54 protein-coding genes and 1 pseudogene (2 of these 55 cut by a window edge) are annotated in these 54,839 nt (G+C 69.9%); 35 read left to right on the plus strand and 20 right to left on the minus strand.

The window, feature by feature from the left end; all coding sequences use genetic code 11:
* The 3 genes in view from VHAB30_RS00825 to VHAB30_RS00835 are tightly spaced (at most 8 nt apart) and all read right to left on the minus strand, a layout consistent with a single transcriptional unit that may run on beyond the window.
* Nucleotides 1-1,442, minus strand: the 5' portion of a protein-coding gene (locus tag VHAB30_RS00825; RefSeq protein WP_159275484.1) for a fimbria/pilus outer membrane usher protein. Its footprint begins 880 nt before the window's first position; 1,442 of the gene's 2,322 nt are visible here — the first part of the coding sequence; it begins with the start codon at nt 1,440-1,442; its stop codon lies off the left edge, out of view.
* 1 nt (nt 1,443) lies between these two features.
* On the minus strand, nt 1,444-2,253 hold the full coding sequence (locus VHAB30_RS00830) for a fimbrial biogenesis chaperone (protein ID WP_159275485.1): 810 nt from the start codon (nt 2,251-2,253) through the stop codon (nt 1,444-1,446).
* A gap of 8 nt (nt 2,254-2,261) precedes the next feature.
* Nucleotides 2,262-2,792, minus strand: coding sequence for a Csu type fimbrial protein (locus VHAB30_RS00835; protein WP_070062075.1), 531 nt, complete (start codon nt 2,790-2,792; stop codon nt 2,262-2,264).
* A gap of 397 nt (nt 2,793-3,189) precedes the next feature.
* Between VHAB30_RS00835 and VHAB30_RS00840 the strand changes: the two genes are divergently transcribed.
* Nucleotides 3,190-3,879: an EAL domain-containing protein gene (locus VHAB30_RS00840; protein ID WP_062477265.1), complete on the plus strand. Its 690-nt coding sequence runs from the start codon at nt 3,190-3,192 to the stop codon at nt 3,877-3,879.
* Between the two features lie 32 nt (nt 3,880-3,911).
* On the opposite strand, the gene VHAB30_RS00845 is transcribed toward VHAB30_RS00840, so the two are convergent.
* From VHAB30_RS00845 to VHAB30_RS00855, 3 genes are all read right to left on the minus strand, one after another.
* On the minus strand, nt 3,912-5,810 hold the full coding sequence (locus VHAB30_RS00845; protein WP_159275486.1) for a GspE/PulE family protein: 1,899 nt from the start codon (nt 5,808-5,810) through the stop codon (nt 3,912-3,914).
* Nucleotides 5,811-5,857: 47 nt separating this feature from the next.
* Nucleotides 5,858-8,581 carry a sensor domain-containing diguanylate cyclase gene (locus tag VHAB30_RS00850; protein ID WP_159275487.1) on the minus strand — a complete coding sequence of 908 codons (2,724 nt, stop codon included), beginning with the start codon at nt 8,579-8,581 and terminating at the stop codon, nt 5,858-5,860.
* Between the two features lie 194 nt (nt 8,582-8,775).
* The gene (locus VHAB30_RS00855) at nt 8,776-9,096 is read right to left on the minus strand and encodes an STN domain-containing protein (RefSeq protein WP_159275488.1); all 321 of its coding nucleotides are present in this window, start codon (nt 9,094-9,096) and stop codon (nt 8,776-8,778) included.
* A gap of 340 nt (nt 9,097-9,436) precedes the next feature.
* On the opposite strand from VHAB30_RS00855, the gene VHAB30_RS00860 reads away from it, so the two are divergent.
* The 11 genes from VHAB30_RS00860 (at nt 9,437) to VHAB30_RS00910 (ending at nt 22,695) form a co-directional block, all read left to right on the plus strand.
* On the plus strand, nt 9,437-10,009 hold the full coding sequence (locus VHAB30_RS00860) for an RNA polymerase sigma factor (RefSeq protein WP_223301388.1): 573 nt from the start codon (nt 9,437-9,439) through the stop codon (nt 10,007-10,009).
* The gene (locus VHAB30_RS00865) at nt 10,006-11,010 is read left to right on the plus strand and encodes a FecR family protein (protein WP_159275489.1); all 1,005 of its coding nucleotides are present in this window, start codon (nt 10,006-10,008) and stop codon (nt 11,008-11,010) included. The genes VHAB30_RS00860 and VHAB30_RS00865 overlap by 4 nt, the downstream gene beginning before the upstream one ends.
* A gap of 71 nt (nt 11,011-11,081) precedes the next feature.
* Entirely contained in the window at nt 11,082-13,577 is a 2,496-nt protein-coding gene (locus VHAB30_RS00870; protein ID WP_159275490.1) for a TonB-dependent receptor domain-containing protein, read from the plus strand.
* A 1-nt stretch (nt 13,578) separates the two neighbouring features.
* Complete coding sequence (locus tag VHAB30_RS00875; RefSeq protein WP_159275491.1) at nt 13,579-14,970, plus strand: MFS transporter; 1,392 nt, start codon at nt 13,579-13,581, stop codon at nt 14,968-14,970.
* Nucleotides 14,971-15,022: 52 nt separating this feature from the next.
* A complete protein-coding gene (locus tag VHAB30_RS00880) occupies nt 15,023-16,696 on the plus strand; it encodes a serine hydrolase domain-containing protein (protein WP_159275492.1) in 1,674 nt (557 codons plus the stop codon).
* Nucleotides 16,693-19,059 carry an alpha/beta fold hydrolase gene (locus VHAB30_RS00885; RefSeq protein ID WP_159275493.1) on the plus strand — a complete coding sequence of 789 codons (2,367 nt, stop codon included), beginning with the start codon at nt 16,693-16,695 and terminating at the stop codon, nt 19,057-19,059. Before VHAB30_RS00880 ends, VHAB30_RS00885 begins: the two co-directional genes overlap by 4 nt.
* Nucleotides 19,056-20,219 carry an alanine racemase gene (locus tag VHAB30_RS00890; protein ID WP_159275494.1) on the plus strand — a complete coding sequence of 388 codons (1,164 nt, stop codon included), beginning with the start codon at nt 19,056-19,058 and terminating at the stop codon, nt 20,217-20,219. Before VHAB30_RS00885 ends, VHAB30_RS00890 begins: the two co-directional genes overlap by 4 nt.
* Nucleotides 20,220-20,249: 30 nt before the next feature.
* On the plus strand, nt 20,250-21,116 hold the full coding sequence (locus tag VHAB30_RS00895) for a MotA/TolQ/ExbB proton channel family protein (RefSeq protein ID WP_159275495.1): 867 nt from the start codon (nt 20,250-20,252) through the stop codon (nt 21,114-21,116).
* 31 nt (nt 21,117-21,147) lie between these two features.
* Nucleotides 21,148-21,576: an ExbD/TolR family protein gene (locus VHAB30_RS00900; RefSeq protein ID WP_139702541.1), complete on the plus strand. Its 429-nt coding sequence runs from the start codon at nt 21,148-21,150 to the stop codon at nt 21,574-21,576.
* Between the two features lie 28 nt (nt 21,577-21,604).
* A complete protein-coding gene (locus VHAB30_RS00905; RefSeq protein WP_062477298.1) occupies nt 21,605-22,042 on the plus strand; it encodes an ExbD/TolR family protein in 438 nt (145 codons plus the stop codon).
* Nucleotides 22,039-22,695 carry an energy transducer TonB gene (locus VHAB30_RS00910; protein WP_070062086.1) on the plus strand — a complete coding sequence of 219 codons (657 nt, stop codon included), beginning with the start codon at nt 22,039-22,041 and terminating at the stop codon, nt 22,693-22,695. Before VHAB30_RS00905 ends, VHAB30_RS00910 begins: the two co-directional genes overlap by 4 nt.
* 24 nt (nt 22,696-22,719) lie before the next feature.
* On the opposite strand, the gene VHAB30_RS31300 is transcribed toward VHAB30_RS00910, so the two are convergent.
* Nucleotides 22,720-23,187, minus strand: coding sequence for a helix-turn-helix transcriptional regulator (locus VHAB30_RS31300; protein WP_159275496.1), 468 nt, complete (start codon nt 23,185-23,187; stop codon nt 22,720-22,722).
* Between the two features lie 144 nt (nt 23,188-23,331).
* Between VHAB30_RS31300 and VHAB30_RS00920 the strand changes: the two genes are divergently transcribed.
* The 13 genes from VHAB30_RS00920 (at nt 23,332) to VHAB30_RS00980 (ending at nt 34,551) form a co-directional block, all read left to right on the plus strand.
* On the plus strand, nt 23,332-24,393 hold the full coding sequence (locus VHAB30_RS00920; RefSeq protein ID WP_159275497.1) for a class I SAM-dependent methyltransferase: 1,062 nt from the start codon (nt 23,332-23,334) through the stop codon (nt 24,391-24,393).
* Nucleotides 24,394-24,409: 16 nt separating this feature from the next.
* Nucleotides 24,410-24,625, plus strand: coding sequence for a DUF1059 domain-containing protein (locus tag VHAB30_RS00925; protein ID WP_070062088.1), 216 nt, complete (start codon nt 24,410-24,412; stop codon nt 24,623-24,625).
* Between the two features lie 90 nt (nt 24,626-24,715).
* Nucleotides 24,716-27,046: a heavy metal translocating P-type ATPase gene (locus VHAB30_RS00930; RefSeq protein ID WP_159275498.1), complete on the plus strand. Its 2,331-nt coding sequence runs from the start codon at nt 24,716-24,718 to the stop codon at nt 27,044-27,046.
* Nucleotides 27,046-27,183 (plus strand): cbb3-type cytochrome oxidase assembly protein CcoS, encoded by a 138-nt coding sequence (gene ccoS, locus VHAB30_RS00935; protein WP_062481719.1) that lies wholly within the window; start codon nt 27,046-27,048, stop codon nt 27,181-27,183. Before VHAB30_RS00930 ends, ccoS begins: the two co-directional genes overlap by 1 nt.
* 87 nt (nt 27,184-27,270) lie before the next feature.
* Complete coding sequence (ccoN, locus tag VHAB30_RS00940; RefSeq protein ID WP_095746592.1) at nt 27,271-28,713, plus strand: cytochrome-c oxidase, cbb3-type subunit I; 1,443 nt, start codon at nt 27,271-27,273, stop codon at nt 28,711-28,713.
* A 26-nt stretch (nt 28,714-28,739) separates the two neighbouring features.
* Nucleotides 28,740-29,384, plus strand: a complete 645-nt coding sequence (ccoO, locus tag VHAB30_RS00945) for a cytochrome-c oxidase, cbb3-type subunit II (protein WP_159275499.1) — start codon at nt 28,740-28,742, stop codon at nt 29,382-29,384.
* A 23-nt stretch (nt 29,385-29,407) separates the two neighbouring features.
* Nucleotides 29,408-29,548: a cbb3-type cytochrome oxidase subunit 3 gene (locus VHAB30_RS00950; protein ID WP_062481697.1), complete on the plus strand. Its 141-nt coding sequence runs from the start codon at nt 29,408-29,410 to the stop codon at nt 29,546-29,548.
* A gap of 14 nt (nt 29,549-29,562) precedes the next feature.
* Nucleotides 29,563-30,477, plus strand: coding sequence for a cytochrome-c oxidase, cbb3-type subunit III (gene ccoP / locus VHAB30_RS00955; protein WP_159273071.1), 915 nt, complete (start codon nt 29,563-29,565; stop codon nt 30,475-30,477).
* On the plus strand, nt 30,474-31,901 hold the full coding sequence (gene ccoG, locus VHAB30_RS00960; protein ID WP_159275500.1) for a cytochrome c oxidase accessory protein CcoG: 1,428 nt from the start codon (nt 30,474-30,476) through the stop codon (nt 31,899-31,901). Before ccoP ends, ccoG begins: the two co-directional genes overlap by 4 nt.
* An 11-nt stretch (nt 31,902-31,912) precedes the next feature.
* Complete coding sequence (locus VHAB30_RS00965; protein WP_159275501.1) at nt 31,913-32,203, plus strand: FixH family protein; 291 nt, start codon at nt 31,913-31,915, stop codon at nt 32,201-32,203.
* Nucleotides 32,200-32,442 (plus strand): hypothetical protein, encoded by a 243-nt coding sequence (locus VHAB30_RS00970; RefSeq protein ID WP_062481687.1) that lies wholly within the window; start codon nt 32,200-32,202, stop codon nt 32,440-32,442. Before VHAB30_RS00965 ends, VHAB30_RS00970 begins: the two co-directional genes overlap by 4 nt.
* On the plus strand, nt 32,439-33,845 hold the full coding sequence (gene hemN / locus VHAB30_RS00975) for an oxygen-independent coproporphyrinogen III oxidase (RefSeq protein WP_159275502.1): 1,407 nt from the start codon (nt 32,439-32,441) through the stop codon (nt 33,843-33,845). Before VHAB30_RS00970 ends, hemN begins: the two co-directional genes overlap by 4 nt.
* A gap of 4 nt (nt 33,846-33,849) precedes the next feature.
* Nucleotides 33,850-34,551: a sulfite exporter TauE/SafE family protein gene (locus VHAB30_RS00980; protein WP_159275503.1), complete on the plus strand. Its 702-nt coding sequence runs from the start codon at nt 33,850-33,852 to the stop codon at nt 34,549-34,551.
* 12 nt (nt 34,552-34,563) lie between these two features.
* Here the strand turns inward: VHAB30_RS00980 and VHAB30_RS00985 are convergent, their stop codons facing one another.
* Complete coding sequence (locus VHAB30_RS00985; RefSeq protein ID WP_235926376.1) at nt 34,564-35,046, minus strand: Rossmann-fold NAD(P)-binding domain-containing protein; 483 nt, start codon at nt 35,044-35,046, stop codon at nt 34,564-34,566.
* 226 nt (nt 35,047-35,272) lie between these two features.
* Between VHAB30_RS00985 and VHAB30_RS00990 the strand changes: the two genes are divergently transcribed.
* Entirely contained in the window at nt 35,273-36,031 is a 759-nt protein-coding gene (locus tag VHAB30_RS00990; protein ID WP_235926378.1) for a Crp/Fnr family transcriptional regulator, read from the plus strand.
* Nucleotides 36,032-36,044: 13 nt separating this feature from the next.
* On the opposite strand, the gene VHAB30_RS00995 is transcribed toward VHAB30_RS00990, so the two are convergent.
* The gene (locus VHAB30_RS00995; RefSeq protein ID WP_159275505.1) at nt 36,045-38,156 is read right to left on the minus strand and encodes a PAS domain S-box protein; all 2,112 of its coding nucleotides are present in this window, start codon (nt 38,154-38,156) and stop codon (nt 36,045-36,047) included.
* Nucleotides 38,149-38,871 (minus strand): winged helix-turn-helix domain-containing protein, encoded by a 723-nt coding sequence (locus tag VHAB30_RS01000; protein ID WP_159275506.1) that lies wholly within the window; start codon nt 38,869-38,871, stop codon nt 38,149-38,151. Before VHAB30_RS01000 ends, VHAB30_RS00995 begins: the two co-directional genes overlap by 8 nt.
* A gap of 181 nt (nt 38,872-39,052) precedes the next feature.
* Here VHAB30_RS01000 and VHAB30_RS01005 point away from each other — a divergent pair, with 181 nt between their 5' ends.
* Nucleotides 39,053-40,237, plus strand: a complete 1,185-nt coding sequence (locus VHAB30_RS01005; RefSeq protein WP_159275507.1) for a DesA family fatty acid desaturase — start codon at nt 39,053-39,055, stop codon at nt 40,235-40,237.
* 21 nt (nt 40,238-40,258) lie between these two features.
* Here the strand turns inward: VHAB30_RS01005 and VHAB30_RS01010 are convergent, their stop codons facing one another.
* Entirely contained in the window at nt 40,259-40,783 is a 525-nt protein-coding gene (locus VHAB30_RS01010) for an OsmC family protein (protein WP_159275508.1), read from the minus strand.
* Between the two features lie 119 nt (nt 40,784-40,902).
* Nucleotides 40,903-41,415 carry a universal stress protein gene (locus VHAB30_RS01015; protein WP_159275509.1) on the minus strand — a complete coding sequence of 171 codons (513 nt, stop codon included), beginning with the start codon at nt 41,413-41,415 and terminating at the stop codon, nt 40,903-40,905.
* A 147-nt stretch (nt 41,416-41,562) separates the two neighbouring features.
* On the opposite strand from VHAB30_RS01015, the gene VHAB30_RS01020 reads away from it, so the two are divergent.
* The 4 genes and pseudogenes from VHAB30_RS01020 to VHAB30_RS01030 all read left to right on the plus strand — a co-directional run bounded on the left by VHAB30_RS01020 (nt 41,563) and on the right by VHAB30_RS01030 (nt 43,772).
* Nucleotides 41,563-42,150, plus strand: a complete 588-nt coding sequence (locus VHAB30_RS01020) for a hemerythrin domain-containing protein (RefSeq protein WP_159275510.1) — start codon at nt 41,563-41,565, stop codon at nt 42,148-42,150.
* Between the two features lie 65 nt (nt 42,151-42,215).
* A pseudogene (locus VHAB30_RS31080) lies at nt 42,216-42,779 on the plus strand (HD domain-containing protein); the annotation flags it as partial.
* A 24-nt stretch (nt 42,780-42,803) separates the two neighbouring features.
* The gene (locus VHAB30_RS31025; protein ID WP_235926780.1) at nt 42,804-43,301 is read left to right on the plus strand and encodes a GNAT family N-acetyltransferase; all 498 of its coding nucleotides are present in this window, start codon (nt 42,804-42,806) and stop codon (nt 43,299-43,301) included.
* Between the two features lie 42 nt (nt 43,302-43,343).
* Nucleotides 43,344-43,772: a hypothetical protein gene (locus VHAB30_RS01030; RefSeq protein ID WP_159275512.1), complete on the plus strand. Its 429-nt coding sequence runs from the start codon at nt 43,344-43,346 to the stop codon at nt 43,770-43,772.
* A 38-nt stretch (nt 43,773-43,810) separates the two neighbouring features.
* Here the strand turns inward: VHAB30_RS01030 and VHAB30_RS01035 are convergent, their stop codons facing one another.
* From VHAB30_RS01035 to VHAB30_RS01050, 4 genes are all read right to left on the minus strand, one after another.
* The gene (locus VHAB30_RS01035) at nt 43,811-44,257 is read right to left on the minus strand and encodes a universal stress protein (RefSeq protein ID WP_062479963.1); all 447 of its coding nucleotides are present in this window, start codon (nt 44,255-44,257) and stop codon (nt 43,811-43,813) included.
* Between the two features lie 103 nt (nt 44,258-44,360).
* Entirely contained in the window at nt 44,361-44,906 is a 546-nt protein-coding gene (locus VHAB30_RS01040) for an Rrf2 family transcriptional regulator (RefSeq protein ID WP_159275513.1), read from the minus strand.
* A 35-nt stretch (nt 44,907-44,941) separates the two neighbouring features.
* Nucleotides 44,942-45,640 (minus strand): Bax inhibitor-1/YccA family protein, encoded by a 699-nt coding sequence (locus VHAB30_RS01045; RefSeq protein ID WP_062479959.1) that lies wholly within the window; start codon nt 45,638-45,640, stop codon nt 44,942-44,944.
* Nucleotides 45,641-45,820: 180 nt separating this feature from the next.
* On the minus strand, nt 45,821-46,156 hold the full coding sequence (locus tag VHAB30_RS01050) for a hypothetical protein (RefSeq protein ID WP_062479977.1): 336 nt from the start codon (nt 46,154-46,156) through the stop codon (nt 45,821-45,823).
* A gap of 244 nt (nt 46,157-46,400) precedes the next feature.
* On the opposite strand from VHAB30_RS01050, the gene ycaC reads away from it, so the two are divergent.
* The 4 genes from ycaC to VHAB30_RS01070 all read left to right on the plus strand — a co-directional run bounded on the left by ycaC (nt 46,401) and on the right by VHAB30_RS01070 (nt 49,731).
* Nucleotides 46,401-47,027, plus strand: coding sequence for an isochorismate family cysteine hydrolase YcaC (ycaC, locus tag VHAB30_RS01055; protein WP_062479957.1), 627 nt, complete (start codon nt 46,401-46,403; stop codon nt 47,025-47,027).
* A 7-nt stretch (nt 47,028-47,034) separates the two neighbouring features.
* A complete protein-coding gene (locus tag VHAB30_RS01060; RefSeq protein WP_062479955.1) occupies nt 47,035-47,724 on the plus strand; it encodes an isochorismatase family protein in 690 nt (229 codons plus the stop codon).
* Between the two features lie 95 nt (nt 47,725-47,819).
* The gene (locus VHAB30_RS01065; protein ID WP_095746578.1) at nt 47,820-48,416 is read left to right on the plus strand and encodes an NADPH-dependent FMN reductase; all 597 of its coding nucleotides are present in this window, start codon (nt 47,820-47,822) and stop codon (nt 48,414-48,416) included.
* Between the two features lie 97 nt (nt 48,417-48,513).
* Nucleotides 48,514-49,731 carry an acyl-CoA dehydrogenase family protein gene (locus VHAB30_RS01070; protein WP_062479951.1) on the plus strand — a complete coding sequence of 406 codons (1,218 nt, stop codon included), beginning with the start codon at nt 48,514-48,516 and terminating at the stop codon, nt 49,729-49,731.
* Between the two features lie 34 nt (nt 49,732-49,765).
* On the opposite strand, the gene VHAB30_RS01075 is transcribed toward VHAB30_RS01070, so the two are convergent.
* The 4 genes from VHAB30_RS01075 to preA all read right to left on the minus strand — a co-directional run.
* Complete coding sequence (locus VHAB30_RS01075) at nt 49,766-51,022, minus strand: Zn-dependent hydrolase (protein WP_159275514.1); 1,257 nt, start codon at nt 51,020-51,022, stop codon at nt 49,766-49,768.
* Between the two features lie 18 nt (nt 51,023-51,040).
* Nucleotides 51,041-52,480 (minus strand): dihydropyrimidinase, encoded by a 1,440-nt coding sequence (gene hydA / locus VHAB30_RS01080; protein ID WP_159275515.1) that lies wholly within the window; start codon nt 52,478-52,480, stop codon nt 51,041-51,043.
* Nucleotides 52,481-52,506: 26 nt separating this feature from the next.
* Nucleotides 52,507-54,012 (minus strand): NCS1 family nucleobase:cation symporter-1, encoded by a 1,506-nt coding sequence (locus VHAB30_RS01085; RefSeq protein WP_159275516.1) that lies wholly within the window; start codon nt 54,010-54,012, stop codon nt 52,507-52,509.
* Nucleotides 54,013-54,144: 132 nt separating this feature from the next.
* A protein-coding gene (gene preA / locus VHAB30_RS01090) for an NAD-dependent dihydropyrimidine dehydrogenase subunit PreA (RefSeq protein WP_159275517.1) crosses the window boundary here: on the minus strand, nt 54,145-54,839 show its 3' portion. The gene runs 616 nt beyond the window's last position; only the last 695 of its 1,311 coding nucleotides appear in the window; its start codon lies beyond the right edge, outside the window; the stop codon is at nt 54,145-54,147.

Below are 54,839 nucleotides of genomic sequence, written 5' to 3' on the forward strand. Positions count from 1 at the left end.
AGCCAGGCGTTGCCGCCCAGGCCGATCGACCAGCTGGCGGTGGTCACGCCGATGTGCTCGCCGGTGTTGTAGCGCAGCCGCGTGTGGCTCGCGCCCAGCGTGCCGTAGCGGCCCAGCGAGCGGCCTGCGAAGAGCTGGGTCTGCGCGTCGGTGTGCACGGGGCTGTCGTGCCAGGCGATCTGCGTGAAGCCGCGGCTAGCCACCTGGCGGCTCACCGAGAAGTTCCACTCGTCGCTGGTGCGCGTGTAGGCGGCGCGCCAGAGGCGGCCGCTGTCGCCGTCCCTGCTGCGGCTGGCGGCGCCGTGCAGCGAGAGCTCGCCGAGCGTGCCCCAGACCCAGGTCACGCCGGCGCCCGCGGTCTGGCTGCGCGCACTGGCTTCGCCGCGCGCCTCGACGGTCACGCCGTCGTTCACGCCGTGGCGCCAGGTGCCGGCGACGAAGGGCGGGCCGTAGTCGAAGCTGCGCTCGCCGTAGCGCAGGCGCGTCCAGCCGGCTTCGAGCGAGTAGTCGGACAGCCCGGCGCGCAGCAGGTTCGAGCTCACGTAGTAGGGCGTGGTCACGGTGCGCTGCACGCCGAGCGCGTCGGTGACGGCGAAGCGCATCTCGCCCGCGCCGGTGAGCACGGGCACGTCGCTGAGCGCGAAGGGGCCGGCGTCGACACGGCGCTGGTAGCGCAGCGTGTCGTTCACATACACCTCCACCGCCGACGGCACGGCTGCGCCGCCGCGCAATGTCGGCATCGGGTAGCTGATGAAGCCGGGCTGCAAGCCGAAGCGGGTGCCGAACTGCACGCCGCCGAAGCGAAAGGGCGTGGACCATGCGGCGGCCTGCGTGATCGTGTCGCCCACCGTGAGGCGCGTGAGCCGCGCGGGGTCGTCGCGGCGGAAGTAGCTGTCCAGCCGCGTCGTGCCGCGTCCGCCGAACGCGGACTGGCCCGCGACGAGGCTCGTGCCCACCAGGCCCCAGTCGCCCGAGGCCGCCGCATCGAAGTAGCCCGAGGCGCGCGTGCCTTCGCGGTCGTGCTGCAAGGCCAGGTCGTAGTTGAGAAAGGCCCCGAAGGCCGAGGCCGACAGCGGCGGGCGGTCGCCCGCGTGCGCATGCACGGTGCCCAGCGTGAACGCCTCGGCGGGCACGCTCAGGTCCACGCTCTGCGCGCCTTCGTCGAGCTGCAGCTGCGCGCCCGGCAGCGCGCGCAGGTCGTAGTAGTCGGTGCCGTCGCGCTGCAGCGCCGCGGTGGCGGGCCGCACCAGGCGCCAGGCCGCGAAGTCGGGCGCCGATGCGAGCAGCTGGGCGCCGCGCCGCAGCAGCGGGCGCGGTGCGGGCTGGCTCAGGCCGTTGATGCGCACGTCGAGGATCGCGGGCTGCACCTCGCCCGCCATGTCAGCGGGTGACGTCTGTGCGCAGGCCACGCGCAGGCCCAGCCAGCCGCAGCAGACCCACAAGCTAGCGTGGCGTGGCGGGCGCACGGGGCACGCGCACGGTGGCGCTGGACGACGCCTCGGGGGCATCGGTGGCGGCCTCGACCTGCAGCCGGGTGTCGGGCGGCAGGGCGGGCAGTTCGATGTCGATGCCGGCCGACTGCCCGGCCAGCGCGTACTGCGACAGGCTCTTGCGCAGCAGCTCGGTGCCGTCCTCGCGGCGCACCACGAGCTGCGTGACCTGGATGTGTTCGCTGCCCTGGTTGTCGAACACCAGCCGCCAGGCCGTGCCTGCCGTGCCGGTGGCGCGCGCCGAAGGCTGCAGCGACCATTGCAGCGCGCGGCGCAGCTGCAGCGGCGGCACGAAGATCGGCACGCCGATGCGCAGCAGCGTCTGCACCTTCGCGCCCTCGGTGCCGTCCGCCGGCAGGGCCTGGTCGCGCGGCAGCTGGCGCAGGAAGACGCGGTAGCTGCGCTCGCCGGCGTCGGCCGGCACCTGCAGCCCGAGGCGCACGATCTGCCGCCCGCCGGGCGGCAGGCGGAAGATGGCCGGGTTGACCAGCACGTCGCGCGTGGGTTCGTAGGCATCGCGTCCGTCCTGCTGCGACCACGCCACCACCTCGGCCTGCACGGCGACCTCGGTGTCCTCGGCGTTGCCCATGGTGAGCGAGGCGACCGGGCGCTGCGGCGTGAGCACGATGCGCAGCGGCGCCACGCTGAGGCTGGTGGCCGCGGCGGGAGCGGGGGCAAGGGCGGCCAGCAGCAGGCCGGCCCCCCATGCGACTGGCAGCAGGGCGCGACGCATGCCGTGGCGGCCTGCGGTGAAGGCGGTCAACGGCGCCCTCAATAGGTCAGCGAGACCGTGATCGTGTCCGTGTAGTCGATGGCCGGCGCCGCGGTGTACTGCCCCGTGGGAATCAGGCCGTAGATCGTCTGCGTCTGGGGCGTCCCGTTGCCGACGTAGCCGGTGCCGGCGACGCTGTTGTCCCAGTTGGTCTGGTGCGCGCTGTCCTTGAAGAGGCCGTAGCCCAGCGTGTTGTTGCCGGCGGCCGCCGTGGGGCTGGTCATCAGGCGGTTCGTGATCGTTGCGCCCGAGCCGCCGCCCGCGCTTAGGCCGAGCGAGTAGGGCGTGCCGAAGGTGCAGGTCACGTTGAGGCTGGTGGTGCCGGCCAGCGCGGTGGCTGACGCCGGGTCGTACGGCCCGAACGCCAGCGTGGCCGGCGTGGTCATCAGGCAGGCCTTGAGCACCGTGGCCGTGACCTGGAAGGTCGTGGTCGTCGTGACCGCCTGCGCGGGCAGCAATGTCAACAAGGCACCGACGGGCAGCACGGTACGGGCCAGTGTGCGAAGGAGGGAGCGAGGCTGGTGGCGCATCGGACGGGACCTTTCATCGGTGACTGGAAACCCAGGAACGACAGTGAAAACCCACCCACCGTTTCCAGTAGTGGGCGCCCCCTTTCTAACCAATCTCTCCCCGATGGGACATAGGACGCAGCCCTGTCGTCGACAGCTTGCTACAGATTTTTCCGAGGCCGGGAGAGCTCATGAGTGATTTCGGTCTACAGCCTGGGCCGGGCCTAGGTCGGATGTCTTCATGGGGCGCGACCTCTTGTCGGAGGGGGTGGTGCGTGCGGTGTATAGAACCGTTTACATTTACGCTCTTGGGAGTCGCCATCCAACGCCATTGCAACCTTGCCCGCGAGGTCCATCCAACGTGATCGCCGAAATACATGCTGATGCCGCGCCTGCTGGCCTCGCCTCGGGGTTCACCATGGCGTTCCAGCCCATCGTGGACCTGGGCCGGCACGAGATCTATGCGCACGAGGCGCTGGTGCGCGGCCTGTCGGGCGAAGGCGCCGCCGAGGTGCTCGGGCGCGTCGATCCGGTCGACCGCTTCGCCTTCCACGAAGCCTGCCGCGTCAAGGCCATCGAGATCGCCTCGCGGCTGGGCATGAAGTCGCGCCTGAGCCTCAACGTCATGCCCAACGACGTCGCGGGGCAGGCCGAGTGCTTCCGCACCGCCATGGCCGCCGCCAAGCGCTGCAAATTCCCGGTGCGCCAGTTGATGTTCGAGATCACCGAGGGCGAGCGCGTGCGCGACCTGCACGGCCTGGCCGACACCTTCCGCGCCTTCAAGCGCCACGGCTTCACTTCGGCCATCGACGACTTCGGCGCCGCCTACGCGGGCTTCGAGCTGCTGGCCGCGTTCCAGCCCGACGTGGTGAAGATCGACCTGAGCCTGATCCGCGGCATCCATGCCGACCCGGTGCGGCTGACCATCGTGCGGGGCTTCGTCGCCACCTGCGACGAGCTGCGCATCCGCGTGATCGCCGAAGGCGTGGAGGCGCCCGAAGAGGTGCGCGCCTTGCGCGAGATCGGCGTGGAGCTGTTCCAGGGCTACCTGTTCGCGCGGCCGGCCATCGCCACGCTGCCGGCGGTGGCGTGGGACGCCGCCGCCTGAGCCTGCCCTGACCTGACCTCTGACCTTGTGCGTCAGACGTTGCTGGTCGCGCGCACTTCCTCGAGCGTGGTCCGGCCGGCCAGCACCTTCTCGATGCCGTCCTGACGCAGCGTGCGCATGCCCTCGCGCATCGCGGCGTCCTGCAGTTCCTCGGCGCGCGCGCCGCCCTGCACCAGCCGGCGCAGTTCCCTCGACATCACCATGAGTTCGTGGATGCCCACGCGGCCCCGGAAGCCGGTGTCGTTGCAGTGCTTGCAGCCGGTGCTGGTGTAGGTCTGCAGCTGGCCGTCGCGCCCGTGGCGCTGCACCCACTCGGCGCGCACGGCGTCGCGGGCGGCCGGCGTGTCCTGTGCGCCGAAGGCATGCATGTAGTCGGCCAGCAGCTCCTCGACCGCCTCGCTCGTCGCCGGGCGGCTCTGCACGCACTGCGGGCACAGGCAGCGCACCAGCCGTTGCGCCAGCACCGCCAGCAGCGAGTCGGCGAAGTTGAACGGGTCCATGCCCATGTCGAGCAGGCGCGTCACGGTTTCGGGCGCGCTGTTGGTGTGCAGCGTCGACAGCACGAGGTGGCCGGTGAGCGAAGCCTCGATGGCGGTCTTCGCGGTCTCGGCGTCGCGGATTTCGCCGACCATGATCACGTCGGGGTCGGCGCGCACGAAGGCGCGCAGCGCCTTGGCAAAGGTCCAGTCGATGCGCGGGTTGACCTGCACCTGGCGCAGGCCCGGCTGCGTGATCTCGATCGGGTCTTCGGCGGTCCAGATCTTGCGCTCGGGCGTGTTGATGCGCATGAGCGCCGAGTGCAGCGTGGTGGTCTTGCCCGAGCCGGTGGGGCCCACGCACAGCACCATGCCGTAGGGCCGGTCGACCGCCTGCGAAAACTGCGCCAGGTTGCGCTCGGACAGCCCCAGCGCATCGAGCGCGATGGGCTTGGCCGAGGCCAGGATGCGCATCACCACGTCTTCCAGGCCGTTGTTGGTCGGGATGGTGGCCACGCGCAGCTCGATGCGGTGCTGCGGCGAGTACTTCGAGAAGTTGATCTTGCCGTCCTGCGGCTTGCGCTTTTCGCTGATGTCCAGGTCGCACATGATCTTCACGCGCGCCACCACCGCGTTGCGGTAGCTGGGCGGCAGCTCCAGGTAGGTGTAGAGCCGGCCGTCGCGGCGAAAGCGGATGCGCGTCTTTTCCTGCCCGGGGTCGCTCTCGATGTGGATGTCGGAGGCGCCCTCGCGGTGCGCTTCGAGGATCATGCTGTTGATCATGCGCACCAGCGAGTTGTCCGACTGCTCCACGGGCGGCTCGCCGGCCGCGGGCGCGGCGGCCGATTCTTCCTTCTCGAGCGTCTTCAGCAGCGTGCTGGTGCCCGTCATGTCGAACTCGAGCGGACGCATCGGGTCGTTCATGTCGATCACCGGGCGCTCGGCCGCCACCTGGCCGACCTTCTCGTAGGCCTTGTGCAGCACGCCGTCCAGGTCCAGGCACTGGCCCAGCACGGGGAGCACCTTCATCTGCGCGATGAACTCCACCTCGTCGATCACCGCGTGCCGGTTGACCGGGTCGTCGAGCGCCAGCACCAGGCGCCCGCCGTGCAGCATGAGTGGCATGACCTGCAGGCGCCGCGCGGCTTCGTGGCCCACCTTGCGCAGCGCGTCGGCCGCGGCCGGAAACACATGCAGGTTCACCAGCGGGTAGCCCATCTTGCGCACCAGCGCGGTCTGCAGCTGGCCGCGGCTCACGACGCCCATGCGCACCAGCGTCTCGCCCAGCGGCACCGTGGGCTCGCGCTGCTGCTGCTGGAGCGCCGCGTCGAGTTGCGCCTGCGTGATCATGCCCAGCGACATCAGCGCCTGGCCGATGCGCGCGATCGGCATGCGGCTTTGCAGGTCGAGCTCCTGCACGAGCTGTTCGGGCATGACGACTTCGGTGGCTGCCATGGATGGGTCTCCTGGTGGTTGTGGGGGGCGCGGCGGGTGTACCGACGCTAACGGTAAAACGCGAAACGGTTGCGGCCCTGCGACTTGGCGGCGTAGAGCGCCGTGTCCGCCCGCGCGAGCAGTTCGCCGGCGCCGACGGTGGCATCGACCGTCTCGACGAACACGATGCCGATGCTGGTCGTGACGTCCAGCCGCCGGCCTTCCACGGGGAACGCCGGCGCCGCGATCTGCGAGACGATCTTGTGCGCCACGCCCGCCACCGCGTCCTGCGAGTGCACGTTCTCCAGCACGATCACGAACTCGTCGCCGGCCAGGCGCACCACGGTGTCGGTCTCGCGCACGCTGGCGCGCAGGCGGCGCGCGTACTCGGCCAGCACGCCGTCGCCGGTGGAATGGCCGAGGGTGTCGTTGATGGCCTTGAAGTGGTCGATGTCCAGGAACATCAGCGCCATGCCGCCTTCGGCGCGGCGCACGCGCGACATCGCCGCGGGCAGCTGCTCGTTGAAGGCCAGCCGGTTCGGCAGGCCGGTCAGCACGTCCATGCGCGCCAGCTCGATGAGCTTGCGCTCGGCCTCCTTCAGCGCCGTGACGTTGAAGGTCATGAGGTAGAAGCCCGCCGTGTGGCCCGCCAGGTCCTTGTCGGGAATCAGGTTCACCTGGAAGTGAGCCTCCCGGTCATCGATCGGCACCTGCACCGGGTACTGCGTCGCCCTGCCGGCGAGCACCGTGGGCAGGTGGGGCGTGTGCTGCGCATACACCGCCTCGCCCACGGCCGAGCGCAGCGTCACGCCGTCCAGCGGCGCGCGCTCGTCCAGGCCCGCCATGCGCCGCGCGCGGCTGTTGCCGTACAGGCAGTTCTCGTCGCGGTCGAAGTAGGCGACCAGCGCGGGGATGTTGTCGGTCACGTCGCGCAGGCGCTTTTCCTGCTGCGTGAGGGCGCGGCGGATGTTCACTTCGTCGGTGATGTCGAAGGTCATCGCGAACACGCCGTGCACCATGCCCTCGGCGTCCTGGTCGGGGATGTAGTGGGCCTTGAAGGTGCGGTCGCCGATGCCCAGCGCCGCGTCGCCGGCCTTCTCGACGATCACCGTCTCGCCCGCCAGCGCGCGCTCCATGTGGGGCCGCACCACCGCGAAATCGGCCGCGCCCCGCACCGCTGGCATCCACTGGCCCACCAGCGGCTGGCCGTGGTGCAGCGTGCGCACCTTGGCATTGACGAAGGTGTAGTACAGCGCGGCGTCGACGTGCGAGACCAGCGCGGGAATGTTGTCGGCGATGGTGCGGATCTGCGCCTCGCTGTGCGCCAGCTCGAGCTCGATGTGCTTGCGCTGCGTGATGTCGAAGGTCATCGCGTAGTAGCCGCACACCCGCCCCTGCGCGTCGAGCTCGGGGATGAAGTCGGTCTGGAAGAAGTGCTCTTCCTCGTCGCGGTGCGCGGCGCCGCGCCGCTCGAAGGACACGGCTTCGCCGGCCAGCACGCGCCGCAGGTTGTGCTCGAGCGTCGGGTCGTCGTGCAGGCCGCTCATGCTCTGCACGGGCTGGCCCACCAGCTCCTCGGCGCTGTAGCCCAGCTCCTCGCACAGCCGCGCATTCACGAAGGTGTAGCGGCCCTGCGCGTCGGCGTGCGAGATCATGGCCGGAAGGTTGTCGGTGATGTCGCGCAGGAACTTCTCGCTGGCCTGGTGCTGCTGCATGAGCCGGTCGAAGGTGCGCGAGAGGTCGCCGATCTCGTCGTCCGGGTAGGTGCGCGCCACGGCCGCCTGCGCGGGCGCCGCGTGGGCGTCGAGCATGTGGCGGTGCAGCCCGGTGAGCGGGCGCAGCTGCTGGCGCACCACGGCCAGCGCGAGCGCGCCGGCCAGCAGCGCCAGCACGATGGCGCCGATCCACGCGGTGCGCTCGATGGCGTCGATGCGGGCAAAGGCCTCGTGGCGCGGGTACATCGAGCCCATGATCCAGTCGGCCTGGCGGATGCGCTTGAAGGCGTACAGGCCGGGCACGCCCGCATGGTTCACGCCTTCGATGGTGCCTTCGAAGCCGCCGATCGCGCGGTCCAGGTCGGGCGCGTCGTCGGCCATGGCCATGTTGGCCTGCTTGAGCACGCGGTCGGCCAGCGGGTGGTCGATCACGATGCCGTCGGCGGTGGTGATGAACACGTAGCCCGTCTGGCCGAAGCGCACGTCGGCCAGCTCGCCCAGGATGTTGCGGTCCTTCAGGTTGATGGAGCCCGAGATCACGAACAGCACCCGGCCGGCCGCATCGAGCACCGGCTCGGTGATGGCGACCTGCGCCAGGCCGTTGAGCCGGTTGCGGTAAGGCTCGGAGATCACGCCCGTGCGCGCGGCGACCGTGTCCTTGAAGTACGCGCGGTCCTTCACGTTCACCTTGCCGATCTGTCGCGCGCCGTTCAGGTTGGCGACCAGCTCGCCGTCCGTGTCCAGGAAGGCGACGTTGTCGAATGCCGCCCGCAGGGACTGGTGCTTTTCCAGAAAGGCCTGCAGCGGCGCGGCGTTCGTGATGCCGTGCGAGCCCACGCTCTCGGCGATCGTCTTCAGCAGGATGCGCCGGCTGGCGAACTTCTGCTCCACCGCGCTCGCGATGGCCGACAGCCGCGCGAACTCCTCGTTGGCGATCGAGGCCTGCATGCGGCTCTTGACCAGGTGCAGCGCCACCGTGGCGATGATGAAGGTGGTGGCCAGCACGACGGCCGCAACGCCGACGCTGAGGCGCGTGTTCAGGCTGATGCGGCGTTTCGCGGTCGCGAAGAGTTTCATGGGCGTCGTGCAGGCGGTGCAGCGAAGCGGCGGGGACCACCGGCCGGGCCGGCCAGGGGGGCACGGCACACACCCTTCGCGCGTTGCGCAGCTAGTGTGTCAGAAAGTGCGAGAAATGCGCGCCATTGCGGTGCATCTCGCGGGGTTCCTGGGGGCCGGAGTGTTGCGCAGGTGCGCGAGGGAAACCAATCGTATTACTCGACGCGCGGCGGCGGCTCCGATCGGGCGGCCGCGGGCGAGCGGGCCGGCGCGATGAGCACCATCGCGCCGTCCTGCCCGCGCCGCACGCGCAGGCGCGTGCCGTCGAGCAGGCGCTCCAGCGCCGCGTCGGCGGCGACCTTTCCCCTGATGCCCCGGGTCGAGAGGTCCTTGACGTCTTCCATCTTGTAGATGAGCTGCACGCCCGACTGCGCGATGTAGGCGTCGAGCGCGGGCCGCAGCTCGCCGCCCTTCACGTCGAACTCCCGCGCGTGGGCGCAGGCCAGCCCCGTCGCCAGCAGGCCGGCGGCGGCCACGAGGGCAAGGCGGGGGCGGGTGAGGAAGAGGGCAAGGAAGGTGGGGGGCTGCCTCCGGATTCGAATCATGTCGGTCTGTTTTCCGCGAATTGGTTTTTCTTCTGCCCCCGGTGAGACGAGTTCGAGCGCACTTTCCGGTAACGGGGCAAGGGGGAAAAGCCCTCGGGCGCGGCCTTCTAGAATTTCCGGGTCCGCCGCCGGGCACGGGAATTCAAGGAAATTTCGCCGGCGGGCCTTCGCGCGTTACCGGAAATCTTCGGGCCGTTCGTCTCACTGTCTGTCGCCAATCCCGGCGACCTGCCGCTTTGTGTGTCGGCCCTTCAATTTCCAGGAGCGCTTCGTGGTTCTCAGTGACTTGGATGCCTGGTTCGTCAGCGAGGTGCTGCCGATGGAAGCCGCGCTCACGCGCTTCCTTCGCCGCAACTGGCGCGACGACGCCGAAGTGCCCGACCTGCGGCAGGACGTCTACGTGCGCATTTACGAGTCCGCCTCCAGATCCATGCCCGACCAGGTCAAGCCCTTCGTTTTTGCCACCGCGCGCAACCTGCTGATCGACCGCGCCCGGCGCGCGCAGATCGTTTCCATCGAGATCATTGCCGACCTCGACGCGCTCGACTTCTCGGCCGACGAGCTCACGCCCGAACGCCACGCCGCCGGCCGCGGCGAGCTGCGGCTGCTGCAGACGGCGCTCGACGCGCTGCCCTCCAAGTGCCGCCGCGTGGTCGAGATGCGCAAGATCGATGGGCTCTCGCAGCGCGAGGTCGCCACGCAGCTGGGCATCACCGAGGACACGGTCGAGCGGCAGGTCTCGCGCGGCGTGCGCGCGCTGGCCGACGCCCTGCTGTCGGGCGGCGTGCAGCTGGACACCAAGGCCTTCGGGCGAGCGCAGAACGAGCGGAGGCTCTCACCATGAGCGAAGCGCAGCGCATCGAATCCTTGGCTGCCGACTGGCTGGCCCGCCGCGACAGCGGCGACTGGACCGACACCGACCAGCAGCAGCTGGACGCCTGGATCGCCGCCTCCATTGCCCACCGCGTGGCCTGGCTACGGCTGTCCAGCGCCTGGGAGCGCGGCGACCGGCTGGGCGCGCTGCGCACGCCGGCGATTCCCATTCCCCTGCCCACGCCGGCGCCGGCACCCGCACCGCAGGCCGCACGTCCGGCCCCGCGCCTGTCGCGCTTCTCGCTGCAACGCATCGCCGCCGGCGTGCTCGTGGCCGCGGCCGGCACAGCCTGGCTCGGCTGGCAGTACACGCAGGAAGAACGCGGCCAGCACTACGCCACGGCCGTGGGCGCGCGCCAGTCGGTCGCGCTGTCCGACGGCTCGAAGCTCACGCTGAACACCGCCACGCAGGTGCGCACGGCCGTGAACGACAGCGGGCGCAAGGTGTGGCTGGACGCGGGCGAGGCCTACTTCGACATCGCGCACGACAAGAACCATCCCTTCGTCGTCATCGCCGGCGACCGCCGCATCACCGTGCTGGGCACGCGCTTTCTCGTGCGGCGCCAGGGCGAACAGGTGAACGTGACGGTGGAGGAAGGGCGCGTGCAGATCGCCGCGGCCAAGCCCGATGCCCGAAGCGCCGAGCCCACCGTGCTCACGCGCAACCAGGCCGCGGTCACGCATGCCGACAACGTGCTCGTGATGTCCAAGGCACCCAAGCAGGTCGACGACGAACTCAGCTGGCGCGAAGGCAAGCTCGTGTTCGACCAGACTACGCTGGGCGACGCGGCCGCGCAGTTCAACCGCTACAACCTGCGCAAGCTGGTGATCGCCGACCCGGTCATTGCGCAGGTGCGCATCGGCGGCAGCTTCGATGCGAACAACATGAGCGGTTTCGTGGGGCTTCTCAAGCAGGGCTTCGGCCTTGCGGCGCATGAGAGCGGCAACGAAATCAGAATTTCGAATCCGTAAATTACCGGAATGTGACGGGGCATTCGTCTCAGTGGGTACCCAAACAAATAACCACGCTGGAGACACACACAATGAATCGCACCGCGCCCCGCACCGGCCTGCCGCCCCAGAAGAAGAAGCGAACGTACGGCGCACTGCGCCCCTGGGTCATCGGCGGCGCGTGGGCGCTGGTCAGCGGCATGGCCGCGCACGCACAGACGCAGACCCCGCCGCAGGGCTTCGACGTGAGCGGCGGCGATCTCAAGACCGCGCTGGACGCCTACATCGCGCAGGGTGGCGTGCAGCTGCTCTACAAGGTCGACGACGTGAAGGGCGTGGCCACGCGCGGCGTGAAGGGCGCGCTGTCGCCGCAGGACGCGCTGGCGCGGCTGCTCGAAGGCACGCCGCTGCAGACGCGCCGCGGTGACGACGGCGCCATCGTGATCTACACGGCCGCCGCTGCGAAGCCGCAGGCCGACGAGGCGCCGCAGTCGCTGGACAGCGTCACCATCACCGCCACGCGCCGTCGCGAGCCGGTGCGCGAGATCCCGATGCAGGTCAACGTGATGAAGGCCCAGGCGCTGGAACGCGCGGGCGCCAAGAACCTGGCCGACTACGTGGCCGAGCAGCCGGGCGTGAACCTCACCAGCAGCGGCAGCGTCGGCGGCACGCTCACCATGCGCGGGCTGACCACCGGCCCGGTGCAGGGCATCGCGACCGTGGGCGTGTACGTGGACGACGTGGCCACCGGCATGAGCTCGGCCGGCGCGAGCGGCGGCAACACGCCGCTGGACATGGGCATGCTCGACCTGAGCCACATCGAGGTGCTGCGCGGCCCGCAGGGCACGCTGTACGGCGCCGGCGCCATGAGCGGCGTGCTCAAGTACGTGACCAACCAGCCCGACACCATGGAGTTCGCGGGCTCGGTGAAGCTGGGCACCTCGTGGACGCAGGGCGGCGGCCCGGGCTTCACGACCGGCGCGGTGCTCAACGTGCCGCTCAAGGAAGACGTGGCGGCCGTGCGCTTCGCTGCCTTCACCGACCAGTTCGGCGGCAGCTACGACGCCACGGGCCTGGCGCGCGGGCGCAACATCGACCGCGGCCACACCGACGGCGGCCGGGTCTCGCTGCTGCTCACGCCCACGCGCGAACTCACGGTGCGCCTCACGGGCACGGTGCAGGACGTGCATCGCAAGGGCCTGGGCTTCGAGGACATGGACCAGCGCACGCTGCGCCCCTGGACGCGGGAGCGCACGCGCCAGCTGTCGGCCAACGAGTCGTACAGCAACCTCACGCAGCTGTTCGGGCTGGACGTGGAATACGACTTCGGCTGGGCCCGCCTGAACTCGATCACCTCCGCGCAGGACGTGAAGATCAACAACGTCGTCGACGTCACCGGCCGCTACGGGCCGATGCTGAGCGCGCTGCGCCTGCCGGTGGCCTCGGTGCCGGTGAACAGCGCCGTGGAGCAGCACCGCGTCAGCCAGGAGTTCCGCCTGACCTCGCGCTCGGGCACCACCATCGAGTGGCTGGCCGGCCTGTACCTGAACCGCGAACGCGGCAGCAACAACGGCGTCATGGACGCCAACCTGATCGGGGGCCGCAGCCTTGGCCTGCTGACGTCGACGCAGTCCTCGCGCTACCGGGAAGAGGCGGCCTACGGCGACGTCACCTGGAACGTGACGCCCAAGTTCTCGCTCACCGGCGGCGTGCGCCTGGCGCGCAACAACCAGAAGTACGCCAGCCGCCAGACCGGCCAGCTCGTCGGGTCGGTCGCCGCCAGTGCCGCCGGCACCTCGTCGGAAAGCCCGACCACCTACCTGGCCGCGGCCAAGTACACGCTGTCGGACACGAGCACCATGTACTTCCGCGCGGCCAGCGGCTACCGCCCCGGCGGTCCCAACGTGCTCAAGGCCGACACCGACCGCAACGTGGTGCAGCCGATGTACAACTCCGACTCGCTGTGGAGCTACGAGCTGGGCTACAAGGCCGACCTGCTGGACCGCACGCTGTCGCTGGAGGCGGCGCTGTACGACATCGAGTGGACCGGCGTGCAGCAGCCCACGCGCAGCGGTGCCTTCGTGTTCGTCACCAACGCGGGCGCGGCCCGCATCAAGGGCAGCGAGGTCACGCTCAACTGGAAGCCCAGCAAGGAGTGGCGCTTCACCGCCAACGCCGCGGCCGTCGATGCGCGCCTGACCGAGGATGCCAAGGGCCTGGGCGCCAAGGCCGGCGCGCGCCTGCCGCACACGCCGCGCTTTGCCGCCACGCTGGGCGTGACGCGCAACTTCAGCCTCGCCGACCACCCGGCCTACGTCGGCATCAGCGCGCGTTACACCGGCAAGCGCGATGCGGGCTACCGCGGCAGCACGGCCATTCCGAGCATCAACATGCCGGCCTACACGCTGGTCGACCTGCAGGCGGGCATCGACTTCAAGCGCTTCAGCGTCTCGGCCTACGTGCGCAACCTGACGAACAAGCGCGGCATCGTGTCGATCGAAACCGGACTCAACGCGAACCCGAACCTGGTGACTGCGGCGCTCGTGCCCGCGCGCACCATCGGCGTGAACGTCAACGTTCCGTTCTGACATGTCGGGCCTCCCACCGTTCGCGGCACCGATGCCGCTGGATGCGGCCGCCCCTGCGGCCCTGGAAACGACCCGCAAGGCGCCCACCAGCGCCTGGTATGCGCTGGCGGTGCTCATCATCGCGACGGTGCTGGGCTCGATCGACAAGGTCATCCTCACGCTGCTGACGGAGCCGATCCGCCAGACGCTGTCGCTCTCCGACACGCAGCTCGGGCTGCTGCAGGGCGCGGGCATCGTGCTGTTCACCGGCATCGCCACCTTGCCGCTGGGCTGGCTCAGCGACCGCTACGACCGGCGCGTGGTGCTCGCGGCCTGCGTGGTGCTGTGGAGCGCCGCCACCGCCATGCGCGGCACGGCCATGGACTACGGCGTGCTGTTCGTCGCCTCCGTCGGCCTGGGCGTGGGCGAGGCGGGCCTCACGCCCATCACCAACAGCATGATCCCCGACCTGTTCCCGCGGGCGCAGCGGGTGCTGGCGAATGCGGTGTTCGCGCTGTCGGCCATCTTCGGCAGTGCGCTGGGCGCGCTGCTGGGCGGCACCATCGTGCACCTCACCGACGACCTGCGGCCCTGGCTGCCGATGGCGATGCAACAGCTCGAAGCCTGGCGCCTGACCTTCTTCGTGCTGGCCAGCGCCGGCATTCCGGTGACGCTGCTGGTGCTGTCGATCCGGCGCACGCCGCGCGGCGGCGCACTGGAAGCCAAAGCAACGCCCGGGGCACCGGCCGCCGACGCACCGGGCGCCACGACCCTGCGCCAGCACCTGCGCCAGCACTGGCGCACCTTCGCGGGCCTGGTGGTCGGCGTGGGCCTGACCAGCGTGGGCCTGAGCTCGCTGGGCACCTGGCTGCCGATCCTCACGGCGCGCACCTACGGCGTCACGCCGGTGCAGATGGGGCAGGGCATGGGCCTGGCCTTCCTGTGCGGCACGGTGGCCGGCGGCCTGCTGGGCGTGCTGTCGATGCGCTACGTGCAGCCGCGCATGGGGCCGGCCGCGGCGCTGCGGCTGATCATGCTGGGCAATCTTTCGGCGGCACTGATGTCGACGCTGCTGCTGTTCACGAGTTCGGCCAACCACAACTTCGCGCTGCTGGGCCTGCTGGTGGTGCCGCTCATCGGCAGCGCGGTGCTGCTGCCCAACGTGCTGCAGGACGCGGCGCCGCCGCACCTGCGCGCCCGCACGATCGCCATGCTCACGCTGGCCAGCCTGCCCTTCGGCGTGGTGGGGCCGCTCGTGGTCGGCATGTTGTCGGACGCCCTCAAGTCGATGCCCAACGGGCTGGCGGTGTCCATCGTCGTGACCACGCTGGTCGGCGGCAGCCTGGGCGCCATGGTGCTGCGCGCCGCCGAAGGCCCGTTCGTGCGCCTGATGCGCGAGGCGAAGCCGAACTGAGCCTTCCGCGTCGAGATTCCGCTCCCCCTCTTTCATCGTTCGTTGTTCCTCCATGTCACAACCACACCCTTCAGCCTCTCTTCCTGACACCGCCTCCGCACTGGCCGCCATCGACGCGCTGGTGGCGCCCCTGAACCGCAGCGACGCGCCCGGCCTGGTGCTGGCCATCGCACAGCACGGCCGCCTGCTGTACCGCCGCGCCGTCGGCATGGCCAGCCTGGAGATGGGCGTGGCGCTCACGCCGACCACGCGCATGCGCATCGCCTCCACCAGCAAGCACTTCACGGCCATGGCCGTGCTGCTGCTGGCGGAAGACGGCCTGCTCGACGTGGAAGACCCGGTGCAGAAATACCTGCCCGAGCTGCCGCAGCTGAGCGCCAACGGCCCCACGCTGCGCCACCTGCTCACGCACACCAGCGGCTGGCGCGGCCACGACGAGCTGTGGGCCATTGCGCACGGCCTCACGTTCACGCTGCCCGGCCCGGGCCTGCCGGCCATGGCGCGCCAGAGCGAGCTGAACTTCGAGCCCGGCACGCACATGGTCTACAGCAACGGCGGCTACTTCCTGCTGGCCAAGATCGTCGAGCGCGTGAGCGGCAAGAGCTTCAACGACTTCCTGAAGGCGCGCCTCTTCGACCCGCTCGGCATGGCGGACACCTCGTCGGTGGTGACCGACCTGGACGTGGTCCCCGGCATGGCCGGCCTGTACATGCCCGCGCCCGGCGGCGGCTGGCGCCGCGGCCTGTACCCGTGCGAACTCGACGGCGGCGGCTCGCTGGTGTCGACGGCGGACGACATGCTGCGCTGGCTCGCCCACATGCACGGCAGCGAGAAGATCGTGGGCAGCGCAAAGAGCTGGGCCCTGCTGTCGGCGCCCACCACGCTGTCGTCGGGCTCGCAGGTGAACTACGGCTTCGGCCTCGCGCGCCACCCGTACCGCGGCGTCGAGATCGTGCACCACGCGGGCGCCGTGCTCGGCGCGCAGTCGCAGATGATCAGCGTGCCCAGCCACGGGCTGGACATCATCGCCATGGTGAACGGCGCGCCCGTGTCGCCGTCGGCGTTGGCCCTCAAGGTGATCGAGCTGCTGCTGGGGGACGCGCTCGCGCCGCCCGAGGTGCGTCCGCTGGCCAGCGCCTTCCCCGCGCTGCCCGGCCAGCGCTACCACGCACCCTCCACCGGCGGCCTGCTGGGCTTTGCGGACGTGGCCGGCAAGCTGGCGCTGTCGTGGCAAGCCGGCGAGGCCAGGCCCCTGAACCAGGGCGACGGCAAGCTCTGGCTGGGCCTGCAGGACCTGCCGACGAACGACCTCGTGATCGACACCGCCGACATCGACCCGCAACGCGCACCCGATGCCTTCGTGCTGCACGAAGGCGGCCAGCCGCGCCGCTTCGAGCGCCTGCCCGAGACCGCGCCCGATGCCGCGTCGCTGGCCGACGAACTGTGCGGCGACTACACCAGCCCCGACCTCGACGCCACCGCGCGGATGGTGCTGGTCGACGGCCGGTTGCAGCTCACGGTGCAGGGCCGCCACGGCCAGCACGCGTGCGTGCTGACGCCGCTGTCGGCCGACGTGGCCACGCTCGCCTCGGTCGACCCGGTGCTGGCCCAGCTGGGCAAATCGGTTCTCAACGTGGAGCGCAAGGGCGGCCGGGTCGTGGGACTGCTGTTCGCCACCACGCGCTCGCGAAACATCCACCTTGCCCGCCAGGAGCCCCGCGCATGAAGTTCTTCACCACCCTGTTCGCCACCGAGACCAACACCTTCGTCTCCGCCCCCACCGGCCTGGGCAGCTACGAGGAATACGGCATCTTCCGCGGCGACGCCAGCACGCGCGACGCCACCGGCTACGGCCTGTACGCGGTGGAAGTGCGCCGGCAGCTCGCCGCCGAAGGCCATGAAACGGTCGAGAGCCTGCTGGCCTTCGCGCAGCCGCTGGGTCGCACCGTGCGCAGCGTGTACGAGCGCCTGCGCGATGAAATCCTGGACGACCTGCGCCAGGCCGGCCCGGTCGACGGCGTGATCCTCGTGCTGCACGGCGCGATGGTGGCCGACGGCTACGACGACTGCGAAGGCGACGTGATCTCGCGCGTGCGAGAGATCGTCGGGCCGAACGTGCCCATCGGTGTGTCGCTCGACCTGCACTGCCACTTCACGCAGAAGATGCTGAACACGGCCGACGCCATCATTTGCTACAAGGAATATCCGCACACCGATGCGTTCGAACGCCTGACCGAGCTGATCCGCATCGTGGTCGACACCGCGCAGGGCCGCGTGAAGCCCGTGACCGCCGTGCACGACTGCCGCATGGTCGGCAAGTGGCACACCACGCGCGAACCGATGGCCGGCTTCGTGCGCCGCATGCAGGACGCCGAAAAGCTGCCGGGCGTGCTCTCGGTGTCGCTGGGCCATGGCTTCCCCTGGGCCGACGTGCCCGAGTCGGGCGCCAAGCTGTGGGTGGTGACGGACAACGACCCCGCGCTGGCCGCCAAGCTCGCCGAAGAACTCGGCCGCGGCTTCTGGGACCTGCGCCACGAGACCGGCGTGCCCTCGCTCTCGATCGAGGAGACGCTCGCCAAAGCCATGGCCGTGCAGGGCGGCCCCGTCGTCATCGCCGACACCGCCGACAACCCCGGCGGCGGCGCCACCAGCGACAGCACCTTCATGCTGCGCGCCGTGGTCGAGCGCGGCATCGGCGACGTGGCCTTCGGCGGCGTGTGGGACCTGGGCGCGGTGCAGCTGTGCCGCGACGCGGGCGTGGGCGCGAGCTTCGAGCTGCGCCTGGGCGGCAAGTGCGGCCCGGCCTCGGGCGACCCGATCGACCTGCACGTGACCGTGATGAACGTGGTGGAGGCGCATTCGCAGGGCGGCCTCTCGGGCGTGCGCACGCCCATGGGCCCGTGCGTGTGGGTGCAGGCGGCCGACGGCGTGGACATCGTGCTCATCAGCAAGCGCAACCAGGTCATCGGCGCCGATCTCTTCACGGGCCTGGGCATCGACCTGGCGGGCAAGAAGCTGGTCATCGTGAAGTCGGCGCAGCACTTCCACGCGGAGTTCGGGCCCCTGGCCAAGTCGGTGCTGTACGTGTCGACGCCGGCCTCGCTGAGCACCGACTTCGCCAACCTGCCGTACCGCGTGCGCGACCTGGACTACTGGCCGCGCGTGGAGCAACCCGGTCGCCCGCACCACATGGCCGCGCCCGGCGAGCTTTACACCATCGACGGCCGCGCGATGCACCTGCAGCGCAGCGGCCCCGTGCCGGCCAGCGCGGCGCAGCCCACGCTCGTGATCGAGGCCGGCGGCGGTTGCGCCTCGCCGACCTACGCGCGCCTGCAGCAGGCGCTGGCGGCCAAGCACCCGGTGATCAGCTACGACCGCGCCGGCATGGGCTGGAGCGAGGCCGACGACGCGCCCTTCGACGGCGAGCGCACCGCGCACCGCCTGCACGCGCTGCTCGCAGCCGCCGGCGTGACGGGACCGATCGTGCTCGTCGGCCATTCGCTCGGCGGCCTGCTGAACCGCGTCTACGCGGGCCTGTACCCGCAACAGGTCGCAGGCGTGGTGATGCTCGACGCCAGCCACCCCGACCAGTTCGCGATGTACGAGCATCCGCCCGAATCGCAGTTCGCGGCCGAGCGCGTCAAGCGCGCGGACTTCCAGGCCGGCGGCCCGCCGCCGCCGGAGCAGGCGCCCATCGAGGCCCTGTTCGCCGACATGCCGCAGGTGCTGCGCCAGATGAAGGCGACCTACACGCCCGAAGCGCTCGACACCATGGTGGCCGAGGTGCGCGGCCTGCCGCACGTCGCGCGCCAGGCGGCCGCGTCGCCCGACTTCGGCTCGCGTCCGCTGGCCGTGCTGTGGGCGAAGCAGCAGCCGCTGCCGGCCGGTGCCGACCCCGCGATCGCCGCGGTGCAGCAGCGCTGGCCCGAGTTCCAGGAAGCGCATGCGGCGCTGTCGACGCAACGCCGCCTGGCCTGCATCGAAGGCGCCGCGCACATGACGCTGGTGCTGCTGGCGCCGCTGGTTCAGCGCGTGGCCGAGGAAATCGACGCCGTGATGGCGCAGGTCGCCTCCGGAACCGGCCGATGACGCCCCTGGCCGAACTCACCACGCCCGCGCTGCTGCTCGATGTCGGCGTGCTCGAACGCAACTGCGAGGCGATGGCGCAGCGCGCGGCGCGCCACGGCGTGGCGCTGCGCCCGCACCTGAAGACCGCCAAGTCGGCCGAAGTGGCGCGGCGCGCCACGCGCGGGCAGGCCGGCGGGCTCACGGTGTCGACCGTGGCCGAGGCCGCCTACTTCGCGCGCCACGGCTTCACCGACCTGACCTACGCCGTGGGCATCGACGCGAACAAGATCGAGGCGCTGCACGACATCCAGCGCACGCACGGCGCGCGCGTGACGCTGCTGGCCGATTCGGTCGAGGCGGTGCAGGCGGCCGGTGCCCGCGCGCGGGCGCTGGGTGCGAGCTTTCGCGTGCTGCTCGAGATCGACACGGGCGGCGGCCGCGGCGGTGTCGGTCCGCGCGACGACGGCTTGCTGTCGCTCGCGCGCGAGGTGCAGCGCAGCGAATCGCTGGCGCTGGCCGGCGTGCTCACGCATGCGGGCCACAGCTACCACGTGCAGGGCGGCACGGCGATCCGCGCCATCGCCGAGGCCGAACGCGCCGGCGCCGTGCATGCGGCCGAACGGCTGCGCGCGGTCGGTATCCCGGTCGAGGTGGTGAGCGTGGGCTCCACGCCCACGGCCGTGTGCGCGCAGTCGCTCGAGGGCGTCACCGAGATGCGCCCCGGCGTCTACACCTTCTTCGACCTGGACCAGGCGGCGCGCGGCATCTGCGGCGTGGACGACATCGCGCTGTCGGTGCTGGCCACGGTGATCGGCCACAACCCGCGCTCGCGCCGCGTGCTGATCGATGCCGGCGCGCTCGCGCTGTCGAAGGACCAGTCGGCGGCCGAGTTCCGCGCCGGCCTGGGCTTCGGCCTGGTGTGCCGGGCCGACGGCACGGTGCCGCTGCCCGGCCTGTGCGTGGCCGAACTGCATCAGGAGCACGGGCTGATCGCCTGTGAAGGCGACGACGACGCACAGGCCATGTTCCGCGCGCTGCCCCTGGGCGCCCGCGTGCGCGTGCTGCCGCACCACGCCTGCATGACGGCCGCGCCCTACGACCGCTACCACGTGGTGGACGGCGCGGGCAGCGGCGTGCAGGCGGTCTGGGACAAGGCGCACGGCTGGCAGACCGGCGCCTGAAGCCAATCAATTTTTCTGGAGAAGACAACGATGACGAAGACATTCCTTGCACGGCTGACGGCCGTGGCCGCGCCCTTTGTTCTGGCCCTCGGCCTGGGCAGCGCGCCGCAACTCGCAGGCGCCCAGACGCAGCCGGCGCCGCAAGCCGCGGCCAGCGCGGCTGCTGCCGCGCCGGCGCCCGTGGCGGTGCCCGAAAAGCCTGCCGCCCCGGTTGCCGCACCGACCGCCACAGCCAAGGTCGACAACCCCTACGGCGTGGGCGCGCTCTGGTCGCAGAGCGATGCCGTCGCCAAGGCCGTGCTCGCCATCCTGGCGATCATGTCGATGGGCAGCTGGTACGTGATCGTCACCAAGCTGCTCGAGCAGATGCGCATGGGCCGCCAGGCGCGCGCGGTCGACAACGAGTTCTGGAACGCGGGCACCGTGCAGGCCGGCACCGCGCGGCTGGCCGAGGGCAGCCCGTTCCGCTTCATCGCCGACGCCGGCATGCAGGCCACGCAGAAGCACGACGGCCTGCGCGGCAAGGTCGACTTCGCCGACTTCGTCGACCTGTGCATCCACCGCGCCACCGAGCGCGTGCAGCGGCGCCTGGGCAACGGCATGTCGCTGCTGGCCACCGTGGGTTCCACCGCGCCCTTCGTCGGGCTGTTCGGCACCGTCTGGGGCATCTACCACGCGCTCACCGCCATCGGCGTGGCGGGGCAGGCCTCGATCGACAAGGTGGCGGGCCCGGTGGGCGAGGCGCTCATCATGACCGCCATCGGCCTGGCCGTGGCCGTGCCCGCGGTGCTGGGCTACAACTGGCTCCTGCGCCGCAACATCACCGTGATGGACGACGTGCGCGAGTTCAGCGGCGAGCTGCATTCCGTGATCCTGGCCGGCAGCGCCGCGGCCTGACGCGCGCGCGCGCACGCAAGCGGATCGCGCCATGGCGATGAACATCCCGGCCTCCGGGGGAGACGAGGAACAGGCCATCGCGGCCATCAACACCACGCCGCTGGTCGACGTGATGCTGGTGCTGCTGATCATCTTTCTCATCACCATCCCGGTGGTCAATTACTCGGTGCCCGTCGCGGTGCCGAAGGAGCGCAACGAGGTGCGCGAGAGCAAGCCCGAGACCGTCGTGATCTCGGTGGACGCCGCCGGCCGCACCTACTGGTACGACACGCCGGTGCAGGGCACGCCCGCACTGGTGGCGCGGCTCACCAAGGTGGCGGCCCTGAACCCGCAGCCCGAGGTGCACATCCGCGGCGACTGGCATTCCGACTACGAGCCGGTGGGCCGGATCATCTACGCCTGCCAGGCGGCCGGGATCGCCAAGGTGGGCTTCATCACCGAGCCGCCCGCGCGCAACTGAGACGAGCAGACAGCGAGACAAGCAAGCCATGCCAAGAAAACAGAAGCAGGGGCGGCGCAGCAGCACGCCTTCCGACGAGCCGATGATGGACATCAACACCACGCCGCTCATCGACGTGATGCTGGTGCTGCTGATCATGCTGATCATCACCATTCCGATCCAGCTGCATTCGGTGAACCTGAACATGCCCACGGGCAACCCGCCGCCCAGCGACCTCAAGCCCGAGGTGCTGCGCATCGACATCGACGCGCTCAGCGTCGTGCAGTGGAACGGCGAGCCGCTGGCCGACCGCACGGAGATGGAACGGCGCTTCGAGCAGGTCGCCGCGCAGGCGGTGCAGCCCGAGGTGCACCTGCGGCCCGACCGCCGCGCCAAGTACGAGGTGGTGGCCGGCGTGATGGCCTCGGCGCAGCGCACGGGCGTGAGCAAGCTGGGCATCGTGGGCGCGGAGCAGTTCATCCCATGAAGCGCTCCCGCAAGGACTTCAACCCGAAATCGCGCTTCGGGCCCGTGGGCATCGCGGTGATGGTGCTGTTCCACGTCGGCGTGGGCTACGCGCTCGTGTCGGGGCTGGCGCGCCAGACGGTCGAGCTGATCAAGAAGCCGATGGACGCGACCATCATCAGCGAGATCAAGCCGCCGCCACCCCCGCCACCGCCGCCCCCGCCGCCGAAGAAGATCGTGCGCCAGGAAACGCCCAAGGCCCCGCCACCGCCGCGCCCGGCCTACGTGCCGCCGCCGGCCGTGACACCGCCCGCCACGTCGGCGCCCGCGATCACCGCCGTGCAGAACACCGAGCCCGTGCCGCCGCCGCCGGCCGCACCGCCGGCGCCCCCCGCGCCGCCGGCCCCGCCGAAGGCGACCACCACCGACATCGCGGTGGCCTGCCCGCGGCAGGTCAAGCCCGAGATGCCGCGCAAGGCGATGGACGAAGGCATCGGCGGCGTGGTCAAGGCCGAGGTGCGCATCAAGGGCGGCCATGTACAGGAGGTGCGCTTCCTGTCGGGGCCGCGCGTGTACCACTCGGCCGTGCGCGCCGCGGTGATGCGCTACGAATGCCAGACCACGGGCGACGCGGAGGTGCTGGCGACGCAGGAGTTCGTCTTCCGCATCGAGTAGGGGGAAGGAGCCGATCTCTCTTCTTCAGACAGATCGGCCCATGGCGAGCGCGCGCATCACGGCGGCCGTGCGCGTCTCCACGCCCAGCTTCACGTAGACATGCTCCAGGTGCTTGTGCACGGTGCGGGGGCTGATCGTCAGCAGCGCGGCGATCTCGGCGTCGGTCTTGCCCTGCGAGAGCCAGTGCATGACATCGCCCTCGCGCGGCGTGAGGCCGGCAGGCTGTGCATCCGGCAACGGCGTCGGGGCGCGGCAGGCCAGCCGGTACAGGAAGGCCACCGCCATCGCATGCTCCAGCCCCACGCGCCGGCAGTAGTCGGCCTGCTGGGCGGCGCGGCGCAATTCGCGCCGGCCCGGCGCCTTGGCGATGCGGCGGGTGGTGCGCGTGGGATGCGCGTCGGCGCTGCGATGCCGCACGGGCACATGGCCGGACTCCAGTTTGTCCAGCAGGCGAAGCGCGCTCGCCCAATCGTTGCGCGACAGGTGCGTCATGGCATGCCCTTTCACGGTGCATACGCATTGCTGCGTATGGCGCCCGCACGCATCGAGAGACAGGATGCTCGCAGGCCCTTTGCCTCGAATTCAGTATAGGCAGGCAGCGGGCGCGCCAGTCGCTTGTCGACGAAGGGGATACACATGGCCATCGACGAAACACGGCTTAACGCGTTCATGGGTAACTTCGTCCACGACATCGGGGCCGTGATGCACGCGGCCACCATCGTCGTCGGCGACCAGCTCGGCCTGTACAAGGCGCTGGCCGAAGGCCCCGCCACCGCGGAGCAGCTGGCCCGCCGCACCGAGACCGACGCGCGCTACCTGCGCGAATGGCTCTCGGCCCAGGCCGCCAGCGGCTATGTCGAGTACGACCCGAAAGGCGAGTTGTTCTCGCTGACCGAGGAACAGGCTTTCGCGCTGGCCGAGGAAGGCAGCCCGGCCTTCGTGCCCGGCGCGTTCCAGATCGCCGTGGCGCAGTTCAAGATCATTCCCAAGATGGTCCAGGCCATGCGCACGGGCCTGGGCATCGGCTGGCACGAGCACGACGTGGCCCTGTTCCATGGCACCGAGCGCTTCTTCCGGCCCGGCTACGCGGCCAACCTGGTGAGCCAGTGGATTCCGGCGCTCGAAGGCATCGAGCCCTTGCTGAAAAGCGGCGCGCGCGTGGCGGACGTGGGCTGCGGGCACGGTGCCTCGACGCTGCTGATGGCGCAGGCCTATCCCCAATCCAGCTTCGTCGGCTTCGACTATCACGCGCCGTCGATCGAGCGTGCGCGCGAAACCGCGCGCAAGGCCGGTGTCGACGATGAAAAGCGCCTGCGCTTCGAGGTCGCGAGCGCCAAGGATTTCCCCGGCGAAGACTACGACCTGGTCGCCGTCTTCGACTGCCTGCACGACATGGGCGACCCCGTCGGTGCGGCGGCGCACGTGCGGCGCACCCTCAAGCCGCAGGGCACGTGGATGATCGTCGAGCCCTTTGCCAACGACCGGCTGGAGGACAACATCAACCCGGTGGGGCGCGTGTTCTATTCGGCCTCCAGCTTCATCTGCACGCCGGCCTCGCGTTCGCAGGAAGTGGGCCTGTGCCTGGGGGCGCAGGCCGGTGAAGCGCGCCTGCGCGACGTCGTCTCGCAGGGCGGCTTCTCGCACTTCCGCCGCGCCAGCGAGACGCCTTTCAACCTGATCTTCGAAGCACGTCCGTAAGGACAAAGGAGGCGCCATGTCCCGCCAATACATCGACTGCCGCGAGTACCCGAGCACGATGAACTGCAGTGTCGCGCTCTGCGCCGACTCCGAAGGCGAACTGCTCGATGCCGCCGTCCAGCACGCCGTGGCCGTGCACGGCCACACCGACACGCCCGAACTGCGCAAGCAGCTGGCGAGCATGTTCAAGGCCGGCACGCCGCCGGTGGAGCTCGCGAAGACGCCCGCCTGACTGACTGACGGTCCTGCGCGGCCCCAGCCTCCGTCACGAACCTTGATGCAGATCAAACGCTTGCATCGGCCCGGCATTTAGCCTGCCCCGATGCAAGCTTCCGCCGCGCTCGCGCCGTTTCCGTCCGTTCCATCGTCCGCCGGGAGTGACGCCCGCGCCGACGCCTGGCAGCTGCTCGACGACCCCGCCGAGTGGGCCGCGTTCGGCCGCCCGCTGGAGGCCGGCACGGGCCGCTGGGAATCGCAGGTGGCGGTCGAGGGCATGCACTGCGCGGGCTGCGCCTTCACCGTCGAGGCCGCGCTGGCGCAGGTGCCCGGCGTGGCCGAGGTCCAGGTGAATGCCGCGAGCCGGCGCGCGCGCGTCGTGTGGTCGGCCACGGCCACGCGGCCTTCGCGCTGGTTCGAGGCCAGCGCGCGCGCGGGCTACCCCTTGCTGCCGGCCGGCAGCCGCAGCGCGCGCGAGACGCGCACGCGCGAACTGCGCATGGCGCTGTGGCGCTGGCTGGTCGCGGGCTTTTGCATGATGCAGGTGATGATGTACGCCTACCCGGCCTACGTCGCGCACCCCGGCGACATGACGGCCGATGCGGCGCAGCTGCTGCGCTGGGCCTCGTGGGTGCTCAGCCTGCCCGTGGTGCTGTTCTCGTGCGGGCCCTTCTTTCGCAGCGCCTGGCGTGACCTGCGCATCGGCCGTGTCGGCATGGACCTGCCCGTGACCTTCGGTGTGGTCATCACCTTCGTGGTGAGCACGGCCGCCACCTTCGACCCCACGGGGCCGCTGGGGCACGAGGTCTACTTCGATTCGCTGACGATGTTCGTCTTCTTCCTGCTCACCGGCCGCTGGCTCGAGGCGCGGCTGCGCGACCGCACGGCCGGCGCGCTCGAGGCGCTGATGCACCGGCTGCCCGACAGCGTGGAGCGCCGCGGGCCTGATGGCGAATGGACCCGCGTGGCGGTGCGTCGGCTCGCGGCGGGCGACGTGGTGCGCGTGCGCCCGGGCGAGGCCTTTCCGGCCGACGGCACGGTGATCGACGGCGACACCACCGCCGACGAGGCGCTGCTCACCGGCGAGTCGCGCCCCGTGCCGCGCCCCTGCGGCGACCGCGTGCTCGCAGGCAGCCACAACCTCTCGGCCGTGGTGCAGGTGCGCATCGCCTCGGTGGGCGAGGGCACGCGCTTCGCGCAGATCGTGCGGCTCATGGAAAACGCCGCGCTCGACAAGCCGCGCCTGGCCCGCCTCGCCGACCGCGTGGCGCGGCCCTTTCTCATCGCCGTGCTGGCCTGCGCGTTCGGCGCGGGCGCGCTGTGGTGGGCGGTCGATCCCGGCAAGGCGCTGATGGTCGCGGTGGCGGTGCTGATCGTCACCTGCCCGTGCGCGTTGTCGCTCGCCACGCCGGCCGCGATGCTCGCGAGCGCGGGTGCCTTGGCGCGCGGCGGCGTGCTCACGTCGAACCTGCAGGCGCTCGAAGCGCTGGCCGGCGTCGACACCGTGGTGTTCGACAAGACCGGCACGCTCACGGGCGACACGCCGCGACTGGAGCGCGTGTACTGCCGCCAGGGCCTGCGCCCGGGCGATGCGCTGGAGATCGGCGCGGCGCTCGCGGCGCTGTCGCTGCATCCGGCGGCGCGTGCGCTCGTCAACGCCTGGCAGGCGCAGTTCCGTGCGCCGCCGGCCTGGTCGGCGACGCAGCTGCGCGAGACGGTGGGGCAGGGCGTGGCGGCCTCGCTGCACCGGCGCGATGCGGTGGACGACCACGGCGCGCGCCCCGTGCGCCTGGGCTCGGCGGCCTTCTGCGAGGTGCCGCCGCTGCAGGTCGATGCGGCGCAGATCCACCTGAGCGACGACGAGGGCTGGCTCGCCAGCTTCGTGCTCGCCGAAGAGCTGCGCCCCGACGCCACGCAGGCCGTGGCGGCGCTGCAGGCGCAGGGGCTGTCGGTGCGCCTGCTCTCGGGCGACCGCGAGAACGCGGCGCGTGCCATCGGCGCGCAGGCCGGCATCGCGGCGGTGCAGGGTGATTGCGCACCCGAAGACAAGCTCGAGGTGCTGTGGCAATTGCAGGCGGCTGGGCGCGAGGTGGCGATGGTCGGCGACGGCCTGAACGACGGCCCGAGCCTGGCGCGCGCCAATGCCTCGTTCGCCTTCGGCCACGCCGTGCCGCTGTCGCGCGCACGTTCGGACTTCGTGGTGCTCGGCGATGCGCTGCAGGCCATTCCCGCGGCCGTGGCGCAGGCGCGCCGCACGCTGCGCGTGGTGCGCCAGAACCTGTTCTGGGCCGCGGCCTACAACGCCGTGTGCGTGCCGCTGGCCGTGGCCGGCTGGCTGCCGCCCTGGCTCGCCGGGCTGGGCATGGCGGCGAGCTCGCTGCTGGTGGTGCTCAACGCGGCGCGGCTCGCTGCACCAGGGAAAGCGGCGGTGGCCTGATGGACGTGCTGTTCCTGCTCGTGCCGCTGTCGGTGGTGCTCGTTCTGGCGATCCTCGGAGGCCTTTGGTGGGCCATCGAACGCGGCCAGTTCGAAGACATCGAGGTCGAGGGCGACCGCATCCTGAACAACGACTGACACAGCGATTGATGGCTTGATCTGCATCAAGCCTGCCCGGGCGACGCGGGCAGACACTGCCCGCAAACCACATCTACGGGCACCACGATGCAGCAGACCACGCACCCTCCCGCGGCCATCTACGACGACACCGTCGTGCGGCAGTTCGCACTCATGTCGGTGGTCTGGGGGGTGGTCGGCATGCTGGTTGGCGTGATCATCGCCTCGCAGCTGACCTGGCCCGAGCTCAACCTCGGCATTCCCTGGCTCAGCTACGGCCGCCTGCGCCCGCTGCACACCAACGCGGTGATCTTCGCCTTCGGCGGCTGCGCGCTCATGGCCACGAGCTTCCACGTGGTGCAGCGCACCTGCCAGGTCCGGCTGTTCGCGCCGGCACTGGCCTCGTTCGTGTTCTGGGGCTGGCAGCTGGTGATCGTCGCCGCCGCCATCAGCCTGCCACTGGGCTACACCAGCGGCAAGGAATACGCCGAGCTCGAATGGCCCATCGACATCCTGATCGCGGTGGTCTGGGTGGCCTACGCCATCGTGTTCTTCGGCACCATCGGCCTGCGCAAGGTGCGCCACATTTACGTGGCCAACTGGTTCTACGGCGCCTTCATCATCGCGGTGGCATTGCTGCACATCGTCAACAGCGCGGCCATTCCGGCCGGCTGGATGAAGAGCTACTCGGCCTACGCCGGCGTGCAGGACGCGATGGTGCAGTGGTGGTACGGCCACAACGCCGTGGGCTTCTTCCTCACGGCCGGCTTCCTGGGAATGATGTACTACTACATCCCCAAGCAGGCGGGGCGCCCGGTGTACTCGTACCGGCTGTCGATCGTGCACTTCTGGGCGCTGATCTTCACCTACATGTGGGCCGGCCCGCACCACCTGCACTACACCGCGCTGCCCGACTGGACGCAGTCGCTGGGCATGGTGTTCTCGCTGATCCTGCTGGCGCCCAGCTGGGGCGGCATGATCAACGGCGTGATGACGCTCTCGGGCGCCTGGCACAAGCTGCGCACCGACCCGATCCTGCGCTTTCTGATCGTCGCGCTGTCGTTCTACGGCATGTCGACCTTCGAGGGCCCGATGATGTCCATCAAGACCGTCAACGCCCTGAGCCACTACACCGACTGGACCGTGGGCCACGTGCACTCCGGCGCGCTGGGCTGGGTGGGCTTCATCACCATGGGGTCGCTGTACTACCTGATCCCGCGCATGTACGGCCGCCTCGCCATGTACAGCGTGCGCGCCATCGACGTGCACTTCTGGATGGCCACCATCGGCATCGTGCTGTACATCGCCGCGATGTGGATCGCCGGCGTGATGCAGGGCCTCATGTGGCGCGAGATCAATGCCGACGGCACGCTGACCTACACCTTCGTCGAAAGCGTGAAGGCCACCTTCCCCTATTACCTGGTGCGCGTGATCGGCGGCGTGCTGTACCTGGGCGGCATGCTGGTCATGGCCTGGAACGTCTGGATGACCGTGATCACCGGGCGCTCGGTGCGCGCCGAGATCCCGGCCGTTGCCGCCGCCCACGCCTGAAGCCCCGAAGCCTTTGAAGACGCACGATGAACGCACCTGACAACAAGACCCCCGCGCCCGCCGCCACCGGCTTCACGCACGAGAAGGTCGAGACCAACAACCTGCTGATGATCGTGCTGATCCTGCTGGTGGTGGCCATCGGCGGCCTCGTGGAGATCGTGCCGCTGTTCTTCCAGAAGTCGACCACCGAGGCCGTGGAGGGCGTGAAGCCGCTCACGCCGCTGCAGCTGGCCGGCCGCGACGTGTACCTGCGCGAGGGTTGCTACAACTGCCACTCGCAGATGATCCGCCCCTTCCGCTCGGAGACGCTGCGCTACGGCCACTACTCGGTGGCCGGCGAGTTCGTGTACGACCACCCCTTTCAGTGGGGCAGCAAGCGCACCGGCCCCGACCTGCACCGCGTGGGTGGCAAGTACAGCGACGAGTGGCACCGCATCCACCTGAACAACCCGCGCGACCTCGTGCCCGAGTCGAACATGCCGGCCTACCCGTGGCTGGAGAAGGGGCTGGTCGACGCCGGCAGCATCGCCACCCGCATGCGCGCGCTGCGCACGGTGGGCGTGCCCTACACCGACGAAGAGATTGCCAAGGCCGCCGACGAGGTGGCCGGCAAGACCGACATGGATGCCACCGTGGCCTACCTGCAGTCGCTGGGCCTGGCGCTCAAGTAAGAAGAAAGAACAGGCAACGCCCCATGACCGACATCACCACCTTGCGCATCGCCGCCACCATCGCCTGCTTCGTCGTCTTCATCGGCATCGTGGCCTGGGCCTGTTCGCGCCGCAACACGCAGCGCTTCGCCGAAGCGGCGCGCCTGCCCTTCGAGCAAGACTGACGCGGAGCCCCACGATGAGCGATTTCATCAATAACTTCTGGTCCAGCTACGTGGCCGTGGCCTCGCTGCTGAGCATCCTGGGCTGCGTGCTGCTCTTGTGGCTCACGGCGCGCAAGCGCGTGCCCTCCGACGCCGACAACACCACCGGCCACGTCTGGGACGAAGACCTGCGCGAAGCCAACAACCCGCTGCCGCTGTGGTGGGTGGGCCTGTTCGTGCTGACCATCGTCTTCTCGCTGGGCTACCTGGCCGTGTTCCCGGGCCTGGGCAGCTTCCGCGGCACGAACGACTGGAGCTCGCGCGCCGAGTACCAGCAGGACGTGGCCAAGGCCACGCAGGCGCTGGCGCCGGTGTACGCGCGCTACGCGCCCATGCCCCTGGAGGAGGTCGCGCGCGACCCGCAGGCCCGCGCCATCGGCGAGCGCCTGTTCATGAACAACTGCGCGCAATGCCACGGCTCCGACGCGCGCGGCAGCAAGGGCTTTCCCAACCTCACCGACGCCGACTGGCTGCACGGCGGCACGCCCGACAAGATCGTCGAGTCGATCACCAAGGGCCGCATCGGCACCATGCCGCCGGCCGCCGCGATGGTCGGCACGCCCGACGACGTGAAGAACGTCGCCAACTATGTGCTGAGCCTGTCGGGCGAGCCGCACGATTCGCTGCGCGCGGGCCTGGGCAAGCCCAAGTTCGCCGCCTGCGCGGCCTGCCACGGCATCGGCGGCGTGGGCAACCCGGCGCTGGGCGCCCCGCGCCTGAACGACCGCATCTGGCTGCACGGCTACGGCGAGGCCGCCATCGTGCAGATCATCAACGAGGGCAAGCACAGCGCCATGCCCGCGCAGGAAGGCCGCCTGACCGAGGCGCAGATCAAGCTGCTCGCCTCCTACGTGTGGGGCATGTCCAACCCTGCGACCGGGACGCCATGACGCGAAAGACGGTCATCCCGATCGTCAGTGCGCCGCCCGCCGCCGCGCCGGAGGTCGGCCTGTACGAGGCGACGAAGAAGATCTACCCGCGCAGCGTGCAGGGCCTGTTTGCGCGCTGGCGCTGGGCCATGGTCTTCCTCACCCAGCTGGTGTTCTACGGCATGCCCTGGGTGGAATGGGGCGAGCGGCAGATGGTGCTGTTCGACCTGGCCGCGCGGCGCTTCTACATCTTCGGGCTGGTGCTGTATCCGCAGGACCTGATCTACCTGTCGGGGCTGCTGGTGATCAGCGCGCTCTCCCTCTTTCTCTTCACGGCCGTGGCCGGCCGCCTGTGGTGCGGCTACGCCTGCCCGCAGACCGTCTACACCGAGATGTTCCTGTGGGTGGAGCAGCGCATCGAAGGCAACCGCAGCGCGCGCATCCGGCTCGACGCCGGCGCGTTCTCGCTCGAGAAGCTGGTGAAGAAGGCCTTCAAGCACCTCGTCTGGATCGGCATCGCGCTGTGGACCGGCTTCACCTTCGTGGGCTACTTCACGCCCATCCGCGAGCTGGGCATGGCCTTCCTGCAGACGCAGATGGGCTCGTGGGAGGTGTTCTGGGTGTTCTTCTACGGCTTTGCCACGTACGGCAACGCCGGCTTCATGCGTGAGCAGGTGTGCAAGTACATGTGCCCCTACGCGCGCTTCCAGAGCGCGATGTTCGACCGGGACACGCTCATCGTCAGCTACGACCCGCGGCGCGGCGAGCCGCGTGCGCCGCGCCGCAAGAACGTCGACCCGCGCAGCGCCGCCTTGGGCGACTGCATCGACTGCAGCCTGTGCGTGCAGGTGTGCCCCACCGGCATCGACATCCGCCAGGGCCTGCAGTACGAGTGCATCGGCTGCGGCCTGTGCGTGGACGCCTGCGACAGCGTGATGGACAAGATGGGCTACGCGCCGCGCCTGATCCGCTACGACACGCAGAACGGCATGGAGGCCGGCTGGTCGCGCCGCCAGCTGTGGCGCCGCGTGCTGCGCCCGCGCGTGCTGGTCTACACCGCATTGCTCGCGCTGCTGGTGGCGGGCCTGCTCGCCAGCCTGGTCGCGCGCACGCCGCTGAAGGTCGACGTGGTGCGCGACCGCGCCTCGCTGGCGCGCATCGTCGAGGGCGGTCGGCTGGAGAACGTCTACCGGCTGCAGATCATGAACGCGACCGAGCGCACGCAGCACTACCGCATCGCCGCGCGCGGCATCGAGGGGTTGAGCGTGGCCTCGCCCGACGAGGCCATCGAGGTCGAGCCCGCGCAGGCGCGCTGGGTCGCGGTGCGGCTGCAGGTGCCTTATGGCGCCGCGCCGGCCGGTTCGCACACGGTGCACTTCGACATCCGGCAGGCGGATGGCGCGGCGCAGGTTTCCGAAAAAGCGGTCTTCCTGGTGCCGCGCTGAAAGGTCTTCCCATGAACGATGCCCTGCCGATGAACGCGCCCGCGACCTCCGGCCCCTGGTGGCGCTACCCGCTGGTCTGGCTGGTGATCGCGGGGCCCGCCGCCGTGGTGCTGGCGAGCATCGTGACCGTGTGGCTGGCGCTGCGCACGCCCGAGGTGCTGGTGTCGGAGGACTACTACCGCGAAGGCATCGAGATCAACCGCACGTTGGCCGACAAGAGGCGCATGCCGGCGCAGGCCGGACGCAACCACGCGGCCACGCCCGAGGACGATGTGCCGGTGCCCAAGAGGGCTGCCCCATGAGTGCCATGCGCCGCATCGCCGGCATCCTGTGGCCGTCGTTCCTCGTGGCCTGCGGCATGGAGGTGCTGGTGTTCGCGATGATCGATCCGATCCATTCGTACTGCGGCGCCGATGCGCTGCGCATGTCGCGCCAGGGCATCTACACCGTGTCCTTCTTCGTGTTCTGGCTGATGGCTGCGGCCTCGAGCGCGTGCACCACGCTGCTGGCGTTGCCGTCCGAGAAAGAGACTGCTTCATGAGCCTGCCCGTGGCCTGCGTTCCCGAGACCCCGTCCGTGCTGCCCGTCGAGCTGCTGCGCCGCTTCGACGTGCCCGGGCCGCGCTACACCTCGTACCCCACGGCCGACCGCTTCGTCGAGACCTTCGGCGCCGGCGACTACGCGCAGGCGCTGCACCTGCGGCGCGATGCGGATGCGGCCGGCGAGCCGTTGTCGCTGTACGTGCACATCCCGTTCTGCGAATCGCTGTGCTACTACTGCGCCTGCAACAAGGTCGTGACGAAGCACCGCGAGCGCGGGCGGCAGTACCTCGATTACCTCGCGCGCGAAGTGGCGCTGCAGGTCGCGCAACTCGGCCCTGGTGCGCCCGTCGGCCAGCTGCACCTGGGCGGCGGCACGCCGACCTTTCTCGACGATGAAGAACTGGGCGAACTGGTGGCCCTGCTGCGCCGCGCGTTCGCCTTCGTGCCGGGCGGCGAGCAGTCGATCGAGATCGATCCGCGCACCGTGGACGCGAAGCGCCTCGCGGCGCTGGCCGCGCTCGGCTTCAACCGCCTAAGCTTCGGCGTGCAGGACTTCGACCCCGCCGTGCAAGAGGCCGTGCACCGCATCCAGCCGGCGGCGCAGGTCTTCGCGCTCATGGACGCGGCGCGCGCGTTGGGCTTCCGCTCGATCAATGTCGACCTGATCTACGGCCTGCCGCGCCAGAACGATGCTTCGTTCGAGCGCACGCTCGCGCAGATCCGCGAACTGCGGCCCGACCGCATCGCGCTGTACGCCTACGCCCACCTGCCGGAGCGCTTCAAGCCGCAGCGGCGCATCGCGGCCGACGAGCTGCCCGATGCGCCCACGCGCGTGCGCATGCTCGGGCGCGCGATTGCAGCGCTCAGCGAGGCCGGCTACGTCTACATCGGCATGGACCACTTCGCGCTGCCCGACGACCCGCTGGCGGTGGCCAAACGCGAGGGCCGGCTGCACCGCGACTTCCAGGGCTACAGCACGCAGCCCGACGGCGACCTCGTGGCGCTCGGCGTATCGGCCATCGGCCGCGTGGGCGCGACCTACAGCCAGAACACGAAGACGCTGGAGGACTATTACGCGCTGCTCGACCAGGGCCGCCTGCCCGTAGTCAAGGGGCTCGCGCTGTCGGACGACGACGTGCTGCGCCGGGACGTCATCATGGCGCTGATGTGCCGGGGGCGTGTGGACTTCGATGCGGTCGAAGCCGCGCACGGCATCGCCTTTGCGGACTATTTCGCCCCCGAGCGCGCCGCGCTGGTGCCGATGGCCGAACAAGGGTTGGTGCGCCTGTCGCCGCGCGCCATCGAGGTCACGGAGGCCGGCTGGTTCCTCGTGCGTGCGGTGGCGATGGTGTTCGACCGCTACTGCGCCGCGACGCGCACGCGCTTTTCGCGCGTGGTTTGATTCGATGGAATCCCCCGCACTCGCCGGCGCCGCATTGCTGATGGGGCTCGCCGGCGGGCCGCACTGCGTGGCGATGTGCGGCGCGGTGTCGGCCGCAGTGATCCGCATCGTGCCGGTGGGCAAGCCCGCGCAGGCCGTGCATCCCGTCGCACCGGTCGTCTTCCATCTCGGCCGCATGGCGAGCTACGCAGCCGCCGGTGCCATCGCCGCCGCGAGCCTGCATGGCCTGGGCGCAGCGAGTGCGCAGGTCGCGGCCTGGCGTCCGCTGTGGGTGATGCTGCATGTGTTCGTGCTCGCCTGGGGCGTGGTGCTCGCCATCGCGGGCCGCCAGCCGCTGTGGGCGCAACGCGCCGGGCGCGCCCTCGAAGCGCGCCTGCGGCCGAGGGCCGGCGGCTCGCTGCTGGGCGTGCTCGCCACGGGCACGCTGTGGGTCGCGATGCCCTGCGGCCTGCTCTATTCGGCACTCATGCTGGCCGCGCTGGGCAACGGGCCGCTCCAAGGTGCATCGACGATGGCGCTGTTCGCGCTCGGCAGCAGCGTGTCGCTGCTCGCCGCGCCGTGGCTGTGGCAGCGCTTGCGCGGGTGGGGCGACAGCGGCACGCGCCAGGCCTGGGGCGCGCGGCTGGCCGGTGTGCTATTGGCGGCGGTGGCGCTGCAGGCGCTGTGGATGGACCTGAGCCACCGCATCGCCGACTGGTGCGGCTGAAGCGCTAACTCCTCAGGCGATGCTCTCGATCAGCAACGCCTGCAACACGAACCTCCGGTTGTCCGCCGCCGCCGTGCGCTCGCCGAGCAGGCCCGCGAGCGCGGCCGTGGGGTGGCTGTCGGCCGCTGCGCCGTCGTGCACCGGAATGCCCGCGTGCTGGCCGATCTGGCGCACCAGCGCGGCATCGATGCCCTCGCAGGCGACGGCGTCGTAGAGCCGACCGAGCATGCGCGCCGTGTGCTGCAGCTCCTGCACCGGCGTGTCGGTCGACAGGCTGGAGCGCATGGTCGCGACCTGCGCGCCCAGTTCCTCGGCGGCCTGGCGCAGCAGGGCGAGCGCGGCGCTGTCGCCGGTCTCGCTGAGCAGGCCGAGGTTCTTGCCGCGCAGCAGCCGCGGCGGCGCGGTGCCGTCGAGCGCGGCGCGCTGGAGCAGCCGGGCGCGGCCCAGCAGGCTGGCCTCTCTCTGGGGCGACAGCGCGGCGGTGGAAGGGTGCATGGCAAGGTTCGACATGTGTCTCGCGGAGGCTAGCCACCCAGGCCGCGCCGGCCTTGACGCACATCAAGGAGCGCCCCGCTGTTACACGCCGGACACAGAGCATTCACCCGACGTTACGCACCGATGCGGGCCGTTGTCACTGCGGGGCCTCGCGCTTCCTAGCATCGAGACATCGCCTGATCGCAGGCAACGCCACACAAGACAGACAGAACGCCGAGGAATCCCCATGCTCACGAGTGCCCGCCCCAACCCCATCCTCCCGCTTCGGCCCCTTCCGACGGTGCAGAAGGAAGACGCGGGCCGCCGCACGGCCGAGCGCCTGCGCCTGCTGGCCGAGCAGCTGCAACCGCAGCGCCGCATGGTGCACACGGGCGACGTGATCTACCAGGCCGGCGAGCGCTTCGGCAACCTCTACATCCTGAACTCGGGCTTCTTCAAGATCGTGAATCTCTCGGCCGACGGCCGCGAGCAGGTGGTGGGCCTGAAGTTTCGCGGCGACTGGCTGGGCTTCGACGGCATCGCGGGCCAGCGCTACGTGTGCGACGCCGTGGCCATGGACACTGGCGAGGTCTGGGTCGTTCCCTACGAATCGCTGCTGGCCGCCTGCACCACACACCCCGCGCTGCTGCAGATGCTGCACGCCGCGATGAGCCGCGAGATCGCGCACGACCGCGATTCGCTGATGTCGGTGTGCACCTTGCCGGCCGACGCGCGCGTGGCCGACTTCCTGCGCTACTGGGCCGAGTCGCTGGCCGACCGCGGCATGCGCACCGACGAGATCACGCTGCGCATGACGCGCGCCGAGATCGGCAACTACCTGGGCATGACACTCGAAAGCGTGAGCCGCGCGCTGTCGCGGCTGGCGCGCGACAAGGTCATCGGCTTTGCCACCAAGGGCCGGCGCGAGGTGCAGATTCCCGACGTGGGCGCGCTCTCGGCCTTCGTGCAGCGCTGCCTGGCGCCGGCGCCCGCGATGCTTCAGTAAGAAGAGACGTCGTTCACTCGCGCGCAGCCAACAGCGCCCGCGCCATCGCCCGCGCGAGTTCGCTGCGTGAATACGGCTTGCGCAGCAGCTCCCAGCCCGGGGGCGCTTCGCGGTCGGCGTCGAGCAGCTCGGCCGAGAACCCCGACATCAGCAGCACCGCCAGCCGGGGTTGGCGCTGCACCGCCTCGGCGGCCAGCCGTGTGCCGCGCATGCCGGGGCCGAGCGCGATGTCGCTCAGCAGCAGGTCGAAGGGCGTGGCCTCGGCGGCCATCGCGGGCAACGCCTGTTCGGCATTGGCGGCGGTCGCGACCTCGCAGCCCAGCGTGGTGAGGAAGGTATGGACCACCTGGCGCACCTCGGCGTCGTCTTCAACGAGCATCACGCGCAGGCCCGGTGCCAGCGTGGCTTCGGCTTCGATCTCCATGGCATCTTCATCGACAGGCACCGCAGCGCTCGCCGCGTCGGCCTCGACCTGCGGCAGGTAGAGCGTCACGGTGGTGCCGGCGTTGAGCTTGCTGTCGATGGCGATGGCGCCGCGCGACTGCTTGACGAAGCCGTACACCGTGCTCAGGCCCAGGCCGGTGCCGCGCCCGGCCTCCTTGGTGGTGAAGAAGGGCTCGAAGAGGTGCTCCATGACCGCGTCGGTCATGCCGGTGCCGCTGTCGGCGATGGAGAGCGCGACAAAGCGGCGGCCGGCGTCGGCGTCGCTCAGTTCCTGGCGCACGGTGGCGGGCAGGGCGTCGCAGGCCTCGGCGCGAAAGTGCAGGCGCCCGCCCTCGGGCATGGCGTCGCGCGCGTTGATGGCGATGTTCAGCAGCGCCGATTCGAGCTGGCCCGGGTCGGCGCGCACGGCGGGGCAGGGGTCGTCGGCGTCGATCTCGATCTGGATGCGCTGGTCGAGCGTGCGGCGCAGCATGTCGGTGAGCGAGTGCAGCATCTGCCGCACGTCGACCGCGTCGGGCTGCAGCATCTGGCGCCGCGAGAAGGCCAGCAGCTTGCCCGTGAGTTCGGCGCCGCGCCGGCTGGCGCGCGCGGCGGCGGCCACGAGCTGCTGCGCATAGCCGTCGGCCGCGAGCTGCGGCAGCTCTTCGAGCACCTGCAGGTTGCCCTGGATGATGGTGAGCAGGTTGTTGAAGTCGTGCGCGATGCCGCCGGTGAGCTGGCCCACGCTCTCCAGGCGCTGCGCGTGGTTCAGCGCCTCTTCGGTCTGCACGCGCTGCAGGCTGGTGGCCAGCAGGCTGGCCACCGATTCGAGAAAGCGGATCTCCTCGTCGCCGAAGCGCCGCGCGGCGGTGGCGCGCACCGACAGCATGCCGGTCACGCGGCCCCGGTCGGACAGCGGCACGGCCAGCGCGCTGACCAGCCCGGCCTCGAGGTAGGCGGGCGGCACGGTGAAGCGGCGCTCCTCGCGGTAGTCCGTGACCACGACGGGGCAGCCCTGCGAGAGCACGTAGCCGGGTTGCGTGTCGGGCCGGTTGGCGATGCGCAGGCCGACGTTCTCGTCGGCGACCAGGCCCACGCCGCTGGCCAGGCGGAACTCGCGCTGGCTGCCGTCGAGCAGCCACACCATGGCCACCTCGACCTGCAGCGCGGTCGCGACGATGTCGGGCACCTGCGCGAGCACCACCTGCAGGTCGCGCGTGTCGACCGCCAGCCGGCCCAGCTGCGCCAGGTGTTCGCTGTAGCGCGCGCGCTGCAGCGCCTGCTTCACGCGCGGGTAGGCGCCGATGTCGCGGATCGCCGCCACCACGAAGGGCAGGCCCTGGTTCTGCAGCGGGCTCAGCGCGATCTCGACCATCACCTCGCTGCCGTCCTTGCGCTTGGCGACCAGCTCCATGTCGGTGCCCATCGGGCGCGGGCGCGGCGCGCGGCCGTAGGCTTCGCGGAAGGCGGCGTGGCGCGGGCGGATGCTGTCGGGCACCAGCGCTTCCACGCTCAGGCCCACGAGTTCGTCGGCCGCGTAGCCGAGCATGGCGGCGGCCGAAGGGTTGGCCAGCACGATGCGGCCCGACTGGTCCACCACCAGCAGCGAATCGGGATACGCGGCGAACAGCGAGCGGAACACGCTGCCTTCCTCGACGCCCGAGGGCAGGCCGGGAATCGAGGGGGCGTTGCCGTCAGCCATGGGTGACCGGCGGCACCAGGATGTAGCCCGCGCCGCGCACCGACTTGATGAGCTGCGGATCATCGGCGTTGGCCTCGATCTTCTTGCGCAGCCGGCCGACCTGCACGTCGATCGTGCGGTCGAAGGGAGCCGCTTCGCGACCGCGCGTCTGCTCGAGCAGGAAGTCGCGCGAGAGCACGCGGCCCGGGTGCCGCGCGAAGGCGCACAGCAGGTCGAACTCGCCCGTGGTCAGCGCCACGGCCTCGCCCTGCGCGTTGCTGAGGCTGCGCGCGGCGGTGTCCAGGCGCCAGCCGGCGAAGCGCAGGCGCTCGGGCGGCGTGGGCGCGGCGGCCGCCGACGCGTCGGGCGTCAGGCGCCGCAGCACGGCCTTGACGCGCGCCGCCAGCTCGCGCAGGTCGAAGGGCTTGGTCACGTAGTCGTCGGCGCCCACTTCGAGGCCCACCACCTTGTCCACCGGGTCGCCGCGGCCGGTGACGATCACGAGGCCGCAGCGCCAGTTCTCGCGCATGTGGCGGGCGATGGAAAAGCCGTCTTCACCGGGCAGGCCGAGGTCCAGCAGCACGAGGTCGGCCGGGTCGGCGGCCATGAGCGAGCGCAGCGCCGCGCCGTCGTGGATCTGGGTGACGCGGTAGCCGTGGCCCTGGAGGTAGTTGGCCAGCAGCAGCGTGATGTCGACCTCGTCGTCGAGCACCGCGATGTGGGGGGCAGAAGTCATGCGGGGGCTGGGAGAAAAAACGCCGGCGCCACGGGGAAGGGCGCAGGGAGCCGGGAAGCGTAGCACGCAAGGCGCCGCTCTGGCAGCCGCAGCGCCCGCCGTTGATCTGGCGCAAGGCCCGCGGGCGGGGCGCTTCCGAGAATCGCGCCCGTTGTCCACAGGGTCCAGAAGGTACGAACGAATGGCATCTTTTCTTTTCTCGGGTGCGCTCGATCTCCCGTGGTGGGGCGTGCTGCTGGCCGCACTGGCGCTGACGCACGTCACCATCGCCTCGGTCACCATCTTCCTGCACCGCCACCAGGCGCACCGCGCGCTCGACCTGCATCCCATCGCCAGCCACTTCTTCCGCTTCTGGCTCTGGATGACGACGGGCATGGTCACGAAGCAATGGGCCGCGGTGCACCGCAAGCATCACGCCAAGTGCGACACGCCCGACGACCCGCACAGCCCGCAGGTGGTGGGCCTGAAGCGCGTGCTGTGGGGCGGCGTGCTGCTGTACGTGGCCGAGGCGCGCAACCCCGAGACGCTGAACCGCTATGGCCACGGCACGCCCGACGACTGGCTCGAGCGCCGCCTGTACACGCGCTACCAGACACTGGGCATCACCTGCATGGGCCTGATCGACATGGCGCTGTTCGGCGTGCTGCCGGGCGCGCTGGTGCTGCTCGTGCAGATCGCGTGGATTCCGTTCTGGGCCGCCGGCGTGGTCAACGGCATCGGCCACTTCTGGGGCTACCGCAATTGGCCTGCGTCGGACGCGAGCACGAACATCTTTCCCATCGGCCTGCTGATCGGCGGCGAGGAGCTCCACAACAACCACCACGCGTTCCCGACCTCGGCGAAGCTGTCGAACAAGTGGTTCGAGTTCGATATCGGCTGGGTCTACATCCGCGCGCTGCAGGCGCTGGGGCTGGCGAAGGTGAAGCACCTGGCGCCGAAGCCGCGCCTCACCACGCCGCGTGCCACCGTCGACCTGCTCACGGTGCAGGCGGTGATCCGGCACCACTACGACGTGCTGTCGAACTACTCGCGCTCGCTGAAGCAGGCCTGCACCGAGGAGCTGGCCCGGGTGCATGCGCTCGCGCCGAACAAGGCCCGTGCGCTGCGCGCTGCGCGGCCCTGGCTCGGCAAGGAAGAAAAAGCGCTCGACGCCACGCGCCATGCGCAGCTCACGCAAGCGCTGGTGGCTTCGCAGGCACTGGAAACGATGTACGCGATGCGGCGCGAGCTGACCGCGCTGTGGAGCCGCTCGGGCGCCACGGGCGAACAGCTCGTGAAGCGGCTGCAGGACTGGTGCGAGCGCGCCGAAGCCAGCGGCATCGCGCCGCTGGCGGCCTTTGCGGTGCGACTGCGTTCCTACGCCTGAGGACGGCCTTCGCCGGTGCCGTCAGGCCGGCCCGACCTGCACCGCCACATCGAGCGGCACGGCCCGGCGCAGCGCGCTGCCCACAGGGGAGTGGGCCTCGGCCCAGTGCACCAGGTCGCGCAACGCCTGCTCCGGCACGCCGTCCGCGGCGATCCGCACCGCGACGTGCATGCGGCTGGGGCCGGCGGGCACGGAGGCCGGCTCGCCGAGCAGGCCGCGGCTGTCCGACTGGCTGCCGACGACCACTTCGAGGGTCGTCAACGCGATGCCGAGCTGCGCCGCCCGCATGGCGATCACGGTCGTTTCGCAACTGGCCAGGGCGGCGCGCATGAACCAGCCGGGGGATGGCGCTTCAGCCTTGCCTCCGATGGCCTTCGGCATGTCGGTCACGATGGATTCCCCCGTGGGCCCGGTTACGCGAAAGTGCAGGCCCGACACCAGCGTGGCCGTGGCCGGCTTGTCCTGGGTCAGGGCGTCCTGGGGATGCGTCGCGAAGTGGCTCGCGAGGGTGTCCATGGACTGCCGGATGTGCTGGGGTGAGCTCATGACGCTGCTCCTTGAAACGGGGAACGGGCGGGCGGTTCTTGCGCGAAAGAAGCCGCGAGCGGAGCAGGCCATTCTGGGCGCGGTGCCGGGCCCCGTCAAACCGGCGGCGGGCGGGCGGCCTACTGGTTCGCGACCAGCCCGTCCGGCAGGCTGAAGCGCTCGGACTCCACCTTGGCCGCGGCTTCGGGCGCGCGAATCAGCAGCACCGGCACGGGTGCCACGCGCAGGATGTGTTCCGCGCTGCTGCCCATGGCCCAGCGGCTCAGGCCGCGCCGCCCGTGCGTGCCGAGCACGATCAGGTCGGCCTTCGAATCGACGGCTTCGGTCACCACCTGGTCGTGGACCGCACCGGCCTTGAAGCCGTCGCGCAGCACGACCTCGGCCTCGACGCCCGCGTCCAGCGCCTGGGCGCGGGCCTTCTCGAGCAGCGTCACGGCGTTGGCGCGCAGTGCCCCGAGCCAGTCGCCCGAATGGCCGACGTAGACGTCCATGCCGAGCGCGAACGAGAGCTCGTCGAGGATGTGGACGATGCGCAGGCGGCCACCGGTGAGCCTGGCCAGGCGGATGGCTTCGGCCAGGCCTTCGGCGGAGGTGGAACTGCCGTCGACGGGAACCAGGATGCGTTGGTACATGGTGTGGAACCTCCAGGGTGCGTTGATGAGAAAGAGGAGATGCCATGCCAGTCTGTGCCTGGCTGCATGCGCGGGCCTTGATCTGGAACAAGCCCGGGCCGCGTCGGACTTGCGACCCTTGGGGCCTTCGAAAGAAGGAGACCCTCCATGACACATGCCGCCGTCCGGATCATTCGCCAGGAGCACGCCGCGCTGGCGGCCATGCTGCGTTCCATCGTCATGCTGCTCGACCAGCACCGCCGCAAGGGCACGATGCCCGACTTCGCGACGTTGCGCGCGATGCTGTTCTACGTGGACGAGTTTCCCGAGAAGCGCCACCACCCGAAGGAGACCGAGCTGCTCTTTCCCCGGCTGCGCGCCTGCACGCCGATCTCGCGCGACCTGATGGACAAGCTGGACAACGACCATGCCTGGGGCGAGCGCAAGATCCGCCACGTCGAGCACGCGCTGCTCGCCTTCGAGATGCTCGGTGAGCCGCGCCGCCTGGCCTTCGAGCAGGCGATGAACGAGTACGTGAGCTTCTACCTGGAGCACATGGCGCACGAGGAACGCGAGATCCTGCCGCTGGCCGAGCGCGTGCTCGGTGCCGACGACTGGCGCGAGCTCGACGCGGCCTTCGGCGAGAACCGGGACCTGTTCTCCAACCACCCCGCGCCCGACGAGGTGTATGCGTCGCTCTTCACGCGCATCGTCAACGCGGTGCCCGCGCCGATCGGGCTGGGGCCGGCGCTGTAACGACGGCCTGTGTCCGGATCGCTTAGGCTCGGCCTGAACTCATTCAGGACCAACGAGACGGCGAGATGGACATCGATCAGATCAGGGGAAGGCTGGACTTCCTTCGCGAGGCCGAGCGCCTCAAGAGCGTGCTGCGCAGCGCGCACACGGCCTCGGGCCGCACCGAGAGCACGGCCGAGCACAGCTGGCGCCTGTGCCTCATGGCCATGGCCTTCGAGGACGAGCTGGCCGACCTGGACCTGCTCAAGGTGCTGAAGATGTGCGTGGTGCACGACCTGGGCGAGGCGATCCACGGCGACATTCCCGCCATCGTGCAAGGCGCGCATCCCGACAAGAGCGCGCAGGAGCGCGAAGACCTGCAGGTGCTCACGCGCACGCTCGATGCGCCGCTGCGCGCGGGCATCCTGGCGCTGTGGGACGAGTACGAAAAGGCCGAGACGCCCGAAGCGCAGGCGGTCAAGGCGCTCGACAAGCTCGAGACCCTGCTGCAGCACAACCAGGGCGCGAACCCGCCGGACTTCGACTACGAATTCAACCTCGGCTACGGCCAGAAGCACACCGGCAGCCGGCCCCTGTTCCGCGCCATGCGGGCGTTGGTGGATGCCGACACGCAGAAGAAGGTGGAGGCTGCGCGGCGGACGGAGGCGGGGCCGGTGGTTCGCCCCGAGCAACCAGGCGACGAGGCCGCCATCCGGCAATTGACGGTGGCGGCGTTTGCCGAGGCACCGCATGCCGACGGCACCGAGCACCTCATCGTCGACGCTTTGCGCGCGGCCGGCCAGCTCACGCTGTCGCTCGTGGTCGAAGACGGTGGCGAGATCGTCGGCCATGTGGCGCTGTCGCCCGTGGCGATCTCGGACGGTACGACTGGTTGGCATGGCCTGGGCCCGATCTCGGTGGCGCCCGCGCGCCAGGGGCAGGGCATCGGCCGGCTGCTGATGGACGCCGCGCTGGCGGGCCTGCGCGCGGTCGGCGCGCAAGGCTGCGTGCTGCTGGGCGACCCGGCCTTCTATGGCCGTTTCGGCTTCGTCGTGCGGCCCGGGCTGGTGTTGCCGGGCGTGCCGCCGGAATACTTTCAGGCCGTGTCGTTCCACGGCGCGTGGCCGGTCGGCGAGGTGCGGTACCACGCGGCGTTCGGTGTCGGTGCCTGACGCACGGACCGGGGGCGCAAGGCGTTCATAATCGCCCCCGTCATGCCTGCCCGCCACCTGCCTTCGGACACTGCCCATGCGCCGCGCGTGAAGCGCGCGCAGACCTCGGTGTCCGCGCGTTCCGCGACCCCCGAACCACCCCGCCGCCGCATCCATGACGGTGGTGCGTCCCGCAGCCTTGCGGGCTTCACCGCGATGGAGAGCAGCGCACCGGCCCGCGCGCCGTCTGCGGCGCGCCCGCGCAACTGGCGCACGACCCTGCTGGGCGTGGCGCTGGGGCTGCTGATCGCGATGATGCTGCTGATGAAGTGGCTGCTCGACTACCAGGTCGGGGCCGCCGAAGCGCGCCACGCGCAGGAAGCCCAGGCGCGCACGCAGGCCGCGCGCTGCTTCGGCCGCGATGCCGGGCCGTCGTGCCCGCCGGCCGGTCGCACGGTCGTCGAGACCGTCGAGTCCGCCGCGACCAGATAACCCCGCGCACTGCGTGCGCGGTGCCTCGTTCGTTCAGTTCAGCGCAGCACCAGCACCGGAATGTGCGAGTGCGTCAGCACGTGCAGCGTCTCGCTGCCCAGCAGCAGCCGGGCCAGGCTGCGGCGCCCGTGCGAGGCCATCACGATCAGGTCGCAGTCCTGGTTCTTGGCAGCGTGGATGATGGCTTCGGCCACCTGGTTCGACTTCATGACCACCGCGTCGGCGCGGCGCACGCCCTTGGCCAGGGCGGTGTCGCGCACCGCATCGGCCACGCGCTGGGCCGCCTGCTCGACGTGTTTCTGGTTGGCCTCGAAGTCCGTCTGGTTCAGCAGCATCGAGCCTTCGAAATAGCCATAGGGCTGGATGTGCGCGACGTTGACGCTCACCAGCTCGGCGCCGGTCAGCAACGCGAGGTCGATGGCCGCGGCCACCGCCTTGTCCGACAGCGAAGAGCCGTCGGTTGCGACGAGAACACGCTTGTACATGGCAGGCTCCTTGGCCCCCGGCACCGCGGGTGCCCTCACTGCTCAGTCTAGGTCGCGCGGCCCGGTCTTTCAAGGCGCGGCGCAGCGGCCGCGCCGATCGCCGTCAGCTGCTCGTGCTGTGGCGCCGTCCCAGTGCGAACACCGAGTTCGGCGCGTCGACCACGAAGGGCTTGCGCACCGGCGAGCCGACGACGGCCGTGGTGCGGCGGGCGGCTGCGCTGGTGGCGGGCTGCACGCCCTTGGCCTTCTGTTCGTCGACCAGGCTCTGCAGCGAGATCGAGCGCAGGAACTCGACGGCGCGCAGGTTCACGGAGGCCCACAGGTCGTCGATCTCGCAGCGGCCGGGCTCGTTGTCCGAGCCGGCGGCGCGCGGGCGGATCTTGCTGGCGCCCAGGTCTTCGATGGTGAGCACGATGTCGGCCACCGTGATCTCCGTGGCCTTGCGGCTGAGCGAGTAGCCGCCGCCGGGGCCGCGGGTGGATTCGACCAGCCCGTTGCGGCGCAGCTTGGCGAACAGCAGTTCCAGGTACGAGAGCGAGACCTGCTGGCGCAGGCTGATCGAGGCCAGCGTGACGGGGCCCGAGCGGCCGTGCAGGGCGATGTCGATCATCGCGGTGACCGCGAAGCGGCCCTTGGTGGTGAGGCGCATGGTGTTTCCTTCCTTGCTTGTCGTTCTGTGTGCGCTTACTCGTCGCGGCCGCCGGCGATGCCCAGCAGGGCCAGCAGCGACTGGAACACGTTGTAGAGGCTCAGGTACACGCCCAGCGTGGCCGAGATGTAGTTGGTCTCGAGGCCGTCCTTCACGCGCTTCAGGTCGTGCAGGATGAAGGCCGAGAAGATGCCGATGGCGGCGACCGACAGCGTCATCATCAGCGCGCTCGACTGGATGAAGACGTTGGCGATGCCCACCACCAGCAGGCCGATGGCGCCCACGAAGAGCCATTTGCCCATGGCCGAGATGTCGCGCTTGATGACCGTCGAGAGCATGGCCATGCCCAGGAAGATGCCGCCGGTGCCGGCGAAGGCGGTCATGACCAGGCTGGCGCCGTTGGACAGGCCGAGCACGCTGCCGACCAGGCGCGACAGCATCAGGCCCATGAAGAAGGTGAAGGCCAGCAGCACGGGCACGCCGGCGGCGGAGTTCTTGGTCTTCTCGATGGCGTACATGAAGCCGAAGGCGCCGCCGAGGAACACCATGATGCCGATGCCCGGCGACATGGCGCGCGTGAGGCCGGTGGCCACGCCGAGCCAGGCGCCCAGCACGGTGGGCACCATCGACAGCGCGAGCAGCCAGTAGGTGTTGCGCAGAACGCGGTTGCGTTCCTGGACCGAGGCCAACGGTGCGCCGAAGCTGGAGGGGTAGGCCGATTGGCTGGAGTTCATCGAAAAATCCTGAAAAAAGAGAGAGGGCCGGACGGGTCGCATGACACGTGCGGCGGGGCCGTCGAACGGCTGAAAAGAAGGGGCAGGGGCGTCGCGCAAAAAGGGCGACGGGCCGGATCGGATGAGCGCAAACGCCCGGACTGCAACAGTCCTCAGGCGTTCGCTCGCCGCCGCGCGGCCTCAGGCGGCGAGGAGGGCGTGGGGCCGGGGTGGCCGCTTGGGCCGGTCGAGCAGCGGCGAGAGCACCGAGGTGGAGCCCAGCCGCGGCGGTTGCGCGGACAGCACCAGCAGGTTGCGCGCGTGGGGACGGGCGTCGACCAGTTCGGCGTGCTCGGAGCCCGCTTCGTCCATGGCGGACGGGTCTTCGGACGATGTCTTGCCGATGTCCTTGTCGCCGCCATCGGCCAGCGAGGCGGCGAGCGTCGCGACGGTCTGGCGTTCGCCGGACGACGACGTCACATGGTGGCCGCCGACCAGCCCGTGCGCGAGCACGGCGAAGCCGTAGCAGGACAGCATGAAAGCGAGGACGGTAGCGGCAAACCAGCGGGACATGTAGGGGTATTTTACCCGCCGCGAGGGATCGGCTCCGGCGGGCGCGAATTCATCCGACCACGGCGCACGGGTGTTGCCATCGTCCATCGGGTGGAACGCTGCAGGCGAATTTCGCCGACTACCGGACTTTCGGGCGCGCTTTTACGCTGACGGACATGCATCGGGACCCATTTTTCCCCGGCATTCAACCTCGCAAAGGAAGCCTCCCATGTCCAAGCCTTACACCCGTCTCGACAAGAACGATGTCGCCGTGCTGCTGGTCGACCACCAGACCGGCCTGCTCTCGCTGGTGCGCGACATCGACCCCGACAAGTTCAAGAACAACGTGCTGGCCCTGGCCGACATCGCCAGCTATTTCAAGCTGCCCACGGTGCTGACCACCAGCTTCGAGAACGGCCCCAACGGCCCGCTCGTGCCCGAGCTGAAGGCCCAGTTTCCCGACGCGCCCTACATCCCGCGCCCCGGCCAGATCAACGCCTGGGACAACGAGGACTTCGTCAAGGCCGTGAAGGCCACGGGCAAGAAGCAGCTGCTGATCGCCGGCGTGGTCACCGAGGTCTGCGTGGCCTTTCCGGCGCTGTCGGCGCTGGCCGAGGGCTTCGACGTGTTCGTCGTCACCGACGCGTCGGGCACCTTCAACGACGTGACGCGCCAGGCCGCGTGGGACCGCATGTCGGCCGCCGGCGCGCAGCTGATGTCGTGGTTCGGCGTGGCCTGCGAACTGCACCGCGACTGGCGCAACGACATCGAGGGCCTGGGGACGCTGTTCTCCAACCACATCCCCGACTACCGCAACCTGATCACCAGCTACACGCAACTGACCCAAGGAAAGTGAGCACCCCATGACCACACCGAACACCGTCGCCAACTTCAACGGCGCCAAGCCCGTCATCGACCCCGACGACGCCGTGATGCTGCTCATCGACCACCAGAGCGGGCTGTTCCAGACCGTGAAGGACATGCCGATGACCGAGCTGCGTTCCAACGTCACCACGCTGGCCAAGGTCGCGACGCTGGCGAAGATCCCGGTCATCACCACCGCCTCGGTGCCGCAGGGTCCGAACGGCCCGCTGATTCCCGAAGTGCACAAGTACGCGCCGCATGCGCAGTACGTGGCGCGCAAGGGCGAGATCAACGCCTGGGACAACCCCGAGTTCGTGGCCGCCGTGAAGGCCACCGGGCGCGGCACGCTGATCATCGCCGGCACCATCACCAGCGTGTGCATGGCCTTCCCGAGCATCGCGGCGGTGCACGAGGGCTACCGCGTGTTCGCGGTGATCGACGCCTCGGGCACGTACTCGAAGATGGCGCAGGAGATCACGCTGGCGCGCGTGGTGCAGGCCGGCGTGGTGCCGATCGACACCGCGGGCGTGTGCTCCGAAGTGCAGAAGACCTGGCACCGCGACGATGCCGCGCAATGGGCCGAGGCCTACAGCGCCGTGTTCCCGCCCTACCAGCTGCTGATCGAGAGCTACATGAAGGCGCAGGAGGTCGTGACCAACAGCGAGCAGCTGGACTCGCAGCGCGCCTGATCCTCTCGATGCGACACTGACGACCGCCGCGCCGCACGCCCTTCGCGTGCGGCGCGGCTTTCCTTCTTCTTTCAACGCACGGCAAGGAGCCCCGCATGGACAGTCCCCGCATCCTGATCATTCCCGGCAGCGCCCGCGACGGCTCGCTCAACCGCCGGCTGGCGGCCGTGGCCGCGGCCACCGCGCGCGCGGCGGGCCTGCAGGTGACGGAGATGGACCTGCGCGCGCTGGCGCTGCCCGTGTACGACGGTGACCTCGAGGCCGCCTCGGGCGTGCCGGCCGGCGCGCACGAACTGCGCAGCGCCATCGCGGCGAGCGACGGCGTGCTGATCGTCACGCCCGAGTACAACGGCTTCCCCACGCCGCTGGTCATCAACGCCTTCAGCTGGCTCTCGCGCATTCCGCCGGGCGAGGGTCATGCGGGCGGGCTGGCCGCCACGGCCAACAAGCCGGCCGCGCTGCTGTCGGCCTCGCCCGGGCCGCTGGGCGCGCTGCGCTCGATGAACTTCCTGCGCCAGTACCTGCAGATGGCCTTCGCCATGCTGGTGGCGCCGCAGCAGTTCGCGCTCGGGCGCGCGAACGAGGCCTTCGAGGCCGACGGCACGCTGAAGGACGCGCGTGCCGCGCAGTCGGTGCAGAAGGTGGTGGCGGCACTGGCCGCGCTCGCGACCGCGCTGCCCACGCCACGCTGACTTGCTCAGGGCGGCGTTCGTGCTGTCGCGCGAACGACCGTCCCGATCCGCATCGCGACGTATCTTCGACCGCACATTGGAAGAAGGACGAGACGACATGCAATTCGAATTCACGCCCCGGGTGCTCGCGCTGCGCGCCGAGCTGCTCAAGTTCATGGACGAGCACGTCTACCCGAACGAGAAGCGCCGCGAGGAAGAGCTGGCCGCCAACGCCCGCGCCGGCCGGCCCTATGCCGAGCTGCCGATGATGGCCGGCCTCAAGGCCAAGGCGCGCGAGCGCGGCCTGTGGAACCTGTTCCTGCCGGAGTCGGAACATGGCCCGGGCCTGACCAACGTCGAGTACGCGCCGCTGTGCGAGATCATGGGCCGGCGCTACTGGTGCGCCGAGATCTTCAACTGCTCCGCACCCGACACCGGCAACATGGAAGTGCTGGCGCGCTACGGCACGAAGGCGCAGCAGGAACGCTGGCTCACGCCGCTGCTGGCCGGCGAGATCCGCTCGTCGTTCGCCATGACCGAGCCCGAAGTGGCCTCCAGCGACGCCACCAACATCCGCTGCAGCATCCGCCGCGAGGGCGACGAGTACGTCATCAACGGTCGCAAGTGGTACATCACCGGCGCCATGAACGAGCGCTGCGAGATCTTCGTGCTGATGGGCAAGACCGACCCCGACAACGCCGACCGCCACAAGCAGCAGTCGATGGTGCTCGTGCCCAAGAACACACCGGGCATCACCATCGTGCGCGACATGCAGCTGCTGGGCATGTACGACCCGCCCTTCGGCCACCCCGAGATCGTGTTCGACAACGTGCGCGTGCCGGTCGAGAACATCCTGCTGGGCGAAGGCCGCGGTTTCGAGATCGCGCAAGGCCGCCTCGGCCCGGGCCGCATCCACCACTGCATGCGCGCCATCGGCATGGCCGAAGCCGCGCTGGAGATGATGTGCCAGCGCCTCGTGTCGCGCGTGGCCTTCCACAAGCCACTGTCGGAGCAGGGCGTGTGGCGCGAGCGCATTGCCGAGTCGCGCATGCTCATCGAGCAGTCGCGCTGGATGGTGCTCAATGCGGCCTACCGCATGGACACCGTCGGCAACAAGGTGGCCGCGAAAGAGATCGCCATGATCAAGGTGCTCACGCCCAACAACTGCGTGAAGGTGATCGACTGGGCCATGCAGGCCTTCGGCGCGATGGGCCTGAGCCAGGACACGCTGCTCACGCACTTCTACGCCTACGAGCGCCACCTGCGCGTGGCCGACGGCCCCGACGAGGTGCACCGCAACGCGATCGCGAAGCAGGAGCTGGCGGCGTACCAGTAACGGCAGCGCCGGCGCCACCGCGAACGTATGGGCGTCAGTCCACGCGCTTCGCGCGTTCGAGCATGGCGTGCAGAAGTACGTTGCAGCCGGCCGTCAGGTGGTCGGGCTGCGCGTCCTCGATCTCGTTGTGGCTGATGCCGTCCTTGCAGGGCACGAAGATCATGCCGGCCGGTGCCAGCCGCGCGGCATAGATCGCGTCGTGGCCCGCGCCCGACACCACGTCCATGGTCGAGTAGCCGAGCCGTTCGGTCGCGCGGCGCACCGCATCCACGCAATCGGGGTGAAACGGGCAGGGTGGAAAGTACGACACGCGCTCGATCGTCACGCCCAACCCGGTCTCGCGCCCCGTGCGCTCGACGCAGGCGAGGATCTCGCCGTGCATGCGGTCGAGCAGTTCGCCGCTCACGTTGCGCAGGTCGACCGAGAACTTCACCTCGCCCGGAATCACGTTGCGGCTGTTCGGATGCACCTGCACCATGCCGACCGTGCCGCGCCCGTAGGGCGGGTAGCGCAGCCCGATGGCCACCACCTCCTGCATGATCCGCGTCGCCACCTGCAGCGCATCGCGGCGCAGGTGCATCGGCGTGGGGCCGGCATGCGCCTCCATGCCGGTGACGACGCAGTCGTACCACGAGAGGCCGAGCACCGCCGGCACCACGCCGATGACCTTGTCCGCATCTTCCAGCACCGGCCCTTGCTCGATGTGCGCCTCGAAGTAGGCGCCGATGGGGTGGTCGCCCGGCGTCTGGTCGCCGATGTAGCCGATGCGCGCCAGCTCTTCGCGCACCGTCTTGCCCTCGGTGTCCTTCGCGGCGTAGGCGTGCTCCAGGCTGAAGGCGCCGCAGAAGACGCCCGAGCCCATCATCACAGGCACGAAGCGCGAGCCTTCCTCGTTCGTCCAGAACGCGACCTCGATGGGCGCTTCGGTGCGAATGCCCTGGTCGTTCAGCGTGCGCACCACTTCCAGTGCCGACAGCACGCCGTAGTTGCCGTCGAACTTGCCGCCGGTGGGTTGCGTGTCGATGTGGCTGCCCGACACGATGGGCGGCAGCGCGGGGTTGGTGCCTTCGCGGCGCATGAAGACGTTGCCGATCTTGTCGACCGTGATGCTCAGGCCGGCCGCCTTGCCCCACGACACCACGAGGTCGCGGCCCTGTTTGTCGAGGTCGGTCAGCGCCAGCCGCTTGACGCCGCCCTTGGGGGTGGCGCCGATGCGTGCCAGTTCCATCAGCGAGTTCCACAGGCGCTCGCCGTTGATCGTCAGCACCTGCGTGTCCACTGCTGCATTCATGTATGACTCCTTGGGGGTTCAGCGCGCCACGGCCGTGGGCGCGTGCTGCTGCTTGAAGCGTTCGAGTGCGGTGAACATCGGCGCGAAGGGCGGGCGCTTGAGGTAGCGGCCAGTGCCCGGCTCGGCGCGCAGGTCGCCGTTGCGCCAGACCCAGCGGCCGGCACTGACCGTGTGCCTGGGCACGCCCGTCACCTGGCGGCCTTCGAAGATGTTGAAGTCGCTCTTCGAATGCTGCGTCTTCACCGACAGCGTCTTGGTCGCCTTCGAGTCCCACACGACGATGTCGGCGTCGGCACCGGGCTGGATGACGCCCTTGCGCGGGTACAGGTTGAACAGCTGCGCCGCGTTGGTGGAGGTGACGCGCACGAACTCCGAGGGCGTGAGCCGGCCCGCGTTGACGCCGGCATCCCACAGCACGGCCATGCGCTCTTCGACGCCGCCGCAGCCGTTGGGAATCTTCGTGAAGTCGTCGCGGCCGGCGGCCTTCTGCTCGGCGCAGAAGGTGCAGTGGTCGGTCGCCGTGGTGTGCAGGTTGCCGCCCTGCAGGCCGCGCCACAGCATGGCCTGGTTCTCGCGCGAGCGGAAGGGCGGGCTCATCACGTGGGCGGCGGCGCGCGCGAAGTCGGGGTCGCGGTAGGCGCTCTCGTCGACCACGAGGTGGCCGGCCAGCACCTCGCCGTACACGCGCTGGCCGCGCGCGCGGGCGCGGGTGATGGCGTCGAGCGCTTCGCCGCACGAGACGTGCACCACGTAGATCGGCACGCCCAGCACGTCGGCGATGGCAATGGCGCGGTTGGCGGCCTCGGCCTCGACCATCGGCGGGCGTGACAGCGGATGGCCTTCGGGGCCGCGGATGCCCTGCGCCAGAAGTTGCTGCTGCAGCATCGCGACCAGCTCGCCGTTCTCCGCATGCACCGTCGGCATGGCGCCGAGTTCCAACGAGCGCTGGAAGCTCTTCACCAGGATCTCGTCGTCGGCCATGATCGCGTTCTTGTAGGCCATGAAGTGCTTGAAGCTGTTCACGCCATGCTCGTGCACCAGCGTGCCCATGTCCTTGTGCACGCTGTCGTTCCACCAGGTCACGGCCACGTGAAAGCTGTAGTCGCCGGCGGATTTTTCGGCCCAGCCGCGCCACATGCGAAAGGCGTCCATCAGCGACTGCTGCGGGTCGGGAATCACGAAGTCGATGATGCTGGTGGTGCCACCGGCCAGGCCGGCCGCCGTGCCGCTGAAGAAGTCGTCGGCCGCCACGGTGCCCATGAAGGGCAGCTGCATGTGGGTGTGCGGGTCGATGCCGCCGGGCATCACGTAGGCGCCGCCAGCGTCGACGACTTCGGCGCCCGCCGGCACCTGCAGGTCGGTGCCGACCTGGAGGATCTTGTCCCCCTGGCAGAGCACGTCGGCACGGTGCTCGGCATCGGCGTTGACCACCGTGCCACCGCGAATGAGAACGGTCATGGCGTGGGTTCCTTTTCTTTCTTGCTTCAGCTGGGGTTCTTGAGGGGCGGGACCAGGCCCTGAAGCTGCGGCGCACGCGCCTTCATCAGCCCCATGTAGACCACGGCCGACAGCACCACGCCGACGAACCAGGCGTAGGTATAGATCGTCTTGAAGAACTCGGGCATCGACGGCACGGCCGACGGAAAGGCGGCGTTCAGGAAGCCGGGGATGTTCGGCAGCACGCCGACGATGAAAGCGACGATGGCCGCCATGTTCCAGCCGTTGCCGTAGCTGTAGGCGCCGGTCTCGCGGTAGAGCGCCTCGACGTCCAGCTCCTTGCGGCGGATGAGGTAGTAGTCGGCAATCAGGATGCCGGCCACCGGCCCCAGCAGCGCCGAGTAGCCGATGAGCCAGGTGAAGATGTAGCCCTGCGTGGTCTCCAGCACCTTCCACGGCATCATCACGATGGCGATGCCGGCGGTGATGTAGCCGCCCGTGCGGTACGAGATCTTCTTCGGGTTGAGGGCAGAGAAGTCGTAGGCCGGGCCCACCAGGTTGGCCGCCAGGTTCACGCTCACGGTGTCGATCAGCAGGATGATGAGCGCGAGCAGCACCGCGGCGCCGGTCATGCGGCTGGCCAGGTCCACCGGGTCCCACAGCGCCTTGCCGTAGATGACCACCGTGGCCGAGGTGACCATCACGGCCATCATCGCGAGCAGGCCCATGGGTGCGGGCAGGCCGATGACCTGGCCCACCACCTGGTCGCGCTGCGAACGCGAGAAGCGCGTGAAGTCGGGAATGTTCAATGCCAGCGTGGCCCAGAAGCCCACCATGGCCGTGAGCGATGGCCAGAACACGGCCCAGAACATGCCGGCCTTCTTGCCGCCGGCCTCGAACTGCGAAGGCTGGTCGAAGATCGGGCCCAGGCCGCCCGCGCGCTGCACGGCCCAGTAGAGCAGGGCGATACACACGATGATCTTCAGCGGCGCAGTGTAGGTTTCGAGACGGCGGATCGACTCGATGCCGTGCACCACGAAGTACAGCTGGATGGCCCAGAAGATCAAAAAGCACACCAGCTGCGCGCCATTGATGCCGAGCATCGGCAGCTTGTCGCCGCCCAGCGGCTGGCCCATGAGCACGCCGACGAGCGTGTAGATCATCTGGCCGCCGAACCAGGTCTGGATGCCGTACCAGCCGCAGGCCACGATGGCGCGCAGCAAGGCGGGCAGCCGCGCCCCGCGCGTGCCGAACGAGGCGCGCGCCATCACCGCATACGGAATGCCGTACTTCGCGCCCGCGTGGCCGATGAGCAGCATCGGCACCAGCACGATGGCGTTGCCGAGAAACACGGTCAGCACCGCTTGCCCCCACGACATGCCGCCTTCGATGAGGCTGGCCGCCAGCATGTAGGCGGGGATGCACATCACCATGCCCACCCAGAGCGCGGCGAAGTGGTACCAGCGCCACGTTCGCTGCGCCAGTGTGGTGGGCGCCAGGTCCTCGTTCCAGAGGTTTGCGGCGGGTGCGCCGCCGTGCTGTGGGGTCGTCATGTGGGTTTTCTCCTGCACGTGTGTCGTGCTTCTGGCCGTGTGGTCGTTCCCCTCCCGCCGCCGCCCGGTCTGCGCCGGGCTTGGTCATTCACTTGCTCACTCACTCACTCACTCGCTTGTTCGATATCCCGTTCAGGCGGGGCTGCCGGTGCGCATCGGGTTGTTGGGGTGCGTGGTCCAGTTGGCGTAGTGGCCCACCACCGGGTGGCCGGTGCGCGCATCCGTCTCGCCGGCCTTCAGCGTGCGCATCGACAGCGCGCCGGGCACCGGGCAGATCGACACGCACAGGTTGCAGCCCACGCACTCTTCTTCCTTCACTTCGAAGAAGCGCATGCCGTCTTTCGTGGCGCTGATGGCCTGGTGCGAGGTGTCTTCGCACACCACATGGCAACGGCCGCACTGGATGCACAGGTCCTGGTGAATCACTGCCTTGTCGACGTGGTTCAGGTTGAGCTGCTGCCAGTCGGTGATGCTGCCGACCGCACGACCGCGCATCTGCTCGAGGTTGGCGTAGCCCTTCTGGTCCATGAAGTTGGAGAGGCCGTCGCACAGGTCCTGCACGATCTTGAAGCCGTAGACCATGGCGGCGGTGCACACCTGCACCGAACCGCTGCCCAGCGCGATGAACTCGGCCGCGTCGCGCCAGGTCGAGACGCCGCCGATGCCCGAGATGGGCAGGCCGGCGGTCTGCGGGTCGCGCGCGATCTCGGCCACCATGTGCAGCGCGATCGGCTTGGCGCCGGGGCCGCAGTAGCCGCCGTGCGAGCCCTTGCCGTCAGTGTGCGGGAACATCGCCATCGCGTCCAGGTCCACGCCCATGATCGAGT

Origin of the sequence: Variovorax boronicumulans (assembly GCF_009811375.1) — a bacterium.
GTDB lineage: Bacteria > Pseudomonadota > Gammaproteobacteria > Burkholderiales > Burkholderiaceae_C > Variovorax > Variovorax boronicumulans.

Bases quoted from the DNA above. Each gene is read 5' to 3' on its own strand.
- hemN (WP_159275502.1), top strand. From the start codon at position 32,439: ATGAGCCTGCCCGTGGCCTGCGTTCCCGAGACCCCGTCCGTGCTGCCC.
- VHAB30_RS00970 (WP_062481687.1), top strand. From the start codon at position 32,200: ATGAGTGCCATGCGCCGCATCGCCGGCATCCTGTGGCCGTCGTTCCTC.
- ccoN (WP_095746592.1), top strand. From the start codon at position 27,271: ATGCAGCAGACCACGCACCCTCCCGCGGCCATCTACGACGACACCGTC.
- VHAB30_RS01085 (WP_159275516.1), bottom strand. From the start codon at position 54,012: ATGACGACCCCACAGCACGGCGGCGCACCCGCCGCAAACCTCTGGAAC.
- ccoG (WP_159275500.1), top strand. From the start codon at position 30,474: ATGACGCGAAAGACGGTCATCCCGATCGTCAGTGCGCCGCCCGCCGCC.
- VHAB30_RS01030 (WP_159275512.1), top strand. From the start codon at position 43,344: ATGCCTGCCCGCCACCTGCCTTCGGACACTGCCCATGCGCCGCGCGTG.
- VHAB30_RS00950 (WP_062481697.1), top strand. From the start codon at position 29,408: ATGACCGACATCACCACCTTGCGCATCGCCGCCACCATCGCCTGCTTC.
- ccoP (WP_159273071.1), top strand. From the start codon at position 29,563: ATGAGCGATTTCATCAATAACTTCTGGTCCAGCTACGTGGCCGTGGCC.
- VHAB30_RS00880 (WP_159275492.1), top strand. From the start codon at position 15,023: ATGTCACAACCACACCCTTCAGCCTCTCTTCCTGACACCGCCTCCGCA.
- VHAB30_RS00925 (WP_070062088.1), top strand. From the start codon at position 24,410: ATGTCCCGCCAATACATCGACTGCCGCGAGTACCCGAGCACGATGAAC.
- VHAB30_RS00980 (WP_159275503.1), top strand. From the start codon at position 33,850: ATGGAATCCCCCGCACTCGCCGGCGCCGCATTGCTGATGGGGCTCGCC.
- VHAB30_RS01065 (WP_095746578.1), top strand. From the start codon at position 47,820: ATGGACAGTCCCCGCATCCTGATCATTCCCGGCAGCGCCCGCGACGGC.
- VHAB30_RS01045 (WP_062479959.1), bottom strand. From the start codon at position 45,640: ATGAACTCCAGCCAATCGGCCTACCCCTCCAGCTTCGGCGCACCGTTG.
- VHAB30_RS00910 (WP_070062086.1), top strand. From the start codon at position 22,039: ATGAAGCGCTCCCGCAAGGACTTCAACCCGAAATCGCGCTTCGGGCCC.
- VHAB30_RS00875 (WP_159275491.1), top strand. From the start codon at position 13,579: ATGTCGGGCCTCCCACCGTTCGCGGCACCGATGCCGCTGGATGCGGCC.
- VHAB30_RS00835 (WP_070062075.1), bottom strand. From the start codon at position 2,792: ATGCGCCACCAGCCTCGCTCCCTCCTTCGCACACTGGCCCGTACCGTG.
- VHAB30_RS01020 (WP_159275510.1), top strand. From the start codon at position 41,563: ATGACACATGCCGCCGTCCGGATCATTCGCCAGGAGCACGCCGCGCTG.
- VHAB30_RS01035 (WP_062479963.1), bottom strand. From the start codon at position 44,257: ATGTACAAGCGTGTTCTCGTCGCAACCGACGGCTCTTCGCTGTCGGAC.
- VHAB30_RS01070 (WP_062479951.1), top strand. From the start codon at position 48,514: ATGCAATTCGAATTCACGCCCCGGGTGCTCGCGCTGCGCGCCGAGCTG.
- hydA (WP_159275515.1), bottom strand. From the start codon at position 52,480: ATGACCGTTCTCATTCGCGGTGGCACGGTGGTCAACGCCGATGCCGAG.
- VHAB30_RS00895 (WP_159275495.1), top strand. From the start codon at position 20,250: ATGACGAAGACATTCCTTGCACGGCTGACGGCCGTGGCCGCGCCCTTT.
- VHAB30_RS00990 (WP_235926378.1), top strand. From the start codon at position 35,273: ATGCTCACGAGTGCCCGCCCCAACCCCATCCTCCCGCTTCGGCCCCTT.
- VHAB30_RS00930 (WP_159275498.1), top strand. From the start codon at position 24,716: ATGCAAGCTTCCGCCGCGCTCGCGCCGTTTCCGTCCGTTCCATCGTCC.
- VHAB30_RS00870 (WP_159275490.1), top strand. From the start codon at position 11,082: ATGAATCGCACCGCGCCCCGCACCGGCCTGCCGCCCCAGAAGAAGAAG.
- VHAB30_RS00845 (WP_159275486.1), bottom strand. From the start codon at position 5,810: ATGGCAGCCACCGAAGTCGTCATGCCCGAACAGCTCGTGCAGGAGCTC.
- VHAB30_RS00840 (WP_062477265.1), top strand. From the start codon at position 3,190: ATGGCGTTCCAGCCCATCGTGGACCTGGGCCGGCACGAGATCTATGCG.
- VHAB30_RS01050 (WP_062479977.1), bottom strand. From the start codon at position 46,156: ATGCTGTCCTGCTACGGCTTCGCCGTGCTCGCGCACGGGCTGGTCGGC.
- VHAB30_RS00850 (WP_159275487.1), bottom strand. From the start codon at position 8,581: ATGAAACTCTTCGCGACCGCGAAACGCCGCATCAGCCTGAACACGCGC.
- VHAB30_RS00920 (WP_159275497.1), top strand. From the start codon at position 23,332: ATGGCCATCGACGAAACACGGCTTAACGCGTTCATGGGTAACTTCGTC.
- VHAB30_RS00885 (WP_159275493.1), top strand. From the start codon at position 16,693: ATGAAGTTCTTCACCACCCTGTTCGCCACCGAGACCAACACCTTCGTC.
- VHAB30_RS00995 (WP_159275505.1), bottom strand. From the start codon at position 38,156: ATGGCTGACGGCAACGCCCCCTCGATTCCCGGCCTGCCCTCGGGCGTC.
- VHAB30_RS01075 (WP_159275514.1), bottom strand. From the start codon at position 51,022: ATGAATGCAGCAGTGGACACGCAGGTGCTGACGATCAACGGCGAGCGC.
- VHAB30_RS00985 (WP_235926376.1), bottom strand. From the start codon at position 35,046: ATGCACCCTTCCACCGCCGCGCTGTCGCCCCAGAGAGAGGCCAGCCTG.
- VHAB30_RS00890 (WP_159275494.1), top strand. From the start codon at position 19,056: ATGACGCCCCTGGCCGAACTCACCACGCCCGCGCTGCTGCTCGATGTC.
- VHAB30_RS31300 (WP_159275496.1), bottom strand. From the start codon at position 23,187: ATGACGCACCTGTCGCGCAACGATTGGGCGAGCGCGCTTCGCCTGCTG.
- VHAB30_RS01040 (WP_159275513.1), bottom strand. From the start codon at position 44,906: ATGCGCCTCACCACCAAGGGCCGCTTCGCGGTCACCGCGATGATCGAC.
- VHAB30_RS01005 (WP_159275507.1), top strand. From the start codon at position 39,053: ATGGCATCTTTTCTTTTCTCGGGTGCGCTCGATCTCCCGTGGTGGGGC.
- ccoO (WP_159275499.1), top strand. From the start codon at position 28,740: ATGAACGCACCTGACAACAAGACCCCCGCGCCCGCCGCCACCGGCTTC.
- VHAB30_RS01015 (WP_159275509.1), bottom strand. From the start codon at position 41,415: ATGTACCAACGCATCCTGGTTCCCGTCGACGGCAGTTCCACCTCCGCC.
- VHAB30_RS00905 (WP_062477298.1), top strand. From the start codon at position 21,605: ATGCCAAGAAAACAGAAGCAGGGGCGGCGCAGCAGCACGCCTTCCGAC.
- VHAB30_RS00865 (WP_159275489.1), top strand. From the start codon at position 10,006: ATGAGCGAAGCGCAGCGCATCGAATCCTTGGCTGCCGACTGGCTGGCC.
- ycaC (WP_062479957.1), top strand. From the start codon at position 46,401: ATGTCCAAGCCTTACACCCGTCTCGACAAGAACGATGTCGCCGTGCTG.
- VHAB30_RS01060 (WP_062479955.1), top strand. From the start codon at position 47,035: ATGACCACACCGAACACCGTCGCCAACTTCAACGGCGCCAAGCCCGTC.
- VHAB30_RS00900 (WP_139702541.1), top strand. From the start codon at position 21,148: ATGGCGATGAACATCCCGGCCTCCGGGGGAGACGAGGAACAGGCCATC.
- ccoS (WP_062481719.1), top strand. From the start codon at position 27,046: ATGGACGTGCTGTTCCTGCTCGTGCCGCTGTCGGTGGTGCTCGTTCTG.
- VHAB30_RS00965 (WP_159275501.1), top strand. From the start codon at position 31,913: ATGAACGATGCCCTGCCGATGAACGCGCCCGCGACCTCCGGCCCCTGG.
- VHAB30_RS01010 (WP_159275508.1), bottom strand. From the start codon at position 40,783: ATGAGCTCACCCCAGCACATCCGGCAGTCCATGGACACCCTCGCGAGC.
- VHAB30_RS01000 (WP_159275506.1), bottom strand. From the start codon at position 38,871: ATGACTTCTGCCCCCCACATCGCGGTGCTCGACGACGAGGTCGACATC.